Source organism: Streptomyces sp. NPDC050625 (assembly GCF_040654755.1).
Taxonomy (GTDB): domain Bacteria; phylum Actinomycetota; class Actinomycetes; order Streptomycetales; family Streptomycetaceae; genus Streptomyces.
On sequence record NZ_JBFAIQ010000011.1, the window covers coordinates 112,165 to 168,259 of the forward strand.

The following is a 56,095-nucleotide window of genomic DNA, read 5'->3' on the forward strand; positions in this document are numbered from 1 at the left end:
AAACGCCCTCGCCGCGCCATCTGAACCAGATGGTCGACCTGGCGGCCCGAATGCTGCCGGCCGTGCTCGCGGCCAGACGCCGCGCGGGCCTGGCCTCGCCCGGCACGGCCCGCCATCTGGTCACCGCGGGCGCGCCCGGCCGCAGCCTGCGCCTGGAGATCGAGGGCTTGGGCGGCGGCGAGTGGCTGATCCCGCTCGACGCCCCGGGAGCGGTGGGCTCCGCCGAGCACGAGGTGGCCCATGTCGCCCTGGACGGCGCCGAGTTCTGCCGGTTGGCCGCGGGCCACGTGTCTCCTGCGGAGGCTGCGGCGGGTCAGGTCGGTGACCGGGAGGCGATCAGGGATGTGCTCTTTGCCGCGGCATCCTTGAGCCGGATGTAGGGGTGGGTGCGGTTCGTCGGCGGCTGCGGGTGCGTGGGGGTCGTTCGCGCAGTTCCCCGCGCCCCTTTGCAGTGGCCGCACGTCAAAGGGGCGCGGGGCGCTGCGCGAACAGTCACATACGACCCGCAGCCGCCCGTGAAGCAGACCCCCCGAGTTCCTAGGCGAACACGACCGTCCGGCGCCCGTTGAGCAGGATCCTGCGCTCCGCATGCCACTTGACGGCCCGCGCCAGCGCCTGGCACTCCACGTCGCGGCCGATGGCGACCAGTTGGTCCGGAGTGACGTCGTGGCCGACGCGCTCGACCTCCTGCTCGATGATCGGGCCCTCGTCGAGGTCGGCGGTGACGTAGTGCGCCGTGGCGCCGATCAGCTTCACGCCCCGCGCATGCGCCTGGTGGTACGGCTTGGCGCCCTTGAAGCTCGGCAGGAAGGAGTGGTGGATGTTGATGATCTTGCCGCTGAGCTGCTTGCACAGATCGTCCGAGAGGACCTGCATATAGCGGGCGAGGACGACCAGCTCGACGTTCCGCTCGCGGACGAGCTCCAGCAGCTGCGCCTCGGCCTGCGCCTTGGTGTCCTTGGTGACCGGAATGTGATGGAAGGGAATGTTGTACGACCCCACCAGCTCGGCAAAGTCCGTGTGGTTGGAGACCACAGCCGCGATCTCCACCGGAAGCGCACCGATACGGGCGCGGAACAGCAGGTCGTTCAGGCAGTGGCCGAACTTGCTGACCATCAGGACGATGCGCATCTTCTCGTCGGCCCGGTTGATCTGCCAGTCCATCTGGAAGGAGTCACCGATCGCCGCGAAGCTCGCCCGCAGCTTGTCCACCGTCACCGGCGGCTCCGCCGAGAAGTGGACGCGCATGAAGAACAGTCCCGTGTCGTGGTCGCCGAACTGCTGGCTGTCCTCGATGTTGCAGCCGGTCATGAACAGATAGCTCGACACGGCGTGCACGATGCCCTGCTTGTCCGGGCAGGAAAGGGTGAGGACGTACTGGTCGGCGGGGGCCGCGGCTCGGCCGGACTGCTCACTCATGCAGCACAGGGTCCCATATCGGCCCTGCCCCGCGGGCCTCGGTCCGCTACGCGGACCGCGTCATTATCCGCAGTACCTCAAGGCTCCGCGGCGGCGTGTCCGGGTCCTCCCCGTCGCTCGCCGACATCCGGACGTGCGCGTCCCGTGCCGCCCGCACCGCCTCCGGCCACGCGTGGTGCTCGACATAGGCCTGGACCGGCGCGTCGGGACCGACCTGGTGCATGATCCGCAGCACCCGCAGCACGGCGGTGTCGACGAGCGCCGCCTCCTGCGAGTCCCGGAAGATCGTGCCGACGTACTTCTCGGCGGACCAGCTGTCCAGCCAGGTGTCCTCCACCAGCCGGTACACGGCGTCGGTCACGTCGCCGTACCCGTCCACGCCCGCCAGCCAGACCTCGCGCTGGAAGACCGGATCGGAGAGCATGTGCAGCGCGGAGCGCACATTGCTGCGCCAGCGCCACCACGGCATGTCGTTGAGTGGCATGCCGCCCATGGTGGATGAGCGACGGCCGCGACGGGAAGAGTTCTCCGAACCTTGCACGGTCACCGATCGTACGTTCTTCGCCCCGGGCGTCTCATCGGCCCCCGTAATTCACCTGGACGTCACCCTTCGTTGACCAAGGGTCACTCCCGGGTTAGTGATGTGACGGAATCGTGCGTGTCCATGACCGGCAGGCGATACTCGCGCAGCACCTTCCTCCCCGTCTTCACCCGCCCCGTCAGAAGAGCCACCGCACTTTCCGCGGGCGCTCTGGTGGCGTGTGCCGCGCTGACCGCCGGTTGCGGGGTCATCCCCGGTGCCACGGGGGGCTCCGGGGGTGACCCGATCAAGGTCATGACCTGGGCGCCGGAGAACACCAACGCCACCAACAAGCCGGGCATGCCCGCCATGGCCGCGGCGTACGCCCGCTGGATCAACGCCCGCGGCGGCATCAACGGCCGCAAGCTCAAGGTCCTGTACTGCAACGACCACAACGACAGCGTCGACGCCGCGAAGTGCGCACAGCGCGCGGTCGACGAGAACGTGGTGGCGGTCGTCGGCTCCTACAGCCAGTTCGGCGACACCTACCTGGCCCCGCTGGAGAGCGCGGGCATCCCGTACATCGGCGGGTACGGCGTGACGAACGACGAGTTCACCAGCGTCACGTCCTATCCGGTCAACGGCGGCCAGCCGACGCTCCTGGCCGGCCTCGGCAAGGCGCTCGCCGCGAACTGCGGCCCCGTGACGCTGGTCCGGCCCGACAGCATCGCGGGCGACGAGCTGCCCCCGCTGCTCGACTCGGGCCTGAGGTCGGGCGGGCACACGCCGGCCGACGACCTGCTCGCGGCCGAGGACTCCACCGAGTACGGCGTGCCCTCGGAGCGGGCCCTTCAGGCGTCGACCAAGGACCCGGTGAAGAAGGGGTGCGTGGTCCCCGCGCTCGGGGAGCGCACGGACACCTTCATGGACTCCTTCCGGCGTGCCCGCGAGGAATTTCCGTCGGTGAAGACCGCGACCGTCCTCGGCAGCGTCGACCAGACGGTGATCAACTCGACGGGCGGGGCGAACAGCCCGTACGAGGGGTCCTACATCACCGGCTGGTACCCGGTGACCTCCGACGCCCGCTGGAACCGGATGAAGAAGGTGATCAACGAGGAGGCCTTCGGCGACAACCGCATCGACCCCGCGGACGCCGGAGTGCAGACCACGTGGATCGCGTACACCGTCCTGAAGGCCGTCCTGGAGCGGATCGGCACCGGTGAGGTGAGCGCGGACACCGTGCGCCGGACCCTCGACGACGGCCTCAAGGTCACCACGGGCGGCCTCACCCCGACGCTCCAGTGGCAGCGCTACACGGGCAAGCTCGCCGGCGTCGGCTTCGCCCGCCTGGTCAACGCCGATGTGACCCTCCAGGTCGTACGGGAGGGCCGGCTGGTGTCGGCCAAGAAGAGCGGGGTCCTCGACGTGACGACGACGCTGGAGAACGCGGACCTCGGCTAGGGCCCGGCTAGGGCCTGTCCGGCGGATCAGGCCGGCTCCAGGCAACGGTCCCGCATCAGCACAGGTGAGCGGGGCCTGGTGCGTCCAGCTGCAAGGCGGAGGAGGGCGTCGACGCGATGGGGGTCCCCCCTGCTCGAAGAGCTTGGGGGAGGGCGTGCCATGCCCCGCGACTCCGGCGTGATCCGCCGGACAGGCCCTAAGGTCCTGCCGACGGAGGTCCCGGGGCCGTGCGGTCCCGGGCCCCCGCACGCTCAGAGCTGGGTCGGCTGGCGCTGGGTGAGGCCGTACTTCCTGGCGATCGCGTTCCACAGCTGCGCCGCCGTGACCTTCTGGGTGCTGGCGGTGCCGCTCTCGCGGTTGCCCGCCTGGGTCTGGCCGGTGCTGCGGGCCTGGCCGTGCTTGCAGCCGTGCTTACCGGAGACCTGGTCGGCCCAGGCCGCGTAGTGGTTGTCGGCCGCCGCGGACGCCTGCCAGGCCTTGTTGAGGGCGGCGGTCAGCGCGGCGTTGTTCGGCAGCTTGTCGACGGACAGCTTCGACAGCCGGGTGACCAGCTCGCCCCGCTGCTTGGCCGCGTTGCGCAGGTCCGAGGCGGCCGTGTCCAGGTTGTTGCAGGCCTTCACGTCGGCCACGGCCCTGATCACCGACGCCCGGCTGCTGCCGCTGTCGGCGAGCAGCTTGTCCAGCGCGACGGCCTGCTGCTGGGCCGGGTCGGCGGCCGCGGGCGAGGACTCGCCGGTCACCGGGGCCGAGGCGGCCACGTTCTTGTTGGCGTTGTTCTGGTCGCCGCCGCCACCGCCGCTGAGCATCGCGCCCGCGCCGACGCCGAGGACGGCGAGGCCGACACCGACGGCCGCGATGAGCGGCACCTTCGAGCCGCCACGGCCGCCGCGGCCGCGATCGTCGTCGTCATAGTCCGTGTAGTCCCCGCGCCGCCCGCCACCGGTTCCCGGCGAGGCGTACGAGGGCTGCCCGGGGTAGCCGCCCGGGGCGTCCTGGACACGCGGCAGCTGCTGCGTGGCTCCGGCCGGGGCGCCGCCCCCGGGCCCGCTGCGGAAGAGGTTGTCGAAGTCGGACGGCGGCACCCGGTCCCCGCCGCCGTACGGATCGGTCACCGGCGCGATGTACTGCGTGGCCTGGGCATCGGGGTGGGCGGCGGGCTGCGGCGCGCGCCCCAGGAACCGCGTCTCCTCGGAGGTGGCCTCGGGCGGCATCGCCCCCGCTGCCACCGGGGGTATGTACTGGGTCGCTCCCTCGTCCACGGGAGCGGGACCGGCCGCCGGGACCGGCGGTATGTACTGGGTGGCGCCCTCGTCGACGGGAGCGGCGGCCGGCGGGTAGGCGCCCGCTCCGGCGCCCTGCCCGGCGTACGCGTCGGGGACGGCCGGGGGCAGGGGCTGGGCGGCCCGGCCGTTCTGCGCGTACGGCTGCTGGTGCTGCTCGGAGCCGTAGGGCAGCTGGGGCTGGGAGCCGTACGGCTGCTGCTGGGAGCCGTAGGGCTGCGGTGAGCCGTAGCCCGCGTCCTGGCCGCCGCCGTACGTCGCGTGCGCGCCCTCCGGGGGCAGCGGACCGGCGCCGGGCGTGGCCGGGGCGCCCTGCGGGTTCCACGGGGCGGGCTGCTCCGGGGTCCCCCACTCCTGGGCCGCCGCGGGCGGCCAGCCCTCGCCGGGCCGGGGTGCCTGCTGCGGGTCGGGACCCCAGGGCTGACCCCAGGCCTGGCCACCGGTCGGGGCCGCGGCCGGGGGCGGGCCTGCCGGGGCTGCCGGACGTGGGGCGGGTCCGGCCGCCATTCCCGGCAGCACGGGATCGCCGCCGTCGGAGGGCAGCACGATGCCTTCGCGCGCGGGCTCGCCCTGTCCACTCTGCGTCACCGGGACTCCTACGAATGGGGGACTTTCGGAATCGTCCGGCAAACGCTACCGGGTCCCCAGAGCCGGGTGCTACGCAGCTCAATGCGCGATCTTGCTGCCTGTGACAGCAGTAACAAAAGCACCCTGTGGTGCGCTGTTCATGGCACCTCCTGTGTGTCCGCTGCGCATAAACGGGTCGTTTCCCGCACGTTCACGCAGCCACAGGGCGCTTGTTCACGCGGCCTGCTGCACGTCCAGCCGCGCTCCGAACTCCCGCACCACGGGCTCGTCGCGGTACGGCTCCAGCCGCTGCTGGAAGTCCTCCAGGTACTCCGCGCCCCGGTTGGAGCGGAGCGTCTCCAGGAGTTCGACCGCCTTCATGCCCGTACTGCACGCCTGTTCGATCTCGCGCTGCTGCACCTGCGCCGTGGCGAGCAGCACATAACCGATCGCCCGCCTGCGCGCCCGCTTCTCGGGATGCCCGGCCAGCGACTGCTCCGCGCACCGCGCCGCCGCCTCGGCCTGCCCGAGGTCACGGTGGCAGTGCGCCAGTTCGTCGGCCAGGTAGGCCTCGTCGAAGTGCGCGATCCAGGCCGGGTCGTCCCCGGAGTCGGCGTCCGCCGAGTCCATGGCGGTGATCGCCCGCCCGGACGCCACCTGGGCGGCCCGCGCGTCGCCCAGCAGGGCATGGCCGCGGGCCTCGGCCGCGAAGAACATCGCCTCCGCGCGCGGGGTCACGCGCCCCCGCGCCCCCTCCTGCGCCGCCCGTGCGAGCTGCGCGATCTCCCGCGGGTTTCCGAGCTGGGCCGCGAGGTGGCTCATGGAGGCGGCCAGCACATAGCCGCCGTACCCGCGGTCGCCCGCGGCCTGCGCCAGGCGCAGGGACTGGATGTAGTAGCGCTGGGCGAGCCCCGGCTGGCCGGTGTCGACGGCCATGTACCCGGCCAGCTCGGTCAGGCGGGCCACCGCGGCGAACAGGTCCCGGCCGACCGCCTCCCGGTAGGAGCCGGCGAGCAGCCCGGAGACGACGCTGTTGAGGTAGTGCACGACGACCGGGCGCACATGCCCGCTGCCGTACTGGTGGTCGAGGTCCGTCAGCGCCTGCGTCATCGCGCGGACGGCCGCCACGTCGGAGTGCCCCACGCGCGGTCCCGCCTGACGCGCCACCTGCGAGTCCGGCGCCGAGATCAGCCAGTCACGGCTCGGCTCGACGAGCGCGGACGCGGCGACGGAGGAGCCGGACAGGAAGTCCCGCCGGCCCACGTCGCTGCGCCACAGCTCGCAGACCTGCTCGATGGCCCCCAGTACCGTCGGCGAGAACTGGAGACCCACGCCCGAGGCGAGGTTCTTGCCGTTGGCCATGCCGATCTCGTCGATCGTGACCGTACGGCCCAGCTTGCGGCCGAGCGCCTCGGCGATGATCGCGGGCGCCCGGCCCCGCGGCTGCTGTCCGCGCAGCCAGCGCGCCACGGACGTCTTGTCGTAGCGCAGATCGAGACCGTGCTCGGCACCGCACATGTTGACCCGGCGGGCGAGCCCGGCGTTCGAGCACCCCGCCTCCTGGATGAGCGCCTGCAGCCGTTCGTTCGGCTGTCGCGCGACGAGAGGCCTCGCGGCCATGGCATAACCCCCTGCGAACCCCTGAAGCGGAAAGATCCGGCCGTGAAGATCGATGCCCCGCGGACATGACGAAAATGCGGGACATGCGAGGATTGCCGGGGTAAAGGCTGCTGCCGACCCCCACACGTGGCTACCCATCCCACGCCACGGTTCCTCCCGCGCGCCCCCGCTCATGCACCCATGCGCCCCGGCCGCCGAATCGATGCTCCTCCCCCGCGCGCGCTACGCCCGTAACTCCAGGTGAGCGCGGGAGTTGAGTGGAACGTGGACGAGACCATCGCAGGCACCGAAGCCGCCCAGATTCCGAAGCAGCGCGGGGAATCGCTGCTGGAGACCGCCGTACGCTACGCCGAGGAACGCCACTGGGACGTGTTCCCGGGCACCTGGCTGGAAGCCGTCGACGGGGTGCAGCGCTGCTCCTGCGACCACGTGGCGTGCGCCGCACCGGGGGCGCATCCCGAGCGCGCGGACTGGCAGACCCAGGCGACCGGCAGCGCGACCGTCGCCCGCCGGATGTGGCAGAAGCAGCCGGCGGCGTCGATCCTGCTGCCGACCGGCCGGACCTTCGACGCGCTGTCCGTCCCGGAGAGCGCCGGGTTCCTCGCGCTGGCCCGGATGGAGCGGATGCAGCTGACGCTGGGGCCGGTGACGCGCACCCCGGACCGGCGGATGCACTTCTTCGTGCTGCCTGGCGTGTCCTCGAAGGTGCCGGACTCGGTGCGCAGGCTCGGCTGGTCCCCGGGCTCGCTCGACCTGGTGGCACTCGGCGAGGGGGCGTATGTGGCCGCGCCGCCCACGCGGTTCGGGTCGGGCGGCGCCGTGCAGTGGGCCCGCCGGCCCACGTCCGCGAACCGGTGGCTGCCGGACGCGGAGGAGTTGATCTCGACGCTCGCCTATGCGTGCGGGCGGGATCGGTAGCGGTCCGCCTCCTTCTGCTCCCCCGTAGGGTTTCACCATGACGGACGGAGCAGTGGTGACAGCAGCGGCAGCCGTACGTGTGCGCGGGCTCTGGAAGCGGTTCGGGCAGCAGGTCGCGGTCGCCGGGATCGATCTGGAGCTGCCCGCGGGGAAGTTCATCGGACTCGTGGGACCCAACGGAGCCGGGAAGACCACCACCCTCTCCATGGTGACCGGGCTGCTCAGGCCCGATCAGGGGTCCGTCGAGGTCGTGGGCCACGACGTGTGGCGGGACCCGGTGGCGGTCAAGGCGCGGATCGGCGTCCTGCCCGAGGGGCTGCGGCTCTTCGAGCGGCTGTCGGGCCGGGAACTGCTCGGATACTCCGGGCGGTTGCGCGGGCTGCCGGGCGGCGAGGTCGACAAGCGGGCCACGCAGCTCCTCGACGTCCTCGATCTGGCCGGGGCCCAGCACAAGCTCGTCGTCGACTACTCGACCGGCATGCGCAAGAAGATCGGGCTCGCGGCCGCTCTCCTCCACAACCCCGAGGTCCTCTTCCTCGACGAGCCGTTCGAGGGGGTCGACCCGGTGTCCGCGCAGACCATCCGGGGCGTCCTGGAGCGGTACACGGCCTCCGGCGCCACCGTCGTCTTCTCCTCCCACGTCATGGAACTCGTCGAGTCGCTGTGCGACTGGGTCGCCGTGCTGGCGGCGGGAAGCATCCGCGCGACCGGCCCGCTGACCGAGGTGCGCGGCGCGCACCCCACCCTTCAGGGGGCGTTCCTGGAGCTCGTGGGCGCCCGGGGGCGCGATGCCGCCTCCGACCTCGACTGGCTGGGCGGCGGGGCCCGATGAGCGCCGTCACCTCCACCGTCGTACGGCTGAAGCTGTCCCTGCTGCGCAACGGGCTGCGGCAGTCGGGCGGGCGGCGGGCCGCGTTCGTCGCGTCGGCCGTCGTCGCGCTGCTGTTCGCGGCCCTGCAACTGCTCGGCCTGCTCGCCCTGCGCGGGCACGCGCACGCCGACGCCGTCGCCCTGCTGGGGACGTCGGTGCTGGCGCTGGGCTGGGCGGTGATGCCGCTGTTCTTCCCGGGCGGGGACGAGACCCTGGACCCGACCCGCCTGGTGATGCTGCCGCTTCGGCCGCGCCCGCTGGTACGGGCCCTGCTGGCGGCCTCGCTGGTCGGCATCGGGCCGCTGTTCACCCTGCTCCTGCTGGCGGGCTGCGTGCTCTCGGTGGCGCACGGGACGGCCGCCCACGTCACCGCCGTCGTGGGCGTCGCCTTGGCGCTGCTGGTCTGCGTGGCCCTCGCGCGCACCGTCGCCACCGCCAACGTACGGCTCCTGACCAGCCGCAAGGGCCGCGATCTGGCCGTGCTCAGCGGGCTGGTCATCGCGATCGGGGCGCAAGTGGTCAACTTCGGCGCCCAGCGCCTCGGTTCCGCCGGGCTCGGACAGCTGGCCCCGGTGGCCGACGTGCTGCGCTGGCTGCCGCCCGCGTCGGCGGTGGGCGCGGTGCACTCGGTGAGCGAGGGGGCGTACGGGACGGCGGCCACCCAACTGCTGCTCAGCGCGGCCGCGCTGGGGCTCCTGGTGGCGGTGTGGGCGCGCGGTCTGACCCGGCTGATGACTTCTCCCGACGGCTCTACCCTCCAGGCCGCCGACCCCAGCACTCGGGAACGCCCGGCCGGCGGCCTGGGGCGACTGCTCCCGGCCGGCCGCACCGGTACGGTCATGGAGCGCAGCCTGCGCTACATCTGGCGCGACCCCAAGACCAAGGCCGCCTGGGTGACCTCGCTCGCCATCGGTCTGATCGTCCCCGTGTTCAACGCGCTGCAGGGCACCGGCTCGATCTACTTCGCGTGCTTCGCCGCCGGGATGCTCGGCATCCAGATGTACAACCAGTTCGGCCAGGACACCTCCGCCTTCTGGATGGTGGCGATGGCCATCGCTTCGCCCCGGGACGCGTACGTCGAGCTGCGCGGCCGGGCGCTGGCCCTGCTGGTGATCACCCTGCCGTACGCGACGCTGGTGACCGTCCTGACCACGGCGATGCTCGGCGACTGGGCGCGGCTGCCCGAGGTGCTCGGGCTGTCCTTCGCGCTGCTCGGGGCGATGCTGGCGACCGGCGCGTGGACCTCGGCCCGCTTTCCTTACTCGATCCCGCAGGAGGGCCACAAGAACGTGGCCCCGGGCCAGGGGGGCCTCGCCTGGATCTCCATCTTCGGCGGCATGGTCGCGGCGGCCCTGCTGTGCGCCCCCGTCATCACCCTGACCATCTGGCTGAACGTGAGCGCCGACGGCGACGCGTGGACCTGGCTGCTGCTCCCGGTGGGCGCGGCGTACGGGGCCGGGATCACCGCGATCGGCCTGCGCCTGGCGGCCCCGCGGACGGCGGCGCACCTGCCGGAAATCCTGACGGCGGTGAGCAGGGGCTGACGGCGCCTGCAACCCCTTGGGGGCGCGGGGAACTGCGCGACAGGCCGCACACAACCCGCACCCGCCACAAACCAGAACCCCCCGAGCTCCCAGGCGCCCTCAGTCCACGCTCACCGCGTCCAGAAACGGCTCGATCGCCGCCCGCCAGGCCACCGGCTGGTCATAGTGGACGAGGTGCCCCGCATCGGCGACCTCGGCATACTCGCCCAGCGGCAGCACCCGCACCATCTCCTGCGCCTCCGCCCGGCCCAGCTCCCCGTCGAGGCCGCGCACGACGAGCGCGGGGCACCGGACCTGCGCGAGCTCCTCCCAGTGCGCGTCGTACACCCAGGTCTCCCGGGACTTGAGCATCTGCTCGGGCTCGAAGACGGGGCGCCATCCGTCGGGGGACTCCTGCATGACCTCGGCATAGAACTCCCCGCGCGCGGCGTTCGGCCGCTCCACCCAGGGGTCGCCCTCGCCGAACCACTTGCGTACGTCGGCGAGCGTGGCGAAGGGGACGGGCCAGGACTTGAACCAGTCGGCCCATTCGCGCTGCGAGGCCGCGCCGAGCGCGGAGGCCCGCATGTCACAGATGATCAGGCCCCGCACCAGGTCGGGGCGTTTGGCGGCGAGCTGCCAGGCGGTCAGCGCGCCCATGGCGTGGCCGATGAGGACGGCCGGGGCGAGGCCGAGCTGTTCGAGGGCGGCCTCGGCGTCCTCGACATAGGCCTCACGGGTGTACGCGGCCTGCGGGGGCTTGTCGCTCTGGCCGTGGCCGCGCTGGTCGAGGGCGACGGCGCGATGCCGCTCCGAGAGCCAGCGGGCGGTGGAGGCCCAGTGCGAGGCGCGACCCATCAGGCCGTGCAGTAACAGCACGCCGGGATGCGCCTGGTCCGGGTCCGTCTTGGGCGGGTCGGCGAACTCCCAGGCCGCGAGGCGTACGCCGCCGGCTCCCGTCACGTCGATGCGCCGTGCCATGGGCTGGCACCCCCCTAGCTCCGCTCGGACCGCTGCTGTCGTGCCGTCGTACCGCTGCGTTGCCTGTGTTCCGACCCCAGATTATCGAATGCCTATTCGAAAATTCTGCCTCTGCGGACAACACCCCTCAATCGAGTGACACCTTTTGAGGCATGATCGCCGCCATCGAGGGGATTTCTTCAGCGGGAGGCGGACCGCTCGGGGAAAACGGTCCGAGGGGGATGACCCTGAGAGCTCGGGGCTCCGGGTCAGCACAGGGGAGGACAGGCCCCGGCGCCACCAGGCGCCGGGGCCATCCACATGCCTGCGGCACATCCTCCCCGCCCCCCTCAGGTCATATGCCTCTCGCGACAGCCTTGCACGCGAAGCGCCCGAGCGCTGCGATTCGGCGCACTGAATCTTGGATTCGGCACGTTCGGCGGGGCGCCACAACTACCCCTTGCAGCACGGGAGTTGATGTATACGACGGTCGGGGCCGGTCAGCGCTTGGCGACGAAGACGTGCGAGGCGACGTCCGCCTCCAGCTCGGCCGCCTCACCGCCGCTGCCCACGAGCACACCGCCCGCCGACTCGGTGACGCTCACCACCGAACCGGGCTGCACACCCGCCCGGCGCAACGTGTACATCAGCTGGGCGTCGGTCTGGATGGGCTCACCGATCCGGCGGACGACGACCGTCTTGCCGTCGGAGCCCGGGTCGAGGTCGGCCAGCGACACCATGCCCTCGTCCAGGAACGGGTCGGCACCGTCCTTCTCGCCGAGCTCCTCCAGACCGGGGATCGGATTGCCGTACGGCGACTCGGTCGGGTGGCGCAGCAGCTCCAGCACGCGCCGCTCGACGGCCTCGCTCATCACGTGCTCCCAGCGACACGCCTCGGCGTGCACCTGCTCCCACTCCAGGCCGATCACGTCGACCAGCAGACACTCCGCGAGCCGGTGCTTGCGCATGACCCGCGTGGCCAGGCGGCGGCCCTCGTCGGTGAGCTCCAGATGGCGGTCGCTCGCGACGGACACGAGACCGTCGCGCTCCATCCGCGCGACCGTCTGGCTGACCGTCGGCCCGCTCTGGTCGAGCCGCTCCGCGATGCGGGCGCGCATGGGGACAACGCCTTCCTCTTCGAGTTCGAGGATGGTGCGGAGATACATCTCCGTGGTGTCGATCAGTCCGGACATTCGTGCCCCTCGATTACCTGCCGGAAGTCCGGCGCGTGCGCTGGCCCTGTCACCAATTCTGCCGGATCCCACTGACAACCGTGCCGCACCGGGAAAAGCGACCCGGCTGCGGGCAGTCGTGCCTCCCCCAAGCTCTTCGAGCAGGGGGGACCCCCAGGCGGCACGGGTGGGCGCGTTGGCACCCCGCACGCGCGGCAAGCGTCCCAACCCCCGGCCGTATTGACACCGCACTGGTCCAGACCGCACCGTGATCCGCGACACAGACGCTGCGAAGGGGCTCCGCATGAGCGACGGCACGCCGGCCGACCAGTTCTTCGACGCCGCCATCGGCCTGCTGCAACGGGCCCGCGACGAGGAGTCCGGGGCCGTCGCGGCCGCCGGCACCCTGCTCGCCGACACCGTCCAGGCCGGCGGCCGCCTGTTCGCCTTCGGCGCCGGCCACTCCTCCCTGGCCGCCCAGGACGTCGTCTACCGCGCCGGCGGCCTCGCCCTGATGAACCTGCTCGCCGTCCCGGGCGTCGTCGGCGTCGACGTCACCCCCGCCACCCTCGGCTCCGCCCTCGAACGCGTGGACGGACTCGCCACCGCCGTCCTGGACACCGCGCCGATCCGCTCCGGCGACGTCCTCGTGATCATCTCCCTCTCAGGCCGCAACTCCCTGCCCGTGGAGATGGCCATGAACGCCCGCGCCCTGGGCATCCGCGTCATCGGCGTGACATCGGTGGCGTACGCCTCGGAGACGAAGTCCCGGCACGCCTCGGGGACGTATCTGAAGGACCACTGCGACATCGTCCTCGACTCGAAGATCCCGGTCGGCGACGCGGAACTCACCCACGAGGCCATCCCGGCCCCCTTCGCCCCCGCGTCCACGGTCGTCACCGCCGCCCTCCTCCAGGCGGTCATGGCCACGACGGCCACCACGCTGGCCGACCGCGGTATCGAGCCCCCGCTCCTGCGCTCCGGCAACGTCGACGGCGGCCACGAGTGGAACAGCCGGATCATGGAGCAGTACCGCGACCGGATCTTCTACCGGCACTGACGCCCCCGACACACGGGCACGGGTACGACCGGACCGCGGCGGGCTACTTCTCCCCCAGCACCCCGGCCAGGTCCAGCGCCGTCCCGATCCGCACCGCCACGTCCTCCGCATACGTCGCGTCGTTCCGCTCGAAGCGGCTCCGCCCGGCCCCGCGCAGAAAGGTCACGACGCCCAGCGTCCGCCCCCGGCTGCGCAGCACCGCGCACAACGCGTGCACGGCGTCGCCCGGCCACTGCCGGGCCAGGGCCCACTCCCGGGCCTGCTCCGCCGGGACGGACCCGGCATCGGCCCGCACCGACCCGGCCCGCTCCACGCACTGCAGCGCGGGATGCCCCTGTTCGTAGCGCACGGGCAGCCCGGCGTGACCGGTGAGCACGCTCGGCCCAGGCGCCCCGGCGGGCGTCGCGGCCACCCGCACCAGCCGTACCGGCCCCGTCTCCCCGTCGGCCCGCGCCTCGCCCGCCACCCGGTCGATCAGCGCGTGGTCGGCGAAACCGGCGAGCGCGAAGTCGAGGTGCACGGTGACCGCCTCCGCCGGGTCCTCGCACTCGGCGGCCGCACGGGCCGCCCGGTGCAGCTGGTTGGCGCGGAAGCGCAGCGTCGCCGCTTCCTGCTCGCCCTGCTTGGCCTCGGTCACGTCCTGGAACAGCCAGCCGACCCCGAGCGGCACCGGCTCCTCCGCGAGCGGCGAGGCCAGCCGCAGGAACCCGCTCCGCCAGCAGCGCCGCTTCTCGCCCTCCGGCGTCCGCACGCTCACCCACATCTCGGCGGGCGCGGGCGGAGCGCCCTCGGCCAGCACGTGCGTGAGCGCGCTCTCCAGTTCCTCGACCCCCTGGGCGAGCAGCTCGCCGAGCGGCCGCCCCAGCACGGACGTGCGCCCGATGCCCAGCGCCCGGGCCGCGTGCGCGTTCACCACGGCGGGCCGCAGATCCGCGTCGACGAGCACGACACCCCAAGACGCGTCCTCGAACAGCGCCTCGCTGAGCGCGATGGACCGCTCCAGGTCTATCTGCGCGTGCACCTCGCTGAAGGCGCAGTACACACCGGCGGGCTTCCCGTCCGGACCGCGTACGGCGGCGGACTGCGTCCGTACGAGGACCCGGCCCCCGTCCTTCGTGACCAGCGCGAACTCATGCACCTGCCGGCCGGGGGCGTGCATCACTGACAGCAGCCGCTCCTCGATCTCCTCGGCGTCCGCCTCGCGCACCGCCCAGCCGGCGAACCCGTGCCTGCCCACCGCCTCGGCCGCGGTCCAGCCGAGGATGCGCTCCGCCTCACGGTTCCAGTGCGTCACCACCCCGTCCGCGTCGAAGGCGCACAGGGCCGCGTCCATCCCGTCCAGCAGGGCGGCCAGCAGATCGGAGCCGCCCGAGCCGTCCGGGCCGTCGTCGGCCACGGGTCCGCCGCCGGTGGGCTCGGGCTCGTCGGGCCCCAGCTCATCGGTGGTCCCACTACGCCGGGAAGCACTCACCTGGACCCCCTGCAGGCTGCGTCCGCACGTACGGCGCGAAAGTTTCGCTCACTCCCTTTCATTCAACTCGAACGTGACGCAGCACACACTTGGTTCCCACAAGATTGAAGGAATCGTTGTAACAGACCGCCGCGTCCCGAACCTGCCGCGAATCTGCCCCGAACCTGCCCCGGACCGAGTCCTAGACCCCGTCGCCCGCGAGCCTGAGATCCACCCACAGGTCGCTCTCGCCGTCCAGCACATACCGCTCGACCTCGGCGAACCCGTGCTTCGCGGCGAACTGCAGCCCGTCCTCGTTGACCGCGAGGACACAGGTCTCGACCGCCCGGGCGCCGAGCACGCGCGCGTGGGCGAGGCCGTGCTCGTACAGCGCGGCCCCGTACCCGCGCCGCCGGTACTCCGGCAGCACCCGGGCGATGACCGTCGCCACCGCGTCCTCCCCCTGCGGCGGCCGCACGGTGGAGCAGCCGACGAGCACGTCCCCCACGTACGCGTTCTCCAGCCGGTAACGCCCCGCCCGCTCACGGACCTCGTCCAGGTCCATCGCGGCGGGCGGCACGATCACGTTGTGGACGTGCCGCCACTGCTCCAGCATGGCCTCGCCGGCCACGGCCTCTATCCGAAGATCAGTCACCCGAGCAGACTACGAGTCCGGCACCGACCGCGAGGGCGGTCGTGGCCGCGAAAAAAATGGTTGATCGGTGGCCGAACGGTTCCTAGTGTGTGATGCACACGAGAAGGGAGGTGGTTCGGCAGATGTATGAAAACCGGACGCGTGAGGTGACTGCGGGCTAGCGGCTCGCCACCACACTCAGTGCGGTGCCGGACCAGCACGTGAAAGACGCGTGCAGCCGGCCCAATCCCAGCAGTCACCCGACCCGCGAGCTCGCCGGTACGTCCGGCCGGCTTCTTCGCCCGAGAGGCGAAGGACCCGAGCTCGCGGGTCGTCTGCGTTTCAGGGGCTCAGGCGCTCCACCTTCCAGGTGCCGTCCGGCTCGGCGACGTAACGCAGGCGGTCGTGGAGGCGGTTGTTCCGGCCCTGCCAGAACTCCATCGTCCGGGGCGCGACGCGGAAGCCGCCCCAGTGCGGGGGCACCGGGACCTGTTCGCCCTCGGGGTAGCGGGCGGAGAGTTCGGCGTAGGAGGCGTCGAGTTCGGTCCGGGAGGAGATCACCGAGGACTGGGCGCTGGCCCAGGCGCCCAGTTGGGAGCCGTGGGGGCGGGTGCGGAAGTACGCGGCCGTCTCGTCCCGCCCGGTGCGGCGGGCGGTGCCGGTGACGATGACCTGGCGGGCGACGGGATGCCAGGGGAAGAGCAGGGAGACGTGCGGGTTCGCGGCGAGGTCCCGCGCCTTGCGGGAGTCGTAGTTCGTGTAGAAGACGAAGCCCTGCGTGTCGTACTGCTTCATCAGCACCGTGCGTGAGCTGGGGCGGCCCTCGGCGTCCGCCGTGGAGACGACCATGGCGTTGGGCTCGTAGATCGTGCCGCCCGCGGCGGCCCGTGCGGCCTGTTCGAACCAGAGGGTGAACTGGTCCATGGGGTGAGCGGCGAGATCGCTCTCCTCGAAGCCTTCGACCCGGTAGTGCTTGCGCATGGCGGCCGGGTCGAGGATGGGTTCATGGTCGGTCACGCGGTCATCTTGCCGTATGCACGTACGACTTCGCGTGGCACTGAGTGCCGCTTGGGCTCCCCAAAGGTGGCACTCGGAGATATCGTTCAGATGCCGTTCCGGTTGGGTGACCACCAACCGTTCGGGGCATCACCGGGGTGACCGTTTCGGACCGCGAGTCCCGAGAGTGACCGTGGAGCCGCTGCGGCACCCGCTTCCTGGCATTCTTCCGCCGCGCCGCACACAGCATCTAGGAGCCGCCTGATGTCCGACTTCGTACCCGGGCTCGAAGGAGTCGTCGCGTTCGAGACGGAGATCGCCGAACCGGACAAGGAGGGTGGCGCCCTGCGCTACCGGGGGGTCGACATCGAGGACCTCGTCGGTCATGTCTCGTTCGGCAACGTATGGGGGCTGCTGGTGGACGGAGCCTTCAATCCGGGCCTGCCGCCCGCCGAGCCGTTCCCCATTCCCGTCCACTCGGGTGACATCCGGGTGGACGTACAGTCGGCGCTCGCCATGCTCGCCCCGGTGTGGGGCCTGAAACCGCTGCTCGACATCGACGAGGAGCAGGCCCGCGAGGACCTCGCCCGCGCCGCGGTGATGGCGCTCTCGTACGTCGCCCAGTCCGCCCGCGGGCAGGGCCTGCCGATGGTGCCGCAGCGGGAGATCGACAAGGCCCACTCGGTCGTCGAGCGGTTCATGATCCGCTGGCGGGGCGAGCCCGACCCCAAGCACGTCGCGGCCGTCGACGCCTACTGGACGTCGGCCGCCGAGCACGGCATGAACGCCTCCACCTTCACCGCCCGGGTCATCGCCTCGACCGGCGCCGATGTGGCGGCCGCGCTGTCCGGTGCCGTGGGCGCCATGTCCGGGCCGCTGCACGGCGGTGCGCCGTCCCGGGTCCTCGGGATGATCGAGGAGATCGAGCGGACGGGTGACGCGGAGGCGTACGTCAAGCGGGCCCTGGACCAGGGCGAGCGGCTGATGGGCTTCGGGCACCGGGTGTACCGGGCCGAGGACCCGCGCGCGCGTGTGCTGCGCCGTACGGCCCGTGAGCTGGGCGCCCCGCGCTTCGAGATCGCCGAGGCGCTGGAGAAGGCGGCGCTGGAGGAGCTGCACAGCCGCCGCCCGGACCGGGTTCTGGCGACGAACGTGGAGTTCTGGGCGGCGATCATGCTGGACTTCGCGGAGGTTCCGGCGCACATGTTCACGTCGATGTTCACGTGCGCCCGTACGGCGGGCTGGTCGGCGCACATCCTTGAGCAGAAGCGGACGGGACGGCTGGTCCGCCCGTCCGCGCGGTATGTGGGGCCGGGGCCGCGCAGCCCGCAGGAGGTCGAGGGCTACGCGGACATCGCCCACTAGTCGCTCTTCACGCAGGCGCCGTTCACGCCGGGCTGAGCAGGTCCGCGTGGTGCCGTTCCGCCACCAGCGGGTGGGCCCTGAGCTTGCCCTTGAGCTCGTTGTAGCCGTACTCGGCGAAGAGCGGGTTGGCGGGGTCGTCGGTGATGCCCGGGGCGGTGGTCGCGTGCGGGAAGGGCAGCGGCTCCACCCGGGCGTCCAGCCGCGGGTTGTAGAAGAACGGGACGGAGAAGCGCTCGGTGGCGCCGGGCGGGCTGACGACGCGGTGGTTGGTGGCGATCAGATAGCCGTTCGTCGCCACCTCCAGCAGTTCGCCCAGGTTGACCACGAAGGCGCCCTCCAGCGGCGGCACGTCGTGGAAGAGCCCGTCCTCGCGCTGGACCTGCAGTCCGCCGACCGTGTCCTGGAGCAGCAGCGTCAGGAAGCCGTAGTCCTTGTGGGCGCCGACGCCCTGGTGGGTGCCGTCGCCCGCGCTGCCGGGGTAGCGCACGAGCTTGAGGTGCGGGTGGGCACTCGCGCCGAAGACCGGGTCGTAGAAGTCGGCGGGGGCGCCGATGGCGGCGAGCAGCTCGTGCAGGAGCCGGCCGGCGACGCCGCTGAGCCGGTCGATCCAGGCGAGTGCGGCGGTGCGCAGTTCGGGGAGGGCGGCGGGCCACTGGTTGGGGCCCTGCAGCCACCAGTAGGCGGGCTCGCCGGGTGCGGGGACGTGGGCGGGGCGTTCGGCGCCTATGTCGAGCTGGTCGCGCCAGTCGCGGGCGCCCTGGGTGCGTTCGTCGCCGGTGCGGGTGTAGCCGCGGAAGTGGGGCGAGTTCACGTTGTCGAGGGCGAGCCGGTCGGCCGCGGGGAGCGCGAAGAAGGCACGCATGGCGCTGACCAGCGCGTCGGTCTCGGCGCGGGTGACTCCGTGCCCGACGAGCTGGAAGAAGCCGACGTCGTGCGCGGCGCTGTGCAGCTGGGCGTGGAGGAGGGCGCGGGCCTGAGGGCCGCGGTCGGCGGCAGACAGGTCGATGATCGGAAGTTGATCGTACGACGGGTTCGTCGCGGTGTGCGTCGTCATGGATGCGTCCACAGGGTGTGTGGGCCACGGGCAGGCCGCCGAGGGTGGGGCGGCGCCCAGGATGCCGTAAGAAAGGGGAGAATAAAGGGGCTGATTCAGGCCGAAAGCCGACAGCCCATGCTCGTGACGCGCACGTAGTCCACGTGACGGCGTCGAACAAGCATCGGAGGCATGCGCCAAGGGTAACGCGCCCCGCCAACAAACCCCGGGGGGCTGCCGACACCCCCTCGCACCCACACGCAGGCCCCGCCGACCGCCCCTCGCACCCCTCGCGCCCCGACAGCATCTCCCCCAGCCATGCCCCTGCGCGGCCGCCGAGCCCCCGAACTCGTCGACAGCCCCGTGTGCCTTGGCGCTTGGCCCGGCGGACGCCTCCGTCCCCGCTGCCGATTCCTCGACCCGCGCCGCCGCTCCCAGGAGCCCGCGGACAACCCCGCACCCGCCGGCGCCCCTGGGCGCCGGCCCTCAGCCCAGCGCGCTCTCCAGCAGCGCCGTCCACTGGGCCACCACCCGCTCCCGGCGGCCCGTGTCGTCCGTGAGGAGGTTGGCCAGGCCCAGGCCGCGGGCCATGTCCAGGAGGCCCTGGACCGTTTCGCGGACGCCGGGGAGGGACTCGTCGGCGCCCAGCAGCTCCACCGCTATGCGATGGGTCTCCCGGCCGACGCGGGCCTCCAGCTCCGTGACGCGGGGGCGCAGCTGGTCCTCGTAGGAGGCGGCGACCCACAGGTGGAGGGCGGCGCGGAAGAGGGGGCCGGTGTAGAGGCCGACGAGCGCGGAGACGACGGCGCGGCGGTCGGCGGCGCCCTCGGGGAACAGGGCGCGCAGGGCCGTGGAGCGCTCCTCGGCGACGTACTCCACGGCCGCGGTGAACAGGTCCTCACGGGTACGGAAGTGGTGCTGGGCGGCGCCGCGGGAGACTCCGGCGCGTTCCGCGACGACGGAGACCGTGGAGCCCGCCCAGCCGTGTTCGGCCAGGCAGGCCACGGCGGCCTCCAGGAGCCGCTGCCGGGTGGCCCGGCTGCGGTCCTGCTTGGGCAGGCGGTCGCGTTCGGCCGTACTCACACTCATCCCGCGCTCACACTCATCTTGCGCTCACATCACCCACGAGGGGTCCCGTCGCTCCAGGAAGGCCGTCATCCCCTCACGCGCCTGCGCGGAGGAGAACAGCCGGGCCGAGAGCGCGGTGAGATCCGCCGCGTCCCGGTCGAAGCCTTCCAGCACCCTAGCCGTGAGCAGCTGTTTCGTCTCGGCCAGGCCCTGCGGGGACGATCGGCGCAGCCCGTCGAGGATGGGTTCCAGTACGGCGTCGACGTCGTCCCCGGCCGCTGTGACGAGGCCGATCCGGGCCGCCTCGGCCGCGTCGAACCGTTCGCCGGTCAGGTAGTAGCGGGCGAGGGCACGCGGGTCGGCGCGCGGGATCACCGGGAGGGAGATGACGGCCGGCGCCACCCCGATCCGTACCTCGGTGAACGCGAAGCTGGACGCGGCGGACGCGGCAGCGATGTCGCACGCGGCGAGCAGCCCGAGCCCGCCCGCGCGGACGTGCCCGGCCACCCGGGCCACCACGGGCTTGCGCAGCTCGACGATCTGCCGCAGCACGCCGACCAGGGCGTCGGGGTGCGGGGGGTCGCGCAGGTCCGCTCCGGCGCAGAACGTGTTGCCGGAGTGGGTGAGGACCACGGCCCGTACGTCGCCGTCCTTGGCGCACTCGGTCAGCGCGTCCGCGAGCTCGCCGACGAGCGCGGCCGACAGGGCGTTGCGGGTGTCGGCCGAGTCCAGGCTGAGGGTTTCGATGCCACGCGCGCGCGTGCGTCCGATCAGTGTCACTTCCGCTCCCGTAGTTCCCGGCGGAGGATCTTGCCGGAGGCGGCCCTGGGCACGCCGTCGATGAAGGTGACCCGCCGGACGCGCTTGTAGGGGGCGACGCGTTCGGCGACGTACGCCATGACCTCGTCCTCGGTGAGGTCGCCGGCGGTGGGCTGGCGCACGACGTGGGCGTGCGGAACCTCGTTGTGGTCCTCGTTGTAGACGCCGATGACGGCGGCGTCGGCGATGCCGGGATGCGTGAGGAGCAGCGCCTCCAGCTCGGCGGGTGCCACCTGGAAGCCCTTGTACTTGATGAGTTCCTTCACGCGGTCGACGACGAACAGCCAGCCGTCGGCGTCCACATGGCCGACGTCGCCGGTGTGCAGCCATCCGTCGGCGTCGATCATTGCGGCGGTGGCCTCGGGGCGGCCCAGGTAGCCCTTCATGACCTGGGGTCCGCGGATGAGGATCTCGCCCGGCTCTCCGTTGCCCACGTCCTTGCCGGGGTCGTCGAGGGAGACGATGCGCATCTCGGTGCCCGCGATGAGCCTGCCGACCGTGCCGGGAGGTGCCTGGTGCATGGCGTCGAGCGGAACGACGTGCGTACCCGGCGAGAGTTCCGTCATGCCGTAGGCCTGGCCGACCGGCGGCAGGCCCAGGCGCTCGGAGCAGGCGGCGGCGAGCTGGGCGTCCAGGGGTGCGGCGGCGCTGACGATGTACCGCAGGGAGGACAGGTCGTAGCGGGCGACGGCCGGGTGCTTGGCGAGGGCGAGGACGATCGGCGGGGCGACGTACAGGCCGGTGATGCGGTGGTTCTCGATGGCCGCGAGGAACGTCTCCAGGTCGAAGCGGGGCAGCACGACGACGGCGGCGCCGTTGCGCAGGGGCGCGTTCATGAGCGCGGTGAGGCCGTAGATGTGGAAGAAGGGCAGGACGGCGAGGATGCGTTCGCCGGGTCCCGCCGTGATGGCGGGTTCGAGCTGGGCGAGGTTGGTGGCGATCTGCCGGTGGGTGAGCATCACGCCCTTGGGGACGCCGGTGGTGCCCGAGGAGTAGGGCAGTACGGCGATGTCCTCGGCCGGGTCGGTGAAGACGTCCGGTTCGGGCGCGTCGGAGGCGATCAGGTCGAGCAGGGAGCGGTGTCCGGGCGCGTTGTCGCAGACGAATATCTCCCGTATGCCACCGGCGAGTTCGGCGGCGCGGCGGGCCGCCTCCAGCAGCGGCGAGACAGTGACGATCCAGCGGGCGGCCGAGTCCCGCAGCTGCTTGGCGAACTCCTCGGGCGTGGCGAGCGGGTGCACGGTGGTGACGGTGGCACCCGCGCGCGTGGCGGCGTAGAAGGCGGTCGGGAAGGCGACGGTGTTCGGGCTGTGCAGGGCGAGGACGTCGCCCTTGCGCACACCCGCGTCGGCGAGCGCGGCGGCGGCGCGCCGGTGGAACCGGTCCAGTTGTCCGTACGTGAGGGTGGTGCCGTCGGCGCCGTCGATCAGGGCGGGCTGGTCGCCGAACTCGGCGGCCCGGCCCAGAACGGCCTCGTGGATGGGCAGTTCGACGGCAGGGACGTCTGCGTACTCGCTGCGGAACACGGTTCCTCCTCGCGCGACGGGGTGCGCCGGTACGGCCTAGTACGACTTGGGCAGGCCGAGGGACTGGTGGGAAACGTAGTTGAGAATCATCTCCCGGCTCACCGGTGCTATACGAGCCACGCGCGCCGCCGTTATCAACGAGGCGAGCCCGAACTCGCGCGTGAGCCCGTTGCCGCCGAGGGTGTGCACGGCCTGGTCGACGGCCTTCACACAGGCCTCTCCGGCCGCGTACTTGGCCATGTTGGCGGCCTCGCCGGCGCCGATGTCGTCCCCGGCGTCGTAGAGGTGGGCGCCCTTCTGCATCATCAGGCGGGCCAGTTCGAGGTCGATGTGCGCCTGCGCGAGGGGGTGGGCGATGGCCTGGTGGGCGCCGATCGGCGTCTTCCAGACGGTGCGGTCGCGGGCGTACTCGATCGCCTTGGCGAGGGCGTACCGGCCCATGCCGATCGCGAACGCGGCCGTCATGATCCGCTCGGGGTTGAGCCCGGCGAAGAGCTGGAGCAGCCCCGCGTCCTCGTCGCCGACGAGCGCGTCGGCGGGCAGCCGTACGTCGTCGAGGACCAGCTCGAACTGCTTCTCCGCGCCGAGCAGTTCCATGTCGATCTGCCGCCGCTGGAAGCCTTCGGCGTCGCGCGGGACGATGAACAGGCAGGGCTTGAGGCTGCCGGTGCGGGCGTCCTCGGTGCGGCCGACGATCAGGACGGCGTCGGCGTGGTCGACACCGGAGATGAACACCTTGCGGCCGGTCAGCAGCCAGTCGGCACCGTCCCTGCGGGCCGTCGTGGTGATGCGGTGGGAGTTGGAGCCGGCGTCGGGCTCGGTGATGCCGAAGGCCATGAGCCGGGTGCCGTCGGCGAGGCCGGGGAGCCAGGCGCGCTTCTGTTCCTCGGTGCCGAAGCGGGCGATGACGGTGCCGCAGATGGCGGGCGAGACGACGAGCATGAGGAGGGGACAGCCGGCGGCGCCCAGCTCTTCGAGGACGATGGAGAGCTCGGCGATGCCGCCGCCTCCGCCGCCGTACTCCTCGGGGAGGTTCACGCCGAGGTAGCCGAGCTTGGCGGCTTCCGCCCAGAGCTCGGTGGGCTGGGCGCCTTCGGCGACGACGCGGGCGAGGTATTCACGGCCGTAGCGCTTGCCGAGGGCGGCGACGGCGGATCGTAGGGCCTTGTGTTCCTCGGATTCGATGACGGGGCTCATGGGGCTCCTAAGAGAAGGGGGCTGCAGACCGTCTGGAGAGTGCGGGTCGTGTGTGGTTGTTCGCGCTCACGCGGCGGAGCCGCATATCGATACCGTCCCGCGCCCCTAGGTGTCCTGGACGACCGCCAGGAGGGCACCGACCTCCACTTGCTGACCCGGGGCCACGTGCAGGTCTGTCAGCGTGCCGGAGGCCGGGGCGGTGATCCGGTGTTGCATCTTCATCGCCTCCAGCCAGATCAGGGGGTCCCCCGCCCGTACGGTGGCCCCCTCGGCCAGGCCGTCGGCGATGCGGACGACCGTGCCGGGCATGGGGGCGAGCAGGGAGCCGGGGGCGTGGTGTTCGGTCGGGTCGGGGAAGCGGGGCAGGGCGGTGAGGGCGGTGGCGTTGACGTACACCCGCTCGCCGTGCCGGACCACGTCGAACTTCCGCCGTACGCCGTCCACTTCGAGTACGACGAGACGCGCGTCGGCGTGCACGACCCGGACGCCGTCCGCGGCGAGGCCGTCCCTGGTGTGCCGGTAGCGGGCCTCGTGCTCCTCGCCCGCCATGAGGTAGCGCTTGGACTGCGGCTGGGAGGACAGGTTGCGCCAGCCGCCGAAGCGGGAGCGGCCGTGGGCGTCGGCGAGGGCCGCGGCCAGGGGCGCGTACGGATCGGGAGCCGGCTCGGTCAGGTCGGCGAGGTGGCGGTCGTAGAAGCCGGTGTCCATGCGGGCCGCCGTGAACTCCGGGTGACGCAGGGAGCGGACCAGCAGCTCGCGGTTGGTGACGGGGCCGTGGATCCGCGCCCGCTCCAGGGCGCCGGAGAGCCTGCGCAGGGCCTCCGCGCGCGTGGGGGCGTGGGCGACGGTCTTGGCGAGCATCGGGTCGTAGTGGACGCCGATGTCGTCGCCGTCGGTGTAGCCGGTGTCGAGGCGGACGCCGTCCGGTACGGCGAGGTGGTGCAGGGTGCCGGTCTGCGGGGCCCAGTCGCGCGACGGGTCCTCGGCGTACAGGCGGGCCTCGATGGCGTGGCCGCGCGCGCTCGGGGGGTCGGTGGCGAGGGCGTGGCCCTCGGCGATCCGGATCTGCTCGGCGACCAGGTCGAGACCGAACACGGCCTCCGTGACGGGGTGTTCGACCTGGAGGCGGGTGTTCATCTCCAGGAAGTGGGCCCTGCCGTCGGCGACGAGGAACTCGACGGTGCCGGCGCCCACGTAGTCGACCGCGCGGGCGGCGCGGGTGGCCATCTCGTACAGCTCGGCGGTGAGTTCGGGATTCAAACCCGGTGCCGGGGCCTCCTCGATCACCTTCTGGTGGCGGCGCTGGAGGGAGCAGTCGCGGGTGCCGAGCGTCCAGACCGTGCCGTGGGTGTCGGCGAGGACCTGCACCTCGACGTGGCGGCCGCGCTCCACATAGGGCTCGACGAAGACCTCGCCGTCTCCGAAGGCGCTCGCGGCCTCGGCACGTGCGCTCTCCAGCGCGCCGTCGAGCTCCTCCAGGGCGCGGACGATCCGCATCCCGCGTCCGCCGCCGCCCGCGGCCGCCTTCACCAGGACGGGCAGATTGGCCGCGGTGACCTCGCGCAGCGGCTCGATCCCCATCAGCTCCTTGGCGCGCGTCTTGGACGCCATCGCCTCGATCGCCTCCGGGGACGGGCCGATCCAGACCAGGCCCGCGTCGAGGACGGCGCGCGCGAAGTCGGGGTTCTCGGAGAGGAAGCCGTAGCCGGGGTGCACGGCGTCCGCGCCGGCCGCGACGGCCGCCTTCACGATCAGGTCGCCGCGCAGATACGTCTCGGCGGGCGTCGCGCCCGGCAGTCGTACCGCCGTGTCGGCCACGCGCGCGGGGAGGGCGTTCTCGTCGGCGTCCGAGTGCACGGCGACCGTCCGGATTCCCAACTCACCGCAGGTGCGGAAGATCCGGCAGGCGATCTCGCCGCGGTTGGCGACGAGCAGAGTCGAAATCATGAGCCTCACATCCGGAAGACGCCGAAGCCGCCCCGCGCGCCCTCGTAGGGGGCGGTGTGGATGGCGGACAGGCACAGGCCGAGGACGGTGCGGGTGTCGCGCGGGTCGATGACGCCGTCGTCGTACAGCCGCCCGGACAGGAACATCGGCAGCGACTCGGACTCGATCTGCTGCTCCACCATGGCGCGCAGGGCCGCGTCGGCGTCCTCGTCGTACGGCTGCCCCTTGGCGACCGCCGACTGCCGGGCCACGATCGACAGCACGCCGGCGAGCTGCTGCGGGCCCATGACGGCGGACTTGGCACTGGGCCAGGCGAACAGGAAGCGCGGGTCGTAGGCCCGGCCGCACATGCCGTAGTGCCCGGCGCCGTAGGAGGCGCCCATGAGCACGGAGAGATGCGGCACGCGCGAGTTGGAGACCGCGTTGATCATCATGGCGCCGTGCTTGATGATCCCGCCCTGCTCATACTCCCGGCCGACCATGTAGCCGGTGGTGTTGTGCAGGAAGAGCAGCGGGATGTCGCGCTGGTTGGCGAGCTGGATGAACTGGGCGGCCTTCTGCGACTCCTCGCTGAACAGGACGCCCTGCGCGTTGGCGAGGATGCCCACCGGATAGCCGTGCAGGGACGCCCAGCCGGTGACGAGGCTCGCCCCGTACAGCGGCTTGAACTCGTCGAAGTCGGAGGCGTCGACGACACGGGCGATGACCTCGCGCGGGTCGAAGGGGATCTTCAGATCGCCGGGGACGATGCCGAGCAGCTCCTCCGGGTCGTACTTCGGCGGGGCCGCCGGACCCGGATCGTCGTACGCCTTGCGGTGGTTGAGGCGGGCGACCACGCGCCGCGCCTGCCGCAGCGCGTCCTGCTCGTCCACGGCGAAGTAGTCCGCGAGCCCGGACACGCGCGCGTGCATCTCGGCGCCGCCCAGGGACTCGTCGTCGCTCTCCTCGCCGGTCGCCATCTTCACCAGCGGCGGCCCGCCCAGGAACACCTTCGCGCGTTCCTTGACCATGATCACGTGGTCGGACATGCCGGGGACGTAGGCGCCACCGGCGGTCGAGTTCCCGAAGACGACGGCGACGGTGGGGATTCCGGCGGCGGACAGCCGGGTCAGGTCCCGGAAGATGGCGCCTCCGGGGATGAAGATCTCCTTCTGGGAGGGCAGGTCGGCGCCCCCGGACTCGACCAGGCTTATGCAGGGCAGCCGGTTGGCGAGCGCGATGTCGTTGGCCCGCAGGGCCTTCTTCAGGCTCCAGGGGTTGCTGGCGCCGCCGCGCACGGTCGGGTCGTTGGCGGTGATCAGGCACTCGACGCCCTCGACCACCCCGATACCGGTGACGAGAGAGGCCCCGACGGCGTAGTCGCTGCCCCAGGCGGCCAGCGGTGACAGCTCCAGGAACGGTGTGTCCGGGTCCAGGAGCAGCTCGATGCGCTCGCGCGCGAGCAGCTTGCCGCGCCCCCGGTGCCGCTGGACGTACTTCTCACCGCCGCCCGCGAGCGCCTTGGTGTGCTCGGCGTCGAGGTCGGCGAGCTTGGCGAGCATGGCCTCGCGGTTCGCCCGGTAGTCCTGGCCGTTGCTGTCCAGGGCGGAGGAGAGGACGGTCACAGGAGGACCTCCGGGATGTCCAGATGACGGGAGCGCAGCCATTCGCCGAGGGCCTTGGCCTGCGGATCGAAACGGTGCTGGGCGGCGACGCCCTCACCGAGGATTCCCTCGACGAGGAAGTTCAGGGCGCGGAGGTTGGGCAGGACGTGCCGTACGACGGTCAATTCGGCGGTCTCCGGCAGGAGTTCACGGAACCGGTCGACCGTGAGGGCGTGCGCGAGCCACCGCCAGGCCTCGTCAGTCCGCACCCAGACGCCGACGTTGGCGTTGCCGCCCTTGTCCCCGCTGCGGGCGCCGGCGATCAGACCGAGAGGGGCACGGCGTGTGGGCCCTGCCGACACGGGTTCCGGGAGGGGCGGTGCCGGTGCTTCGTCGAGTACGAGGGTGTCCTGGGCCGGGGGCACAGAGATACGTCGGCCGTCCTGGAGGACGGCCACATGGTCTACGGCGCCATGGGGGACGTACACATCCTCGAAGACCCCATAGGGAGCGCCTTTTCCTGGTGGTGCCAGCACATGGAAGCCGGGGTAACTGGCGAGCGCCAGCTCGATGGCGGCACCGCTCAGCGCACGCCCCACGACCCCCTGGTCGGGATCGCGCACGACGAGCCGCAGCAGGGCGCTCGCGGTCTCCTCGGTGTCCGCGTCGGGCCGGTCGGTCCGGACGACGTCCCACCGCACGTCACTGGGGGGCGACTTGGCAAGGGCATCGTTCATCTGCTCCCGCACCAGCGCGGCCTTGCCCTCGACATCAAGCCCGGTCAGGACGAAGACGACCTCGTTGCGGAAGCCGCCGAGCTTGTTGAGGCCGACCTTGAGGGTGGGGGGCGGGGCCTCGCCGCGCACACCCTCTATCCGTACCCGGTCCGGGCCGTCCTGGGTGAGGCGGATCGTGTCGAGGCGGGCGGTGACGTCGGGTCCGGCGTACCGGGCGCCGCCGGTCTCGTACAGCAACTGCGCGGTGACGGTGCCAACATCGACGAACCCGCCGGTGCCGGGGTGCTTGGTGATGACGCAGCTGCCGTCCTCGTGGATCTCGGCGAGCGGGAAGCCGGGCCGGCGTACGTCGCCGTCGCCCTCGCCGAAGAATGCGTAGTTCCCGCCGGTGGCCTGCGTCCCGCACTCCAGTACATGTCCGGCGACGACGGCGCCCGCGAGCCGGTCGTACTCCCCCGGCTGCCAGCCGAAGTGGGCGGCGGCGGGCCCGGTGACGAGCGCCGCGTCGGTCACCCGCCCGGTGACCACGATGTCAGCGCCCGCCCGCAGACACTCCGCGATGCCGAAGCCGCCGAGGTAGGCGTGGGCGGCGAGGCTACCGGGGTGATCGGCGGTGAGATCGTCGCCCTCGACGTGGGCGACGCGGACGGGAATGCCGAGGCGGTCGGCCAACTGCCGTACGGCGTCCGCGAGTCCGGCGGGGTTGAGGCCGCCGGCGTTGGTGACGATGCGGACGCCGCGCTCCTGTGCGAGCCCCAGGCACTCCTCCAGCTGCCGCAGGAAGGTACGGGCGTAACCGGCGGCGGGATCCTTCAGCCGGTCCCGGCCAAGGATCAGCATGGTCAGCTCGGCGAGGTAGTCGCCGGTGAGGACGTCCAGTTCGCCGCCGGTGAGCATCTCGCGCATCGCGTCGAAGCGGTCGCCGTAGAAGCCGGAGGCGTTGCCTATGCGCAGCGTCACTCCGCGTCCCCCTTCGGGGAACGTCCGCTGCCGGGCGGGCCCGCGAAGGCCTGGGCGATGTCCAGCCAGCGGTCGGCGTCGGGCCCTTCGGCGCGTACGGCGACGTCGGCGCGGTGGGCGCGCTGGGTGACCAGGAGGCAGAAGTCGAGGGCGGGGCCGGTGACGCGGTTTTCGGCGTCCTCGGGGCCGTACACCCACGACTCGCCGGAGGGGGAGGTCAGTTCGACCCGGAACTCCTCGAAGGGCACGGGGAGCCCATGCACGCCGAAGGCGAAGTCACGGGTACGGACACCGAGGCGGACGATGTGCCGGAGCCGGTCGGTGGGGGTGCGCTCCACGCCCAGGGCTTCCGCCACGTCCAGACCGTGGGCCCAGGTCTCCATGAGGCGGGCGGTGGCCATGGAGGCGGTGGACATGGGCGGGCCGTACCAGGGGAAACGGGCGCCGTCGGGGGCGGCCCGCAGCGCATCGGCCAGGGCCTTGCGCCCGGCCCGCCAGTCCGCGAGCAGTTGCGCGGGCGGCTTCTTCGCGCCCTCCTCCGCGCCGTTGTCCACGAAGTCACCGGGCTGGGCGAGCGCCTTCTCGACCTCACGGGAGAAGGCGTCCTGATCCGTCACGGCCAGCACGGAATGGTGGTCGGTCCAGGCGAGATGGGCGATCTGGTGCGCGACGGTCCAGCGGGGGGCGGGGGTCGCGAGCGCCCACTGCTCTGGGCTCAACTCGGCCACGAGCAGGTCGAGTTCCTCGGTCTCCGAACAGAGATCGTCGATCACGGGCGTGGGGTCAGCCATGGGGGGAGCATGGCAGTGGGAGGAGAAACAATCAAGCGTGCTTGCATTAATTTTCCTGTCACCTGATTGCGTTTGCGTCGCTACGCTCGGTGACTGGAGGTGGTTGGCATGCGAAGCCGCGAACTGGACCCGAGTGCGTCGCCGCTGGACTACTACGGGTACGAGCTTCGGCGGGCTCGGGAGGCGGCGGGGCTGACGTTGGCGCAGCTGGGGTCGATCGTCTTCTGCACGGGGTCGCTGATCGGCCAGATCGAGACGGCGGCGAAGGTCCCGCAACGGGACTTTTCCGAGCGGTTGGATGCGGCGCTGGGGACGGGTGGGTTGTTCTCGCGGTTAGTGGGGCTGGTGCTGCGGAGCCAGTTACCTAGTTGGTTTCAGCCGTATGCGGAGATGGAGGCGAAGGCGGCATACATCTCTACGTTTCAGGCCCAGTTGGTGGACGGTCTGCTTCAGACAGAGGCGTACGCGCGGGCGGTGCTGGGTGTGCGAAACGAGAGTGGGCTGGACACGAGAGTGGCGGCTCGGATGGAGCGGCAGCGCGTTCTGGAGCGGGAGCATCCACCGGCAGTTTGGGTGGTGCTCAGTGAGGCTGTGCTGCGCCAGGAAGTCGGCAGCCGGGAGGTCATGCGAGAGCAACTCGCCCACTTGTTGACCTTGCGCGAGCGGCAATGGCTGAACGTGCAGGTGCTCCCGTTCGAGGCCGGCGCGCACGCCGGTTTGATGGGCTCGTTCGCCATCCTGCGCTTCGACAGGGACCCCGACATCGTGTACACGGAGGACTTCGTGCAAGGGCACATGACGGCGAATCCGCAGCCGGTCAGGGAGGGTTCGGTCCGTTACGATCAACTCCAGGCCGCCGCCCTCTCCTCTGAGGACTCGGCAGCGCTGATCTCCCGCATGATGGAGGGGCGTTATGGAAACGAGCCGGAACCTGGCGGGCGCGATATGGCGTAAGTCGCCGTACAGCGGCGACACCGGCGGCCAGTGCGTCGAGTGCACGCCCCTCGGCGCAGCCACCTGGCGCAAGTCGTCCTACAGCGGTGGCACCGGCGGTGATTGCGTCGAGGTCGCCGACCTCACCCCTCACATAGCCGTCCGCGACTCCAAGAACCCCGTCGGCCCCCACGTGACCTTCTCCGCCACCGCCTGGGCCGACTTCCTCACGTACGCCGCGAAGTGACCATGGGGCCGCCTGACGGGGTTCACGGGCAACCGTCAGCTGCGTACCCGGTCTCAGGGCGACGTGCAGCGGCGGCTAGACGAGCTCCGAGCGGGGTGTGACCATGTAGACGAAGAAGCCGCCCGCCACGAACGCGTGCTTCGCCCCTTCGTCGGCCCCCTGGTACGAGGGGCCGTGAAGATGGAATGCCTCCCGCGCACCCGGCAATGCTGCCGAAGCCGTCAGGAAGCGGCCGTCGGTGGCTTCGCTCTCCCCCGGCCCACCTGTGTGCGTACCGCTCCCATGCTTGCGCCGATGACCAGGGCGATCGCGGCTGCCTGGGTGGCGGAGAGGGTCTGGTCCAGGATGAGGAAGCCGGCCGTCGCTGCGATGGCCGGTTCCAGGCTCATGAGGATGGCGAAGGTGGAGGCGGGCAGGCGGCGCAGGGCGAGGAGTTCGAGGGTGTAGGGGAGGACCGAGGAGAGGACCGCCACCGCCGAACCCAGGGCCAGCGTGGTCGGGTTCAGCAGCTTGGTGCCCGATTCGACGATCCCCAGCGGGAGGAACAGCAGCGCCGCCACCGCCATGGCCAGCGCCAGGCCGTCGGCCTGGGGGAAGCGGCGGCCGGTGCGGGCACTGAAGACGATGTACGCCGCCCACATCGCGCCCGCCCCGAGCGCGAAGGCGACGCCCACCGGGTCGAGGCTACTGAAGCCCCCGCCGCCCAGGAGGAAGACGCCGGCCAGGGCCAGGCACGCCCAGAGCGCGTTGATCGCACGGCGCGAGGCCAGGACCGAGAGGGCAAGCGGGCCCAGTACCTCCAGGGTCACGGCGGGGCCGAGCGGGATGCGGGCGACGGACTCGTAGAAGAGGCCGTTCATCGCGCCCATGGTGATGCCGAAGACGATCACCGTCACCCAGTCGGTGCGCGAGTGGCCGCGCAGCCGGGGGCGGCAGACCAGCATCAGGATCACCGCGGCGGCGAGGAGGCGCAGGGTGACCACCCCGAGCGCGCCGGCCCGGGGCATCAGTGTCACGGCGAGGGCTCCGCCGAACTGGACCGAGATCCCGCCGGCCAGCACCAGTCCGACCGGCCCGAGCGAACCGAGCGAACCGAAGCGGCGGGGCGCACCGTCCGCGGGCGTGGGCACGGGGTCCGTCATGGAGGTGGGTGAGGACGACGGGGTGGTGGCGCTGGAGGTGCTCACGGGCGGTCCTGGGGGCTGGCTCGGGTCAGGGTGTGTTCATCGCGATGTACTACCGAGTCCAGGGTAATAGACTTCGCCAGGAGTGTGAACCGCTTATGCAACTGTCCTGGATGCTGAGATCAGATGCCGGGCCAGGGGTCCGCGTCACGGAACAGCGGGCGGCCGTCCGGGAGTGCGGTGGGGAGTGTGGTGGGGACGGTTCCCTGCGCCTCGTAGGGAGGCTGGATCCAGACCGCGGCGGCCGCATACGGGTCGTAGCCCTGCCCGTATGCGTACTCCTGCGCAGGTGCCGGCGCTTCCTCCGCGAACAGCGGCAGGCGCAGTTCCGCCGTGTCCATCGCCGCCGCCGCGTTGTTCTGTGAGCGGTGCAGCCGGGAGTACGGCCCGCCCCGCGCCAGCAGTTCCTCGTGCCGGCCCGTCTCCACGATGCGGCCGCGGTCGACGACCAGGATGCGGTCGGCGTCGGGGGCGAGGTTGAGGTCGTGGGTGATCATGATGGTCGTACGGCCCGTCGTCAGGCGGCGCAAGGGCTTGACCACCCTGCGCGCGGCCATTGCGTCCAGGCCCGTCGTCGGCTCGTCCAGGACCAGGACCGGTGCGTCGCGCAGGATCGCGCGGGCGATGGCGAGGCGCTGGAGCTGGCCGCCGGACAGGCGGGCCGAGTTGGGGTCGACCCTGGTGTCGTAGCCGTCGGGGAGCCGGACGATGAATTCGTGCGCGTCGGCCGCCTTCGCCGCCTCGACGATCGCCTGCTCGCTGGCGCCGGGGCGGCCGCAGGCGATGTTCGCGCGGACCGTGTCGTGCAGGACGAGCGTCTCCTGCGGGAGCAGGGTGACGTACTCGCGCAGCCGGGCCAGCGGGTAGTCCCGCAGCGGTACGCCGTCCAGGAGGATCTGGCCCGTGTCGGGGTCGTAGAAGCGCAGGAGGAGTTTCGACACCGTCGACTTGCCCGCGCCGCTGGGGCCGGTGATGATCACCAGCTCGCCCGGGGTGACGGTGAAGGAGAGGCCCTGCAGGGCCGTTCCGTCGGCGCCGGGGTAGCTGAAGCCGACGTCGCGGACCTCCACCGTGCCGTCGGGGCGGCCGGTCTCCACGCCCCGCCGGGGGTCGGTGACCGACGGCTTCATGTCCAGGATCTCGATGAGCCGTTCCGCGCCCGCCGTGGCCGCCGTGACCGTGAGGCCGAGCTGGGCCAGGCCCCGGACGGGCGGGTAGAGATAGCCGAGGAAGGCGGCGAAGGCGAGCAGCTGGCCGAGGGTCATCCGGCCGGTGGAGATCTCCCAGGCGCCGATGCCGATCACCGCCAGCACGCAGATCGTCTCTAGGACCTGGACGAGCTGTTCGTAGGCCTCGTTGAGGCGGGTGGAGCGGACCGCGGCGCGGAACCAGGCGTTCGCCTCCTCGCTCAGCCGCCGCCGCTCCGCGTCCCGGCGGTCGTACGCCTGCGTCAGCACGATGTTGCCGAGGGACTCCTCCACGACGGAGGTGATCGCGCCGTCGGCGACCCGGCCCTCGCGCGAGACGTCCTTGATGGAGCCGGAGAAACGGCGGGCCGCCAGCCAGAACAGCGGGGCGAGGACGAAGGTGGCGGCGGCCAGGTCCCAGCGCAGCCAGAACGCGGCGGCCGCGTAGAAGAGGGCGGAGAAGGCGGCCGAGGCGGCGCCGACGAGACCGGAGACGACCATCGTCTCGATCGCCTCGACGTCGCTGGTCAGCCGGGAGAGCAGATCGCCCTGCCGGTGGCGCTGGAAGAAGTGCGGGGGCAGCTGCTGCACATGGTCGAAGACGTGCTCGCGCAGCCGCATCACGAAGCGCTCCGTCACCCAGGCGGCAAGGGAGTTGCCCGCGTACGCTACGGCCGCGCCGACCGCGGCGATGCCTAGCCACTTCACGGCCGGACTCCAGAACGCGCTGAGCGAGCCCTTCTGCAGGGCGTGGTCGGTGAGGTCGCTGAAGAGCAGGATGGCCTCGGTCTCGGCGAGCGCGGCGAGCACCGTGCACAGCCAGACGACCAGCAGCCACCGGCGCAGTCCTCTGGTCAGCGGCCAGAAGCGGTGAAAGGCGGTACGGGCGGGGATGGTCGGAGTGTCCTCGTATTCGAGTTCCGCACCCCCACTGTCATCCTTGTCCATTTCACATTCCCTCCGCTTTCCGTCGCCGATATTCGAGATCGATTGAATTCAGGAATGCGCGAAGGGGGCCGACGGTGCACCATCGGCCCCCCTCATCCGCTCAGCTCCGGATCAGTCGTCGCGGCCGGGCAGCGGCTTGGGCAGCGGCTTGTGCGCACGCTTCTTCGGCTTCGGCTTCGGCGGCGGAGGAAGCTGCTTCGACTTGGGCTTGGGGGGCAGCGGGGCCAGCTTCTTGAAGCTCATTCCGACTCCTAGTGTTTCGCAGTTCAGGTGATTCGAGAATTCCGCGTCCGGCTCCCGATGAACAAGAAGCTACACGGCCCACATGTGCCCTGACGGCAAAAATGGCAAAGGAGCGCTGTGAATACCCTGGGAAAAGCTGGGAGTTACTTTGGCAGGCTGAGTATTTCGTCGCCAGGCCGGAGGGGCGCCCCCTCAGTTCCCCTCTCCCTCCAGCGCCTCCGCCAGCACCTCCGCCAAGTGCCGTCCCCGTACCCCGGCCAGTTGCTCCAGCTGTGTGCGGCAGGAGAAGCCGTCTGCCAGGATCACCGTTCCCTCGGGGGCCGTTCGTACCGAGGGCAGCAGTTGTTCCTCTGCGCAGGTCTTCGACACCTCGAAGTGGCCCTTCTCGAAGCCGAAGTTGCCCGCGAGGCCGCAGCAGCCGCCGGTCAGTTCGCCGGTGAGGCCCGCCGCCTCGCGCAGTCCGCGGTCGGGGGCGTCGCCCAGGACCGCGTGCTGGTGGCAGTGGGTCTGGCCGGCCACGGGGCGGTCCACCGGGGGCGGGGGCCACTCGGGCGCGTACCGCGCCAGGGCCTCCGCGAAGGTGACGACCGCCGATGCCAGGCGTGCCGCGCGCGGGTCGTCGTGCAGCAGTTCGGGCAGGTCCGTACGGAGGGCGGCCGCGCAGCTGGGCTCCAGGACGACGACCGGCGGGATGTCGTCGCCCAGTTCCGGCAGCAGATACGGCTCCATCAGGTCGAGCGTGCGCCGCAGCACCGCGCGGGCACGGTCCAGCTGGCCGGTGGAGACGTACGTCAGGCCGCAGCAGGCGCGTGTACGGCGGCCCGGCGCCCACGGGTTCATGCCCACCCCCTCCACCTCGCCCCGCGCCGACCGCCGGACCCTCATCCGTCTCGTCGGCGGGAGCGTCACGCCCAGTCCCGCCGCCTCCAGGACGCGAACGGCCGCCTTTCCCACCGACGGCGAGAAGTGTTCCGTGAAGGTGTCCGGCCACAGCAGGACGGTGGTCCGGGGCGCCTCGGCACCATGCTTGCCGGTCCGTCCCGCGGCGGCCCGACCCCGTAGCCGCGCCCCGAGCCGCCGTGCCCACCAGCGGCTGAACGTCTCCCCCGCCACCCGCGGAATCTCCCGCTCCGGCGCGATCCCGCCCAGCCACTTCGCCGCCCGCGCCAACGGCCGTACGGAGGCGAGCGCGTTGAGCACCGGCGCGGTGCGGGTGCGGGCCACCCAGCGCAGCCACAGCGGCAGCCACCCCATCGTGTAGTGGGCGGCCGGGCGCCGCCGTCCTTCGTAGTGGTGGTACAGGAACTCCGCCTTGTACGTGGCCATGTCGACCTCGACCGGACAGTCGGAGCGGCAGCCCTTGCAGGACAGGCACAGGTCCAGCGCGTCCCGGACCTCGGTGGAGCGCCAGCCGTCCGTCACCAGCTCGCCCGCGAGCATCTCGTGCAGCAGCCGGGCCCGCCCGCGCGTGGAGTGCGCCTCCTCGCCGGTCGCCCGGAAGGACGGGCACATGACGGAGGGGCCGGCCGCCGTGGTCGTACGGCACTTGGCGACCCCGACGCACCGGCGCACCGCGGCCGAGAAGTCACCGCCGTCGGCCGGGTAGCCGAAGGCCACGTCGACCGGGCGGCGCGGCAGTACGGAGAAGCGCAGGTTGGCGTCCAGCGGGGCGGGGCGGACCAGCATGCCGGGGTTGAGCAGGTCGTCCGGGTCCCATACGCCCTTGGCGCGCTCGAAGAGGGCGACCGTCTCCGCGCCGTACATCCTCGGCAGCAGCTCCGCGCGGGCCTGTCCGTCCCCGTGCTCCCCGGACAGCGAACCGCCGTGGGCCACCACGAGGTCGGCCAGTTCCTCGGAGAAGCGCCGGAAGCGGCCGACGCTCGCGTCGGTCATCAGGTCGAAGTCGATGCGGACATGGATGCAGCCGTCCCCGAAGTGCCCGTACGGCGTGCCGCGCAGCCCGTGCGCGGACAGCAGCCCCCTGAAGTCCCGCAGATACGCGCCGAGCCGCGCGGGCGGCACCGCGCAGTCCTCCCAGCCGGGCCAGGCCTCCGCCCCGTCCGGCATACGGGTCGCCGTGCCGCTCGCGTCCTCCCGGATGCGCCACAGGGCGCGCTGGGCGGCGTCCTCCGTCACCACCAGGGAGTCCACGACGTCGGCCGCGCGGACGATCGTCTCCGCACGCGCGCGTGCCTCTTCCGGCGACTCCCCGCCCGTCTCCACGAACAGCCAGGCGCCGCCGGCGGGCAGCCCGGCCGCGGACGGCACCAGGTCGGCCGCCATGCCCTCCACGGTCAGCGGGTCGTACGGCAGCAGCCCCGCCGCGGCCTCGGCGGCCGCGCTCTCGTCGGCGTACCCCAGCACGGCCAGGGCACGCGCGCGGGGCGCCTCGACGAGTCGTACGACCGCCTCCGTGAGGATGCCCAGGGTGCCCTCCGAGCCACAGAAGGAGCGGGCGACATCGGCGCCCTTCTCGGGCAGCAGCGCGTCCAGCGCGTACCCGGAGATGCGGCGGGGCAGGTCCGGGAAGCCCGTGCGCAGCCGGGCCAGTTCGCCCTCGGCCAGCGCCCGCAGGCCCTGCGGCGCGCCGGCCCAGTCCTGGCCGAGCCGCAGCCGCTCGCCGCGCGCGGTGACCACGGCCAGCTCCCGCACGCTGTCCGCGGTCGTCCCCCAGGCCACCGAGTGGGAGCCGCACGAGTTGTTGCCGATCATCCCGCCGAGCGTGCACCGGCTGTGCGTCGCGGGGTCCGGGCCGAAGCGCAGGCCGTGCGGGGCGGCGGCCTCCTGGAGCCGGTCGAGGACGAGACCCGGCTGCACGACGGCCGTGCGCGCCTCGGGGTCCACCGAGAGCACCCGGTTCATGTGCCGGGTGAAGTCCAGCACCACGCCCGTGCCCGTCGCCTGGCCCGCGATCGACGTGCCGCCGCCGCGCGCGACCACCGGCACCCCGTGCGCCCGGCACACGTCGAGGACCGCCGCCACGTCGTCAACATCACGTGGCGCCACCACCCCCAGCGGGACACGCCGGTAGTTCGACGCGTCCATGGTGACCAGCGCCCGGGACGTGACGTCGAAACCCACCTCGCCCCGGACGGCTCCCCGCAGCTCCGCCGCCAGATCCGCCGCCAGTTCCGTCATGCGTCCAGGATGCATCCGACCACTGACAGTGACGGAACCCGCCATGACGTCGTAGCTCTCCACAAGTCCACGGGCCGGCGGAGGTCGTCTCATCGAACGGACACGTTTCCGCAGGGTTTCACCAAAGGGATACGCTCCGGCTCGTGGCTGAGATCCAGATTCCCTCTGACATCAAGCCCGCGGACGGACGTTTCGGCGCGGGTCCCTCCAAGGTGCGGACGGAGGCGCTGGACGCCCTCGCCGCCACCGGCACGTCCCTCCTCGGCACCTCCCACCGCCAGGCTCCGGTCAAGAACCTGGTCGGCAAGGTGCGCGAGGGCATCTCCGAGCTGTTCTCCCTGCCCGAGGGCTACGAGGTCGTCCTGGGCAACGGCGGGTCCACCGCGTTCTGGGACATCGCGACCCACGGTCTGATCGAGAACAAGTCGCAGCACCTCACGTTCGGCGAGTTCTCCTCCAAGTTCGCCAAGGCCGCCAAGCTCGCCCCGTGGCTCGCCGAGCCGACCGTGATCTCCTCCGACCCGGGCACCCACCCGGAGCCGCAGGCGGAGGCGGGCGTCGACGTCTACGCGTTCACCCACAACGAGACCTCCACCGGTGTCGCCACCCCGATCAAGCGGGTCGCGGGCGCCGACGAGGGCGCGCTCGTCCTGGTCGACGCCACCTCCGGCGCCGGCGGCCTCCCGGTCGACGTCGCCGAGACCGACGTCTACTACTTCGCCCCGCAGAAGTCCTTCGCCTCCGACGGCGGCCTGTGGATCGGCGTCTTCTCGCCGGCCGCGATCGAGCGCGCCGAGCGGATCCACGCGTCCGGCCGGCACGTCCCGGAGTTCTTCAGCCTGCCGACGGCGATCGACAACTCCCGCAAGAACCAGACGTACAACACCCCGGCCCTCGCCACCCTCTTCCTGCTGAACCAGCAGCTGGAGTGGATCAACGGCCAGGGCGGCCTCGCCTGGTCCACGGCCCGTACGAAGGACTCCTCGACCCGCCTGTACGGCTGGGCGGAGGAGTCCAAGTACGCCACGCCGTTCGTCGCCGACCCGGCCAAGCGCTCCCAGGTCATCGGCACGATCGACTTCGCGGACGAGATCGACGCGGCGGCCGTGGCCAAGGTGCTGCGCGCCAACGGCATCGTCGACACCGAGCCCTACCGCAAGCTCGGCCGCAACCAGCTGCGCATCGCGATGTTCCCGGCCGTCGACCCGGCCGACGTCGAGGCGCTGACGAAGTGCGTCGACTACGTGATCGAGAAGCTGTAGTCGTTCCTCGTACGGCTCCGAGGGCGCCCGGCACCTGCCGGGCGCCCTTTGCGTGTGCGGCCCTGTGCGTGTGCGGCGATCACCCTTTGCGCATGCGACAATTACGGCATCGGACCATGAAACGCGCGGAGCTCTTCCATGCCGACCGTGCACGCAAGCCACCGCCGCTCTCTCCTGGCCGCCCCGGTACTCGTGGGCGCCCTGGTCGCCCCCGCCCTTCTGCCGGTGGCGACCGCCTCGGCCACCCCCGCCACCCGCCCGGCTGCCGGTGCCCCGGTCGCCGGCGACCCGGCCGCCCGTTACGCGGGCAAGTCCGTCGCCATCGGCAAGGACATGGTGGCCGTCCTGCGCAACGATCCCGGCGCCGGCGGCCCCGAAGCGTGGATCCGCGCCGTGGGGCCGAACTGGCGGCAGGGCGACGCCTACATGTACCGCGTGCTGGACAAGCTCGACCGCTCGCACGGGACGGCCGAGCAACGCGGTCTCTCCCTGCGCCTGGTGGGTGCCGAGGGCTCCGCCCCCGCGCTCAAGGTGACCGGCGCGGTGGCCGGCGCCAGGAGCGGAACGCGCACCTACCCGCTCCCGAAGGTCGGCACCCCCGACGCCCGCGGCTGCACCATCGTCGACGAGAGCTTCATCGGGGCCGGGACCGTCGCCGTGCTGAGCAACGGCCCCGGAGGGCCGTCGGCCTACTTCAAGAACGAAGGCGACGGCACGCGCGTCGGCGGCGTCGTCGACCGGGCGCATCCCGCGCTGCCGAAGAGCGCCGGCTTCGTCGCCCGGATCATCGACCCCTATGGGAAGGCCCCCGAGCTGCTCACCGACATGGAGGGCGGAGGCCACCCCGCGGACACGACGGCCTTCCCGGCCCCCGGTTGCGTGCGGTGACCCGGCCCCTCAGCCGCGTCGCCGCAGCCGTCGTAGGCCGAACACGGCGGCCGCGGCGACGGCCACGGCGAGGGCTCCGAACTTGACGCCGTCGCCCGAAGCGCCGCCACCGCTCCCGGAAGCCGCGGAACTCCCGCCTCCGGATGGCGACTTGTCGGACCCGGACCCGCCGCCGCCCGGCGCGCTCTGCGCCTCCACCGTGCTGTCCGCGCCCTCGCTGCCGTACATGAGCTTGGTGCCGTCGGCGGAGTAGGTGATCGACTCGCCCTGCCCCTGGAGGGGCACGTTCAGCCGCCCCTTGCGCTCGATCTTCCCGCCGTTCCAGTCGTAGTAGATGCCGCCGAAGTAGCCGCGCACGGCGAGCTGTTCGCCGTCGGGGGAGAAGGCGGCGTCCGTGGCCCAGAGGTCGACGGCGGCGACGGGCTTGAAGATGTTGGCGCCGGAGGGCGACAGCTGGGCCGGGCCCTCGTACAGGTGCCCGCCGTTCTCCTTCTTGTCGATGATGTACACCCGGCCGGTCTTCGGATGGACGACGAGCGACTCGGCGTTCCGCGCCCCGTCGGAGTACTTCACGACGTACTGCGTGGCCTTGATCGTCTGGTCCTTGAGCACCTTGGGCTCGGGCAGCCGGTAGATCCAGACGTACGGCCAGCTGCCGTCGAGGTTGTCGCCGATGTCGCCGACGTAGATCTGGTTGCCGGGCCCGATGGAGATGGCCTCCACGTCGCGCGGCGAGCCGATGCCGCTGAGCGTGACCGTGGCGACGGTCTTGCCGGTGCCGCTGTCCACGGCGTAGATGTACGGCCCGTCGTCGCTGTCGTTGTGCGTCCAGTAGATGCCCCGGTGCAGATGCGAGGCGGCGAGACCGCTGGACTCGGCGATCCGCGAGTCCTTGATCGTGAACCCTTCGTCACCGTCACCGCCACCGTCACCGCCTGCGGCGGAGGCGGGCAGGGCGAGGGCGCCCGTGAGCAGGACTCCGGCGAGGAGGGCGAAGGATCGACGCATGCCCCCAAGCCTGCCATCCCGCAGGGAGGTTCACCGGACGAGGTGGCCCGGTGGTGGGACGTGGTGGGCCTCACACCCCACCCGCCCCCGTGATCGTCCATCATGAGCGGATGCTCAGGTTCATGCCCGTCGGTGACTCCATGACGATCGGAAGCGCGGGCGAACACACTTGGCGCTACCGGCTGTGGCAGCACCTGTGCGCGACGTACGACGGCCCGTTCACGCTGGTCGGCCCGCGCGAGACGCTGTACGACAAGATGGCGGACGCCCCCACGTCGTACTACTACGCCGACCCCGACTTCCCCCGCGCCCATCTGGCCGGCTGGGGCGAGGGCTGGCAGCACATGGCTCCGCTGATCGGCGACGCGGTGAAGAAGTGCCGGGCGGACGTCCTGCTGGTCTCCCTCGGCCTGATCGACCTGGGCTTCTACACGAACGCGGAGCAGACGGCGGAGAACGCGCGGGCCTTCGTCGCGGCCGCCCGTGCGGCCAACCCGCGTATCCGTATGGTCCTGCTCCCGGTGATCCCGAACATCCGCGCCGCGGCCGACGCGCCCTTCGCCGAGCAGGTGGACCGGTTCAACGTCCTGCTGGCAAAGGCGGTCGCCGACCTGGACGAGCCCCGCTCGCCGATCCTGCTGGCGTCACCACCGGAGTCGTACGACATCCACGCCGACACCTACGACGGCACACACCCCAACGAAAGCGGCGAGCACCGGATCGCGGAGGCGTTCGCGGGGGCGATGTGGGAGGCGTGGGGGGTCGGACAGGCGTACGTGGCTGGAACGCGTTGACTTGATCGCGGCGTCTCCTTGTCACTGTGCGTATCGTTGTACTGCGCGGCTGCACATGTCCGTGGGCAGCCGGGGAGGAGCGCCACGGTGACCGTCCTGGAGGACAGGATCGAGATGGCCGACGTCAACACCAAGCGTCTGGACGAGTGGTTCGAGCGCCTTGAGCGGATGCCCGTCCCCGAAGGATTCAGGGTCGAGATCGTCGGGGGCAATGTTTATATGACGCCACAGCGCCGCACCCATTGGGAAACCATCCGCCGGATCGTGCAAGCTCTGGAGGACCGGTTCGGGAGGGACGTCATGGTGTTCTCGGATGTTCGGATCGACTTCCCGGGTCGCGAGAACGGCTTCTGCCCGGACGTCGCCAAGCTCAGCGACTCTGCGGAGGAGGACGAGGAAGGTCACTGGCGCTACCAGGACGTCGAGTTCGTCGCAGAGGTCATCTCCGAGGGAACGGCCCAGAACGACTACGGCCCCAAGAAGACCGCGTACGCCCTCGCGGAGGTTCCCGTCTATCTGGTCGTCGACCCGTACTTGGGCAAGTGCCGACTCTTCACCGAGCCCAAGGACGGCGATTACGTCAACGACTTCTCCGTCGCCTACGGCGGGGTCGTCGACCTCACCGGCACCTCGGTCGACCTGACCCTTCGCACCGACGAGTTCCCGCGGGACTGATCGCCGTCAGGGGCGTTCAGGAGGGCTCAGACAGGATCGAGACAGACATGGCCGACGAGAATGCCCAGCTCTTGGACGACTGGTTCGAGCGGCTCGAGACGATGCCCGTCCCCGAGGGATACAAGGTCGAGATCGTCGAGGGAACCGTCTACATGACGCCGACGCGGTACACCCACTGGGAAATCATCGCCGACCTCCTCGAGCAGTTGCGAACCAAGTACCCCGGGAAGCGGATGAAGTCCGACGTCCGGATCGACTACCCGGGCCACCTCAACGGCTTCGCCACGGATGTGACGGTGATGGCTGAGGGTGCCGCGAAGACGGAAGCCGGCCGTTCGCGCCACGAGGACGTCGAGTTCGTCGCCGAGGTCATCTCCAAGGGCACCGCCGCCAACGACTACGGCCCCAAGAAGACCGCCTACGCCACAGCCGAAGTCCCGGTCTACGTCATCGCCGACCCCTACCAGCGCAGGTGTCACATCTACACCCAGCCCAAGGAAGGCGACTACGAGATCGAGACCACGGTTCCCTTCGGCAGCGACCTGGACCTCACCAGGACAGTCGTCGGCCTCACCCTCAAAACCGACGAGTTCCCGCGGGACTGATCGCCGCCGGGGCCTTCAGGAGAGCTCGGTGTCGGTGGGGGGCGGCATGTGGAGGGTGTCGAGGAGTTGCCGGTACGTCGGGGCCATCGACGCCGCCCGCTGCTTGGAGCTGATGCTCAGCAGCTGGACGTAGTGGCTGCCGTCGTCGATGAAGCGTGTGGAGCCGACGGTCCCGTTCCTGGCGGAGAGCCGCGCGTCGAGGGTACGACGGCCGTTCACGTCGGTTTCCTTGACGGCTGTGCTGGTGAGCTTGTCGCGGGGGGACCGGGAGTACTGGTTGTAGCCGTCCAGGAAGGCCCGGAGGTTGTCCTTGAGGTCCTTCGCGCCGTGGAGGTCGAAGACCGCGAAGCCGGTGACCTGGTCGTCGTTGCCCGCCATGTAGATCCGCCCGTCCATGCCGTCCTTGGCCTTGGTGAACTTCTGGACCTTGGGTTTTCCGGGCAGCTCGACCTTGATGCCGCTCGGCGCGTCGGTGACCGCCACCCAGTGATCGGCGGTGACGGCACCGGCGGGCGGCGGTGACTCCGTCGCGGCGAGCGCGCTGCCGGGCAGCAGTACGCCTCCGGTGACGGCGACCGATGCGGCGAGCAGCGCATGGCGGTGGAATCGAGTACGACGAGTCCGAGTACCAGGAGTCCGCGTACCAGGAGTCGGAAGAGTCTGAAGAGTCATGGGGATGCACTTCCTGCAGTGGTGGGGTTGGGGGAGCGCGGCCGAACGGCCTCGTGTCCATTAGGCCGGGAGCCGCCCGCCCGGTCATGCCACTGCATGTCGTGGCACGCGGACTCGGGACTTGACACCGAGCCGCTTGCATAGAGCGCACTCCAAGTCGTTGGCTTGTGGACCATGAAGTACACGCAGCTAGGACGCACGGGACTCAAGGTCGGCCGACTCGTCCTCGGCACCATGAACTTCGGCCCGCAGACGGACGAAGCCGACAGTCACGCGATCATGGACACGGCGCTGGACGCGGGCATCAACCTCTTCGACACCGCCAATGTGTACGGCTGGGGCGAGAACAAGGGCCGTACCGAGGAGATCATCGGGAATTGGTTCGCCAAGGGCGGCGACCGGCGTGACAAGGTCGTGCTGGCGACCAAGGTGTACGCCAACATGGCCGCCGACGGCGAGCCCTGGCCCAATCACGACAAGCTCTCCGCGCTCAACATCCGGCGCGCCGTGGACGCCAGCCTGAAGCGGCTGCGGACCGACCACATCGACCTGTACCAGTTCCACCACGTCGACCGCAGCACCCCCTTCGAGGAGATCTGGCAGGCCATCGACGTCCTGGTCCAGCAGGGGAAGATCCTCTACGCCGGGTCCAGCAACTTCCCCGGTTACAAGATCGCCCAGGCCAATGAGATCGCCGCCCGGCGCGGCGGCACCATGGGGCTGGTCAGCGAGCAGTGCCTGTACAACCTCGCCGAGCGGCGCGCCGAGATGGAGGTCATCCCGGCCGCGCAGGAGTACGGCCTCGGGGTCATCCCCTGGTCGCCGCTGCACGGCGGACTGCTGGGCGGCGTGCTCAAGAAGGAGGCGCAGGGCGGACGGCGCTCCTCCGGCCGGGCCGCCGACTCGCTCGCCAACACCGCCGTCCGCGGGCAGGTCCAGGCGTACGAGGATCTGCTCGACAAGCACGGGGTTCAGCCGGGTGAGGCGGCGCTGGCCTGGCTGCTGACCCGGCCCGGCGTGACCGGCCCGATCGTGGGGCCGCGCACGGCCGAGCAGCTGGAGTCGGCCCTCAGGGCCGTGGAGCTGGAGCTGTCGGACGAACTGCTGGCGGGGCTGGACGAGATCTTCCCTGGTCCGGGGCCGTCCCCCGAGGCGTTCGCCTGGTAGCCGCCACCGACGGCAGGGCAAAGCGGCGGCGGTCTACTTTCCGAGGGCCGCCGCCAGCGCCACCACCACGAACATCAGCACAAGCGCACCGGCCATGATCCGGTTCCGGGTTTTCGGGTCCACGCAGTCGAGCCTAACCGGCCCCGCCGAGTGGCCAGCGGGCGACCGCCTCGTACCGGGGTTCCTCCCCGGGCACCCCGGACCTGGGCAGGTTGCTGCGCACCAGGGCCAGGTCGGCCACGGTCCAGGTGCGGCTGGTGAAGCCGCGGAGGTTCTCGACGTACGGCCGTACGTCCACCGAGTCCCGGCTGCGCGCCACCGTCAGATGGGCCTTGTACCGGCGGTGCTCCCCCATCGGCACCCCCGCCCTGCGCGCCGCGGCCTCCGCCCGGTCGGCCAGCAGCCGCAGCGTCTCCAGGTCACCCTCGGCTCCGGCCCACAGGGCCCGTCCGTGCCCGAACTGGCCGCCGCCCGCGATGGCGAGGGGGAAGGACGCGGTGCGGTGGGCCGCGCGCTCCAGCCGGTCCGACAGGTCCGGCAGGAGTTCGTCGTCGACCTCGCCGTAGAAGGCGAGCGTGTAGTGCCAGCCGGGCCGACCGGTCCAGCGCAGCCCGTCGGCGCCGGGCAGTCGGCGCAGTGCGTCCACCTCCGCGGCGAGTTCGTTCGTCACGTCCTCCGGGGGCAGTACGGCGGCGAAAAGTCTCATGCGGTCACCCTCCCAGACGGGGCGGGCATGATGGGTTCATGGTGATCGACATACGAGAAGGCAGCCTCGACGACGTTCCGCTGATCCTCGGCATGTTCGACAGCTCCGTAGCCTGGCTGGTCGCCCAGGGAAGGACCCGGCAGTGGGGCGTCGAGCCCTTGTCGGAGAACCCGCGCGCGGTGGCCATGATCGAGCGGACGGTCGGCGAGGGCTCCCCGTACATAGCCGAGGTGGACGGCGTCCCGGCCGCGACCCTCGCCCTCACCGACTCGCCCGGCCCGTACCTGGCGCCCGCAGGCGAGCCCGAGCGCTACATCCACATCCTCGCCTCCGACCGCCGCTTCAAGGGCATGGGCGTCGGCGCCGCGCTCCTCGCCCACGCCGCCGAGGAGACCCGCCGAGCCGGGATCTCCCTCCTCCGCGTGGACTGCTACGCGGGCGACGACGGCAAGCTGGTCGCCTACTACGAGAGCAACGGCTTCACCCGGACCGAGGCCTTCACCTTCGGCAAGGACGAGTGGCCGGGCCAGGTGCTGGCCCGAAGGGTCCGGTAGGAACCCTCCAGACCCTCCGAACCCCCCGGACCCCCGGACCGGGCACCTCATGCCGCGGTCGCCAGCTCCTGCTCGCGTGGTACGAACCGGACCCGGGGGTGGCCATGGTTCCAGCCCATCGACAGGCGGAGGCCGCCCACGCGGGCGAGGATCAGGCCGACGGTGACCGCCGCGGCGCCCGCGACGGCGCCGCCGAGGGCGAAGCCGATCCGTGGGCCGTAGGTGTCGGTGACCCAGCCGACGACCGGTGCGCCCAGTGGCGTACCGCCCATGAAGACCATCATGAACAGGGCCATCACCCGGCCGCGCATGGCCGGGTCGGTGCCCATCTGGACCGCGGTGTTCGCGGTGACGTTGACCGTCAGGCCGAAGCTGCCGATCGGGATCATGAGCAGCGCGAAGAGCCAGTACGAGGGCGCCAGCGCGGCCACGATCTCCAGGGCGCCGAAGGCCACCGCGGCCGCGATCAGGATGCGGAGGCGGGCCGTGCCGCGGCGGGCGGCGAGCAGCGCCCCGACGAGGGAGCCGACCGCCATCAGGGTGTTGAAGAGGCTGTAGGTGCCGGCGCCGCCGTGGAAGACGTCCTCGGCGTAGGCCGACAGCCACACCGGGAAGTTGAAGCCGAAGGTGCCGATGAAGCCGACCAGGACGATCGGCCAGATCAGCTCGGGGCGGCCGGCGACATAGCGCAGACCTTCCCGCAGCTGTCCCTTGCCGCGCGGGGCGCGCTCGACCACGTGCAGCTCACGGGCCCGCATCAGCAGCAGGCCGGCGATGGGGGCGACGAAGGACAGGCCGTTGAAGAGGAAGGCCCAGCCGGTGCCCACGCCGGTGATCAGCAGGCCGGCGACGGCGGGGCCGATCAGCCGGGCCGACTGGAAGTTGGCGGAGTTGAGGCTGACCGCGTTCTGCAGCTGCCCGGGGCCGACCATCTCGGAGACGAAGGACTGGCGTGCCGGGTTGTCGACGACCGTGGCGAGGCCGACGGTGAACGCGGCGAGGTAGACGTGCCAGACCTGGACGTGTCCGGTGAGGGTCAGCGCGGCGAGCGCGAGGCCCGTGAGCGCCATGGACGCCTGGGTGACGAGCAGCGTGGGGCGCTTGGGCAGGCGGTCGACGAGGACGCCGCCGTAGAGACCGAAGAGCAGCATCGGCAGGAACTGCAGGGCCGTCGTGATGCCGACGGCCGCGGAGGAGCCGGTGAGGCTGAGCACCAGCCAGTCCTGGGCGATGCGCTGCATCCAGGTGCCGGTGTTGGAGATGACCTGGCCGATGAAGAAGAGTCGGTAGTTCCGGATGCTCAGCGAGCTGAACATCGAGGATCTGCGGGTGCGGCCAGGGGTGGTGGGAGTGGTCGGTGCGGGGGCGGAAGCTGCTCCGGATCCCGTACTCAAAGTGGGTTCGCCTCCTTATTCGATTGCTCGCTCGCGGAGCGATACGTCCTTACAGGTGTGCGAGCTTCTCCAGCACGGGGGCGGCGGCGCGGATTTTCGCCCACTCGTCCTCGTCGAGGCCCTCGACCAGGCCGGCCAGGAACGCGTTGCGCTTGCGGCGGCTCTCTTCGAGCATCGCCTCGGCCTGTTCGGTCCTGGTGACGACCTTCTGGCGTCTGTCCTCGGGGTGCGGCTCAAGACGGACCAGGCCCTTGGCCTCCAGCAGCGCCACGATGCGGGTCATCGACGGCGGCTGGACGTGCTCCTTGCGGGCGAGTTCGCCCGGTGTGGCCTTGCCGCAGTTGGACAGGGTGCCGAGCACCGACATCTCGGTGGGGCTCAGCGACTCGTCGACCCGCTGGTGCTTGAGCCGACGGGACAACCGCATCACGGCGGAGCGCAGGGAGTTCACGGCGGCAACGTCGTCGCCATGGGTAAGGTCCGGCATGTTCTTTAGAGTAACTCATTACTCTCGCTAAAGACCACCGGCGACACGCCCGAATGCCCGTGACCCTGGCCACTGAACCCTCGCCTCACCCGTACGAGTGAGTCGAGCGCGGAAAGTGACGCGCCGGGCCTCCCACTGTGGCGACCCTCGTGTGCATGGGGACCACAGTGCTCAGCGTGCGGATGGACGGGGAACTGCTCGACCGGCTCCGGCACCACGCGGCGAAAAGAGGCATGAGCGTCCAGGACTATGTGGTCCGGACGCTCATACGGGACGACTTCGACGAGCGGTTCCAGGCCGCCGTCGAGGAGACGGAGAGGTTCTACGGGGTCACCTGAGCGCGGCGGCTCAGGTGAGACCGAGCGCGGGCATCAGGTAGTAGAAGGTGAACACGGCGGCGACGACGTACATCGGGGCCGGGATCTCGCGGGCGCGCCCGACCACGAGCCGCATCAGCACGAAGGTGATGAAGCCCATGCCGATGCCGTTGGTGATCGAGTAGGTGAACGGCATCATCACCATCGTGATGAACGCCGGGACCGCGATCGTGTAGTCGGCCCAGTCGATCTCCCTGACCGAGCCGGCCAGGATCAGGAAGCCGACCGCGAGCAGCGCCGGGGTGGCGGCCTGGGACGGAACCATCGTGGCGACGGGGGTGAGGAACAGGGCGACTGCGAACAGTCCGCCGGTGACGACGTTCGCGAAGCCGGTGCGGGCGCCCTCGCCGACGCCGGCCGTGGACTCCACGAAGGCGGTGGTGGCCGAGGAGGAGCTGGCACCGCCCGCGGCGACCGCGAGACCGTCGATGAAGAGCACCTTGTTGATGCCGGGCATCTCGCCCTTGGCGTCGGTCAGCCTGGCCTCGTCGCTGACGCCCATGATCGTGCCCATGGCGTCGAAGAAGCAGGACAGCAGGACGGTGAAGACGAAGAGGACGCCCGTCAGGACACCGACCTTGCCGAAGCCGCCAAAGAGGCTGACCTGGCCGATGAGGCCGAAGTCGGGGGTGGAGAAGGGGTTGCCCGGCCACTTCGGGGTGGTCAGGCCCCAGGAGGGCACATGGGCGACGGCCTCGATGATCAGCGCGAGCACGGTCATGGCGACGATCGAGATCAGGATCGCGCCGGAGACCCTGCGCACGATGAGCGCGAGCGTGAGCAGCGCGCCGAGGATGAAGACGAGGACCGGCCAGCCGTTGAGGTGCCCGTCGGCGCCGAGCTGGAGCGGGACGGTGGTGTGGGCAGCGTCCGGGATGCGGGTGATGAAGCCGGAGTCGACGAGGCCGATCAGCATGATGAACAGGCCGATTCCGATGGAGATGGCCTTGCGCAGCCCGTAGGGCACGGCGTTCATGACGCGCTCGCGCAGTCCGGTGGCGACGAGCAGCATGACCACGAAGCCGGCCAGGACCACCATGCCCATGGCATCGGGCCAGGACATGCGCGGCGCGAGCTGCAGGGCGACCACGGAGTTCACACCGAGACCTGCGGCGAGCGCGATCGGCACGTTGCCGATGGCGCCCATCAGCAGGGTCGTGAAGGCGGCGGTCAGAGCGGTGGCCGTGACCAGCTGCCCGTTGTTGAGCTGGTGCCCGTAGATGTCCTTGGCGCTGCCGAGGATGATCGGGTTCAGCACGATGATGTAGGCCATCGCGAAGAACGTGGCGAAGCCGCCGCGGATCTCACGCGGCAGGGTGCTGCCCCGCTCGGAGATCTTGAAGAAGCGGTCGAGGGCGCCGTAGGACGGCATGCTCCCCGGCTGTTCGGGGGCGGGAACCTTGGCAGGTGCCGGGGTGGACATGCGGGACCTCATCACCGAAGGGACTCCCCCAAGACCCTTTGGACTTTCATACGAGCAGAAGTGGCCAGTGACAAACGGTTTCAGTATGAACGTATGACAACCTGAGCGCTATCTCCGCGCGTAGACCCCACCGCCCCGGTCGCCCGGTAAGTCGCCGCCCCTCGCCTCGTAAGCTGTGCGCATGACGAAGTGGACCCCCAAGCACGAGGCACCGGAGCCGCTGGAAGGCCCCGTGGTCGCCACCATCACCGGCGGCACGATCGTCTGGTTCGTCCTCTTCCTGGTCCAGCTGCCGTTCTACGGCTGGTTCGACGACCACGGCCACACCTGGTGGCTGTGGACCTGCCTGGCCGGCGGCGGCCTGGGGCTGATCGGCATCTGGTACGTCCGCAAGCGTGACGCGGCGCTCAAGAGGGCGGCGGCACTCAAGGAGGCGACGGCCAAGTAGGCCGTGCCACAGCAGGCCGTACGACCAGCGCAGGACTCCCCTCCTCCCCAGGTCGGATCTTCCCGCCACTCGGCAGGTGAAGCCGTACATACGCACGTACCGTCGAATGCATGACGCACATCGACGCGGGAGCGGAACTGGACCCTGTGCACCCGGTACCGGCCCCGTCGGCGCCCGAGTCGAGAGGGCTGACGTCCGCCGAGGTCGCGGAGCGGGTCACCCGCGGTCAGGTGAATGACGTCCCGGTCCGCAGCAGCCGCACGCTCTCCGAGATCGTCCGTGCGAACGTCTTCACCCGCTTCAACGCGATCATCGGCGTCCTCTGGCTGATCATGCTGTTCGTCGCCCCGATCCAGGACAGCCTCTTCGGCTTCGTGATCCTCGCCAACACCGGTATCGGCATCGTCCAGGAGTGGCGGGCCAAGCAGACCCTCGACTCGCTGGCCGTGATCGGGGAGGCCCGGCCCACCGTCCGCCGTGACGGCGTCGCGACCGAGGTCAGCACCTCGGAACTCGTCCTCGACGACATCATCGAGATAGGCCCCGGCGACAAGATCGTCGTCGACGGCGTGTGCGCCGAGGCCGACGGGCTGGAGATCGACGAGTCCCTGCTCACCGGCGAGGCCGACCCCGTCGTCAAACACCCCGGCGCCGAGGTCAGGTCCGGCAGCTTCGTCGTCGCCGGCGGCGGCGCCTTCAAGGCCACCAGGGTCGGCCGCGAGGCGTATGCCGCCCAGCTCGCCGAGGAGGCCTCCCGCTTCACGCTCGTCCACTCCGAGCTCCGCAGCGGCATCTCGACGATCCTGAAGTACGTCACCTGGATGATGATCCCGGCCGCCATCGGCCTGGTCGTCACCCAGCTCTTCGTCAAGAACAACGACCTCAAGGACGCCATCGCCCGCACCGTCGGCGGCATCGTCCCCATGGTCCCGGAGGGGCTGGTCCTGCTCACCTCCGTCGCCTTCGCGATCGGCGTCATCCGCCTGGGCCGACAGCAGTGCCTGGTCCAGGAACTCCCCGCCATCGAGGGCCTCGCCCGCGTCGACACCGTCTGCCTGGACAAGACGGGCACGCTGACCGAGGGCGGGATGGACGTCACCGAGCTGCGCATGCTGGGCGACAGCGACGAGACGTATGTGCACAAAGTCCTCGGGGCGCTCGGCGAGTCGGCCCCCCGGCCCAACGCCTCCCTCCAGGCCGTCATCGACGCCTACCCGGACAGCGACGAATGGCGTTGCGTCGAGTCGCTGCCCTTCTCCTCCGCCCGCAAGTACAGCGGCGCCACCTTCAGCGAGGGCGACGGCGAGACCAGCACCTGGCTCCTCGGCGCCCCCGACGTGCTCCTCGCCGACGGCGAACCGGCACTGGCCGAAACCGAACGGCTCAACCGGGAGGGGCTGCGCATCCTGCTGCTCGCCCGCGCAGCCCGGGACCTCGACGACACCGACGTCGCCAAGGCCGCCAGGCCCACCGCCCTCGTCGTACTGGAGCAGCGGCTGCGCCCCGACGCCGCCGACACCCTGCGCTACTTCGCCGACCAGCACGTCCGCGCCAAGGTCATCTCCGGCGACAACGCGGTGTCCGTCGGCGCGGTCGCGGCCAAGCTCGGGCTCAGCGGTACGACGGTGGACGCGCGCCGACTGCCCGAGGATCCGTTGGGCATGGCGGCCGCCCTCGACGAGGGCACCGTGTTCGGCCGGGTCACCCCGCAGCAGAAGCGGGACATGGTCGGCGCGCTCCAGTCACGCGGGCACACGGTGGCGATGACCGGCGACGGCGTGAACGACGTGCTGGCCCTGAAGGACGCCGACATCGGCGTGTCCATGGGGTCGGGTTCCGAGGCCACCCGCGCGGTCGCCCAGATCGTGCTGCTCAACAACAGCTTCGCCACCCTGCCCTCGGTGGTCGCGGAGGGCCGGCGGGTCATCGGCAACATCACCCGGGTGGCCACGCTGTTCCTGGTGAAGACCGTCTACTCGGTGCTGCTGGCCCTGCTGGTGGTGTGCTGGCAGGCGCAGTACCCCTTCCTGCCGCGGCACCTGACCCTGCTGTCCACCCTCACCATCGGCGTCCCCGCCTTCTTCCTCGCCCTCGCGCCGAACACGGAACGCGCACGGCCCCACTTCGTACGGCGGGTGATGCGGTACTCGATCCCGGGCGGTGTGGTGGCCGGGGTGGCGACCTTCGTGACGTATCTGATCGCCCGGCACTACTACACGGGCGAGGGTTCGCTGGACGCCGAGACCAGCGCGGCCACGCTCACGCTCTTCCTGATCTCGATGTGGATCCTGGCGATCATCGCCCGCCCCTACACCTGGTGGCGGGTGCTCCTGGTGGCCTCGATGGGCGTGGCGTTCCTGTTCGTGCTCGTGGTGCCCTCGCTGCAGAGCTTCTTCGCGCTGAAGCTGGTCGGGGTGACGATGCCGTGGACGGCGGTGGCCATCGCCGTGGTCGCGGCGGTCGCCCTGGAGTTCCTGTGGAAGTGGGTCGACCGCCGCTTTCCCGCGTGACGCGGATTACTGCACGTCGACGAAGTCACCCGTGGCGTTGACCGCCGGGGTCGTCGAGGTGCCCGCGAAGGAGAAACGCCAGTAGCCGTCGTACTGGGCGGTGGCGGTGGCCTTCACGTTGCCGTATGAGTCGGAGTAGACCGTCTTGACCGTGGTGTACGTGGTGCTACCCGCCTTGCGGAACTGCAGCTTGACCGGCTGGCTGGAGTAGCCGTGGTACAGGCCGTCCTCCCAGTTGGCCCGGGTCAGCCTGCCCGTGGTGGTAATGGTCTTGCCCTTGGCGACCGGCTCCGGGCCGGCGTTGGCCGTGAGCTTGGAGTAGCGCTTCAGCAGAGTGGTGGCGAGGCCACCCTGGTCCTTGAAGCCGACCTTGCTCAGGTCGGGGTTGTTCTGGTCCTGGCCATTGAAGGCGATGGCCTCGGCGGCGACCGACCAGCTGCCGGCGTCGGCGTTCTTCAGCTCGCCCTCGCCCGGGTAGATGTCGACCGTACCCTTGCAGGTGGCGGTGGTCGACGAGGTAACCGTGCAGGTGGCGGGATTGTCACCCTCAAGCGTCTTGGTCGGGTCGTCCAGCGAGCCGCGGTAGAGATAGGCGTCGCTGTAGAAGTCGGGCGCGGTGACGTCGACGTCGGCGCCGTGGGTCAGCGTGTAGGTGTACGTCGTGCTGACCTTGTTGGTGGTGCCGACCTTGATCGCCGAGGCGATCTTGAGGTTCGAGAAGCTGACGTCCATCGTGTACGGCGTACCGCTGGACTCGGTGGCGTGCGCGGCCGGCACGGCGAGGGCGGAGAGGGCCAGGGCGCCGGAGACGGCGGCCACAGTGGCACGTATGCGCATTGCGTTCCCCTGGAGGGAGAAGTGATCGTGGAGTCGGTTGACTCACGCGATCAGATCCGTGAGGGGTGTGGCAGGTTGTACGTCAAGGTTGCTTCCCGGCCAGATTTTGGGCGCGTATTGCCAGCTCATGACGCAAGTGAGAGAAAACGTTCCGGCCACGGGAACGACAGGTGCCCGGGGCCGGAACCCAGCGCTTGCCGCGCGGTCTACTGCACGTCGACGAAGTCACCCGCGGCGTTGACCGCCGGGGTGGTCGAGGTGCCCGCGAAGGCGAAGCGGTAGTAGCCGTCGGCCGACGCGGTGGTCGTCGTCCTCAGGTTGCCCGTGGAGTCGGACTTGATGGTCTTCAGCGTGGTGTAGGTGCTGGAGCCCTTCTTGCGGAACTGGAGCTTGACGGGCTGGTTGGTGTAGCCCGCGTACTTGTGGGTCTCCCAGTTGGCGCGGGACAGCTTGCCCGTGACCGTGATGGTCCTGCCCTTCTTCACCGGCTCGGGCGCGGCGTTGACCGTCAGCTTGGAGTTGCGCTGGACGAGGGTGGTGGCGAGGTCGAACTGGACCGAGCTCTTCTCGGACGCGAAGTCCAGGGCGAACGCGGCGCCGTGCCAGGTGCCGGCCTGGGAGTTCTTCAGCAGTGAGCTGTTCGCGCCCGACGGGTAGATGTCGATCCGGGCCTTGCACACGGCGGTGGTCGCCGAGGTTTCGGCGCAGGTCGCGGGCTCGTCGGGGCCCAGGTCGTTGACCGGGGCGGTGGAGGAGCCGCGGTAGATCACGGGCAGGGTGAGGAAGTCCTCGGAGGTGACGTCGACGTCGGCGCTGTGGGTCAGCTTGTAGCTGACCGCGGTGGAGACATGGGCGGTCGTGCCGACCTTGATCGCCTTGGCGATCTTGAAGTCGGAGAAGGAGACGTCCAGGTCGCCCACCGGGTCGGAGGCGGCGCTGAATGCGCTCCTGCCGGACGTCTGCTGCGAGAAGACCTTCGCGAGCTCGGAGCGGTACGACGGGCCGCCGTCGGCGGCGTGCGCGGCCGGCGCGACGAGGGCGGAGAGGGCCAGGGCGCCGGAAGCGGCGGCCACAGTGGCACGTATGCGCATGCGTTTCCTTGGATGAGTGGTGGTGCGGGTCTTCCGGTGGATCCGGACTACCGCGCTGCGGGACTACGGCACTGTGGGACTACTGCACGTCGACGAGGTCACCCGTGGCGTTGACCGCGGCGGTGGACGAGTTGCCCGCGAAGGAGAAGCGGTAGTAGCCGTCGGCCGTGGCGGTGGTCGTGGTCTTCAGGTTGCCCCTGGTGTCCGCCTTGATGGTCTTCAGCGTCGTGTAGGTGCTGGCGCTCTTCTTGCGGAACTGGAGCTTCACCGACTGGGAGCCGTAGCCGCCGTACTTCAGCGTCTCCCAGTTGGCCCGGGTCAGGGCACCGGTGACCGTGATGGTCCTGCCCTTCTTCACCGGCTCGGGCGCGGCGTTGGCGGTGAGCTTCGCGGCGCGCTGGAAGAAGAAGGAGCCGGCCTTGTCCATCTGGATGAAGTCGTCGTCGTTGGCGTTGATCCAGGCGTCGACGTACCAGGTGCCGGCGTTCTTGTTGCTGTAGTAGTCCGTCCTCGGGTCGATGGTCACCGAGGCGGTGCAGGTGGAGGTGGTGGCGTTCACGACGGTGCAGGTGGGCTTGCGGGTCAGCTCGAAGCCGTAGCCGGGGCCGGTCAGCGCGAACTCGTCGGCGTCCTTGATGCCCGAGTTGTCCTTGGCGGTCACGCTCACCTTGACCGTCACCGGGCTGGAAGTGCCCATGGACACCTTGTTGTCGCCGTCCACGACCACCTTGGTGATCGTGGTGTCGCCGTAGCCGCCGTCGGCCTGCGCGGCCGGAACGGTGAGGGCGGACAGGGCCAGAGCACCACTCACGACGGCGACAGATGCACGAATGCGCATGTGTTTTCCCCACGCTTGATTGCCTGTGGAGTCGCGCGACTCCACAGGCATGACATGGGACGGAAGTGAAAGGTTGTACTACAGGTGAGGAATCGGTGTGGAGGTTCGGGAGGTCAGTCGAACCAACGGTCCCGCGCCAGCTCCTGCGTCCGCGACGGGTCCTCCAGCAGGGCCGCCACCTCGAAGCGGCGCGGCCACTGACCCGCCGCCCAGGCGAGGCCCGCGGCGACACCCTCCAAGGTGGCCGCGTGCAGGACGCCGTCGCCGGTCAGCCGCCAGTCGATCTCCACACCGTCGACCACGAGTTCCTCGTGCTCGACGTAGGTGTCCGGGGTGCGCGGGCCGAGCAGCACCCGTACCGACTCCGGTACGTCGTGCTCGGTGCCCTCGGAGTCCACGGACCCGGTGACGGACTCGCTCAGCCGCCGCACCTGGAACAGCTCGGCCAGCTCGGCGGCCCGGGACGGGCGGACCGGCAGCAGCGGGACACCGGAGGTGAAGGGCAGCAGGTCGGGCGAGTCGACGACCACCGCGTCGGCCGCGTCCACGACCTCCACCCGTCCGTCGACGACGGCCCGCAGTTCGTCCGGCAGGGTCACCTGCTCGGGGTCCAGATCGGCCAACGCGCTGTACAGCCCGTGCAGTTGGGCGGGCGTGACCGGGCGCTCCGGGTCGGCGAGCCGGTCCAGCAGCTCGGCGGCACCGCCGGGCTCGTCGAGCAGCGCGGCGACGGAGGTGCGCACGCCGAGGGCCCGCAGCACCTGCTCGTCCTCGAACCCGGTGGCGTCGGCCTCGTCGTACAGCCCGCGCAGCAGCGGGTCGCCGCCGGCCGCGAGCAGACCGGCGGGCCGGCGCCCGTCCAGGACCGGGTGCCCGCGCAGCCACCATGCGGTGTACGGGCGTACGACCTCGTGCGTGCCGTCCGCCAGCAGGATCCGCACCGGCTGGGTGAGCGCGTCGCGCAGCGGCGGGCGGGCGAGCAGGGCGAGGGCCTGCGGCCAG

At 71.0% G+C, this 56,095-nt stretch carries 51 protein-coding genes (2 of these 51 running past the window's edge); 19 read left to right on the forward strand and 32 right to left on the reverse strand.

All coding sequences use genetic code 11. From position 1 onward, the window contains the following. Positions 1–380: the 3' end of a zf-HC2 domain-containing protein gene (locus AB0I54_RS24725; protein ID WP_363298312.1), read on the forward strand. 1,039 nt of this gene lie to the left of the window's left edge; only the last 380 of its 1,419 coding nucleotides appear in the window; the start codon falls outside the window, past its left edge; the stop codon is at positions 378–380. 157 nt (positions 381–537) lie between these two features. On the opposite strand, the gene purU is transcribed toward AB0I54_RS24725, so the two are convergent. Beyond that, positions 538–1,419, reverse strand: coding sequence for a formyltetrahydrofolate deformylase (gene purU, locus AB0I54_RS24730; RefSeq protein ID WP_363298313.1), 882 nt, complete (start codon positions 1,417–1,419; stop codon positions 538–540). A 46-nt stretch (positions 1,420–1,465) separates the two neighbouring features. Next, positions 1,466–1,966 (reverse strand): hypothetical protein, encoded by a 501-nt coding sequence (locus AB0I54_RS24735; protein ID WP_363298314.1) that lies wholly within the window; start codon positions 1,964–1,966, stop codon positions 1,466–1,468. Between the two features lie 117 nt (positions 1,967–2,083). Between AB0I54_RS24735 and AB0I54_RS24740 the strand changes: the two genes are divergently transcribed. Further along, positions 2,084–3,400, forward strand: a complete 1,317-nt coding sequence (locus AB0I54_RS24740; protein WP_363298315.1) for an ABC transporter substrate-binding protein — start codon at positions 2,084–2,086, stop codon at positions 3,398–3,400. A gap of 251 nt (positions 3,401–3,651) precedes the next feature. Here the strand turns inward: AB0I54_RS24740 and AB0I54_RS24745 are convergent, their stop codons facing one another. Beyond that, positions 3,652–5,268, reverse strand: a complete 1,617-nt coding sequence (locus AB0I54_RS24745) for a hypothetical protein (RefSeq protein WP_363298316.1) — start codon at positions 5,266–5,268, stop codon at positions 3,652–3,654. A gap of 213 nt (positions 5,269–5,481) precedes the next feature. After that, positions 5,482–6,867 carry a transcriptional regulator gene (locus tag AB0I54_RS24750; RefSeq protein WP_363298317.1) on the reverse strand — a complete coding sequence of 462 codons (1,386 nt, stop codon included), beginning with the start codon at positions 6,865–6,867 and terminating at the stop codon, positions 5,482–5,484. A gap of 264 nt (positions 6,868–7,131) precedes the next feature. Here AB0I54_RS24750 and AB0I54_RS24755 point away from each other — a divergent pair, with 264 nt between their 5' ends. From AB0I54_RS24755 to AB0I54_RS24765, 3 genes are read left to right on the forward strand one after another with little or no spacing between them, the layout of a single operon-like run. Next, the gene (locus AB0I54_RS24755; protein WP_363298318.1) at positions 7,132–7,785 is read left to right on the forward strand and encodes a bifunctional DNA primase/polymerase; all 654 of its coding nucleotides are present in this window, start codon (positions 7,132–7,134) and stop codon (positions 7,783–7,785) included. A gap of 37 nt (positions 7,786–7,822) precedes the next feature. Then, a complete protein-coding gene (locus tag AB0I54_RS24760; protein WP_363298319.1) occupies positions 7,823–8,617 on the forward strand; it encodes an ABC transporter ATP-binding protein in 795 nt (264 codons plus the stop codon). Beyond that, positions 8,614–10,200 (forward strand): transporter, encoded by a 1,587-nt coding sequence (locus tag AB0I54_RS24765; RefSeq protein ID WP_363298320.1) that lies wholly within the window; start codon positions 8,614–8,616, stop codon positions 10,198–10,200. The genes AB0I54_RS24760 and AB0I54_RS24765 overlap by 4 nt, the downstream gene beginning before the upstream one ends. 99 nt (positions 10,201–10,299) lie before the next feature. On the opposite strand, the gene AB0I54_RS24770 is transcribed toward AB0I54_RS24765, so the two are convergent. Then, complete coding sequence (locus AB0I54_RS24770) at positions 10,300–11,160, reverse strand: alpha/beta hydrolase (protein WP_363298321.1); 861 nt, start codon at positions 11,158–11,160, stop codon at positions 10,300–10,302. A gap of 479 nt (positions 11,161–11,639) precedes the next feature. Then, the gene (locus AB0I54_RS24775) at positions 11,640–12,332 is read right to left on the reverse strand and encodes a metal-dependent transcriptional regulator (RefSeq protein WP_067120881.1); all 693 of its coding nucleotides are present in this window, start codon (positions 12,330–12,332) and stop codon (positions 11,640–11,642) included. A 283-nt stretch (positions 12,333–12,615) separates the two neighbouring features. Between AB0I54_RS24775 and AB0I54_RS24780 the strand changes: the two genes are divergently transcribed. After that, positions 12,616–13,371 (forward strand): SIS domain-containing protein, encoded by a 756-nt coding sequence (locus tag AB0I54_RS24780; protein WP_363298322.1) that lies wholly within the window; start codon positions 12,616–12,618, stop codon positions 13,369–13,371. 43 nt (positions 13,372–13,414) lie between these two features. Here the strand turns inward: AB0I54_RS24780 and AB0I54_RS24785 are convergent, their stop codons facing one another. The 3 genes from AB0I54_RS24785 to pdxH all read right to left on the reverse strand — a co-directional run bounded on the left by AB0I54_RS24785 (position 13,415) and on the right by pdxH (position 16,436). Further along, complete coding sequence (locus AB0I54_RS24785; protein ID WP_363298323.1) at positions 13,415–14,842, reverse strand: PAS domain-containing protein; 1,428 nt, start codon at positions 14,840–14,842, stop codon at positions 13,415–13,417. Between the two features lie 181 nt (positions 14,843–15,023). Then, complete coding sequence (locus tag AB0I54_RS24790) at positions 15,024–15,476, reverse strand: GNAT family N-acetyltransferase (protein WP_363298324.1); 453 nt, start codon at positions 15,474–15,476, stop codon at positions 15,024–15,026. A gap of 321 nt (positions 15,477–15,797) precedes the next feature. Next, positions 15,798–16,436, reverse strand: coding sequence for a pyridoxamine 5'-phosphate oxidase (gene pdxH / locus AB0I54_RS24795; protein ID WP_363298420.1), 639 nt, complete (start codon positions 16,434–16,436; stop codon positions 15,798–15,800). Between the two features lie 279 nt (positions 16,437–16,715). On the opposite strand from pdxH, the gene AB0I54_RS24800 reads away from it, so the two are divergent. After that, the gene (locus AB0I54_RS24800; protein WP_363298325.1) at positions 16,716–17,816 is read left to right on the forward strand and encodes a citrate synthase 2; all 1,101 of its coding nucleotides are present in this window, start codon (positions 16,716–16,718) and stop codon (positions 17,814–17,816) included. Between the two features lie 22 nt (positions 17,817–17,838). Here AB0I54_RS24800 and AB0I54_RS24805 read toward each other — a convergent pair whose 3' ends face one another. From AB0I54_RS24805 to AB0I54_RS24845, 9 genes are all read right to left on the reverse strand, one after another. Then, a complete protein-coding gene (locus tag AB0I54_RS24805; protein ID WP_363298326.1) occupies positions 17,839–18,870 on the reverse strand; it encodes a 2-oxoglutarate and iron-dependent oxygenase domain-containing protein in 1,032 nt (343 codons plus the stop codon). Between the two features lie 465 nt (positions 18,871–19,335). Beyond that, complete coding sequence (locus tag AB0I54_RS24810; protein WP_363298327.1) at positions 19,336–19,938, reverse strand: TetR/AcrR family transcriptional regulator; 603 nt, start codon at positions 19,936–19,938, stop codon at positions 19,336–19,338. 24 nt (positions 19,939–19,962) lie between these two features. Next, positions 19,963–20,697: an enoyl-CoA hydratase family protein gene (locus tag AB0I54_RS24815; RefSeq protein WP_363298328.1), complete on the reverse strand. Its 735-nt coding sequence runs from the start codon at positions 20,695–20,697 to the stop codon at positions 19,963–19,965. Further along, positions 20,694–22,262 carry a 4-coumarate--CoA ligase family protein gene (locus tag AB0I54_RS24820; protein WP_363298329.1) on the reverse strand — a complete coding sequence of 523 codons (1,569 nt, stop codon included), beginning with the start codon at positions 22,260–22,262 and terminating at the stop codon, positions 20,694–20,696. The genes AB0I54_RS24815 and AB0I54_RS24820 overlap by 4 nt, the downstream gene beginning before the upstream one ends. A gap of 36 nt (positions 22,263–22,298) precedes the next feature. Beyond that, a complete protein-coding gene (locus AB0I54_RS24825) occupies positions 22,299–23,459 on the reverse strand; it encodes an acyl-CoA dehydrogenase family protein (protein ID WP_363298330.1) in 1,161 nt (386 codons plus the stop codon). A 105-nt stretch (positions 23,460–23,564) separates the two neighbouring features. Further along, the gene (locus AB0I54_RS24830; RefSeq protein ID WP_363298331.1) at positions 23,565–25,406 is read right to left on the reverse strand and encodes a biotin carboxylase N-terminal domain-containing protein; all 1,842 of its coding nucleotides are present in this window, start codon (positions 25,404–25,406) and stop codon (positions 23,565–23,567) included. 5 nt (positions 25,407–25,411) lie between these two features. Further along, the gene (locus tag AB0I54_RS24835; protein ID WP_363298332.1) at positions 25,412–27,010 is read right to left on the reverse strand and encodes a carboxyl transferase domain-containing protein; all 1,599 of its coding nucleotides are present in this window, start codon (positions 27,008–27,010) and stop codon (positions 25,412–25,414) included. Further along, positions 27,007–28,686 (reverse strand): acyclic terpene utilization AtuA family protein, encoded by a 1,680-nt coding sequence (locus AB0I54_RS24840; RefSeq protein ID WP_363298333.1) that lies wholly within the window; start codon positions 28,684–28,686, stop codon positions 27,007–27,009. The genes AB0I54_RS24835 and AB0I54_RS24840 overlap by 4 nt, the downstream gene beginning before the upstream one ends. Next, entirely contained in the window at positions 28,683–29,477 is a 795-nt protein-coding gene (locus tag AB0I54_RS24845; RefSeq protein WP_363298334.1) for a TIGR03084 family metal-binding protein, read from the reverse strand. The genes AB0I54_RS24840 and AB0I54_RS24845 overlap by 4 nt, the downstream gene beginning before the upstream one ends. A 108-nt stretch (positions 29,478–29,585) precedes the next feature. Between AB0I54_RS24845 and AB0I54_RS24850 the strand changes: the two genes are divergently transcribed. Both AB0I54_RS24850 and AB0I54_RS24855 read left to right on the forward strand, forming a co-directional pair. Beyond that, complete coding sequence (locus AB0I54_RS24850) at positions 29,586–30,431, forward strand: helix-turn-helix transcriptional regulator (protein WP_363298335.1); 846 nt, start codon at positions 29,586–29,588, stop codon at positions 30,429–30,431. Then, a complete protein-coding gene (locus AB0I54_RS24855) occupies positions 30,391–30,657 on the forward strand; it encodes a DUF397 domain-containing protein (RefSeq protein WP_363298336.1) in 267 nt (88 codons plus the stop codon). Before AB0I54_RS24850 ends, AB0I54_RS24855 begins: the two co-directional genes overlap by 41 nt. Positions 30,658–30,878: 221 nt before the next feature. Here the strand turns inward: AB0I54_RS24855 and AB0I54_RS24860 are convergent, their stop codons facing one another. The 4 genes from AB0I54_RS24860 to AB0I54_RS24875 all read right to left on the reverse strand — a co-directional run bounded on the left by AB0I54_RS24860 (position 30,879) and on the right by AB0I54_RS24875 (position 37,357). Beyond that, on the reverse strand, positions 30,879–31,799 hold the full coding sequence (locus AB0I54_RS24860) for an EamA family transporter (RefSeq protein WP_363298421.1): 921 nt from the start codon (positions 31,797–31,799) through the stop codon (positions 30,879–30,881). 164 nt (positions 31,800–31,963) lie between these two features. After that, on the reverse strand, positions 31,964–33,976 hold the full coding sequence (locus AB0I54_RS24865) for an ABC transporter ATP-binding protein (protein WP_363298337.1): 2,013 nt from the start codon (positions 33,974–33,976) through the stop codon (positions 31,964–31,966). 111 nt (positions 33,977–34,087) lie between these two features. Continuing rightward, a complete protein-coding gene (locus AB0I54_RS24870; protein WP_363298338.1) occupies positions 34,088–34,219 on the reverse strand; it encodes a hypothetical protein in 132 nt (43 codons plus the stop codon). 192 nt (positions 34,220–34,411) lie between these two features. Beyond that, positions 34,412–37,357: an FAD-binding and (Fe-S)-binding domain-containing protein gene (locus AB0I54_RS24875; RefSeq protein ID WP_363298339.1), complete on the reverse strand. Its 2,946-nt coding sequence runs from the start codon at positions 37,355–37,357 to the stop codon at positions 34,412–34,414. A 143-nt stretch (positions 37,358–37,500) separates the two neighbouring features. Here AB0I54_RS24875 and serC point away from each other — a divergent pair, with 143 nt between their 5' ends. Next, positions 37,501–38,619, forward strand: a complete 1,119-nt coding sequence (gene serC, locus AB0I54_RS24880) for a phosphoserine transaminase (protein WP_363298340.1) — start codon at positions 37,501–37,503, stop codon at positions 38,617–38,619. A gap of 138 nt (positions 38,620–38,757) precedes the next feature. Continuing rightward, positions 38,758–39,507, forward strand: coding sequence for a hypothetical protein (locus tag AB0I54_RS24885; protein ID WP_363298341.1), 750 nt, complete (start codon positions 38,758–38,760; stop codon positions 39,505–39,507). A 9-nt stretch (positions 39,508–39,516) separates the two neighbouring features. Here the strand turns inward: AB0I54_RS24885 and AB0I54_RS24890 are convergent, their stop codons facing one another. Then, positions 39,517–40,515, reverse strand: a complete 999-nt coding sequence (locus tag AB0I54_RS24890) for a WD40 repeat domain-containing protein (RefSeq protein ID WP_363298342.1) — start codon at positions 40,513–40,515, stop codon at positions 39,517–39,519. Positions 40,516–40,625: 110 nt separating this feature from the next. Between AB0I54_RS24890 and AB0I54_RS24895 the strand changes: the two genes are divergently transcribed. The 3 genes from AB0I54_RS24895 (at position 40,626) to AB0I54_RS24905 (ending at position 42,589) form a co-directional block, all read left to right on the forward strand. Further along, on the forward strand, positions 40,626–41,309 hold the full coding sequence (locus tag AB0I54_RS24895; RefSeq protein ID WP_363298343.1) for a GDSL-type esterase/lipase family protein: 684 nt from the start codon (positions 40,626–40,628) through the stop codon (positions 41,307–41,309). Positions 41,310–41,396: 87 nt separating this feature from the next. Then, a complete protein-coding gene (locus AB0I54_RS24900) occupies positions 41,397–41,984 on the forward strand; it encodes a Uma2 family endonuclease (protein WP_363298344.1) in 588 nt (195 codons plus the stop codon). Positions 41,985–42,031: 47 nt separating this feature from the next. After that, entirely contained in the window at positions 42,032–42,589 is a 558-nt protein-coding gene (locus AB0I54_RS24905) for a Uma2 family endonuclease (RefSeq protein WP_363298345.1), read from the forward strand. 15 nt (positions 42,590–42,604) lie between these two features. On the opposite strand, the gene AB0I54_RS24910 is transcribed toward AB0I54_RS24905, so the two are convergent. After that, positions 42,605–43,261 carry a hypothetical protein gene (locus AB0I54_RS24910; protein WP_363298346.1) on the reverse strand — a complete coding sequence of 219 codons (657 nt, stop codon included), beginning with the start codon at positions 43,259–43,261 and terminating at the stop codon, positions 42,605–42,607. A gap of 174 nt (positions 43,262–43,435) precedes the next feature. Between AB0I54_RS24910 and AB0I54_RS24915 the strand changes: the two genes are divergently transcribed. Continuing rightward, entirely contained in the window at positions 43,436–44,428 is a 993-nt protein-coding gene (locus tag AB0I54_RS24915; protein WP_363298347.1) for an aldo/keto reductase, read from the forward strand. Between the two features lie 133 nt (positions 44,429–44,561). Here AB0I54_RS24915 and thpR read toward each other — a convergent pair whose 3' ends face one another. Then, positions 44,562–45,134 carry an RNA 2',3'-cyclic phosphodiesterase gene (thpR, locus tag AB0I54_RS24920; RefSeq protein ID WP_363298348.1) on the reverse strand — a complete coding sequence of 191 codons (573 nt, stop codon included), beginning with the start codon at positions 45,132–45,134 and terminating at the stop codon, positions 44,562–44,564. Between the two features lie 38 nt (positions 45,135–45,172). Here thpR and AB0I54_RS24925 point away from each other — a divergent pair, with 38 nt between their 5' ends. After that, positions 45,173–45,688 (forward strand): GNAT family N-acetyltransferase, encoded by a 516-nt coding sequence (locus tag AB0I54_RS24925; RefSeq protein WP_363298349.1) that lies wholly within the window; start codon positions 45,173–45,175, stop codon positions 45,686–45,688. Between the two features lie 47 nt (positions 45,689–45,735). Here AB0I54_RS24925 and AB0I54_RS24930 read toward each other — a convergent pair whose 3' ends face one another. Together AB0I54_RS24930 and AB0I54_RS24935 are read right to left on the reverse strand one after the other, a co-directional pair. Continuing rightward, positions 45,736–47,082 (reverse strand): MFS transporter, encoded by a 1,347-nt coding sequence (locus AB0I54_RS24930; RefSeq protein WP_363298350.1) that lies wholly within the window; start codon positions 47,080–47,082, stop codon positions 45,736–45,738. A gap of 49 nt (positions 47,083–47,131) precedes the next feature. Then, on the reverse strand, positions 47,132–47,569 hold the full coding sequence (locus AB0I54_RS24935; protein WP_363298351.1) for a MarR family transcriptional regulator: 438 nt from the start codon (positions 47,567–47,569) through the stop codon (positions 47,132–47,134). A 155-nt stretch (positions 47,570–47,724) separates the two neighbouring features. On the opposite strand from AB0I54_RS24935, the gene AB0I54_RS24940 reads away from it, so the two are divergent. After that, a complete protein-coding gene (locus tag AB0I54_RS24940) occupies positions 47,725–47,907 on the forward strand; it encodes a ribbon-helix-helix protein, CopG family (RefSeq protein WP_363298352.1) in 183 nt (60 codons plus the stop codon). Positions 47,908–47,917: 10 nt separating this feature from the next. On the opposite strand, the gene AB0I54_RS24945 is transcribed toward AB0I54_RS24940, so the two are convergent. Beyond that, positions 47,918–49,369 carry an NCS2 family permease gene (locus AB0I54_RS24945; RefSeq protein WP_363298353.1) on the reverse strand — a complete coding sequence of 484 codons (1,452 nt, stop codon included), beginning with the start codon at positions 49,367–49,369 and terminating at the stop codon, positions 47,918–47,920. Positions 49,370–49,550: 181 nt separating this feature from the next. Between AB0I54_RS24945 and AB0I54_RS24950 the strand changes: the two genes are divergently transcribed. Both AB0I54_RS24950 and AB0I54_RS24955 read left to right on the forward strand, forming a co-directional pair. Continuing rightward, positions 49,551–49,817: a DUF2530 domain-containing protein gene (locus AB0I54_RS24950; protein ID WP_363298355.1), complete on the forward strand. Its 267-nt coding sequence runs from the start codon at positions 49,551–49,553 to the stop codon at positions 49,815–49,817. Positions 49,818–49,927: 110 nt separating this feature from the next. Then, on the forward strand, positions 49,928–52,327 hold the full coding sequence (locus AB0I54_RS24955) for an HAD-IC family P-type ATPase (protein ID WP_363298356.1): 2,400 nt from the start codon (positions 49,928–49,930) through the stop codon (positions 52,325–52,327). 6 nt (positions 52,328–52,333) lie between these two features. Here AB0I54_RS24955 and AB0I54_RS24960 read toward each other — a convergent pair whose 3' ends face one another. The 4 genes from AB0I54_RS24960 to AB0I54_RS24975 form a co-directional block, all read right to left on the reverse strand. Beyond that, positions 52,334–53,164, reverse strand: coding sequence for a hypothetical protein (locus AB0I54_RS24960; RefSeq protein ID WP_363298357.1), 831 nt, complete (start codon positions 53,162–53,164; stop codon positions 52,334–52,336). A 206-nt stretch (positions 53,165–53,370) separates the two neighbouring features. Beyond that, entirely contained in the window at positions 53,371–54,255 is an 885-nt protein-coding gene (locus tag AB0I54_RS24965; protein ID WP_363298358.1) for a hypothetical protein, read from the reverse strand. Positions 54,256–54,334: 79 nt separating this feature from the next. Next, positions 54,335–55,093, reverse strand: a complete 759-nt coding sequence (locus AB0I54_RS24970; protein ID WP_363298359.1) for a calcium-binding protein — start codon at positions 55,091–55,093, stop codon at positions 54,335–54,337. 113 nt (positions 55,094–55,206) lie between these two features. Then, positions 55,207–56,095, reverse strand: partial view of a molecular chaperone Hsp90 gene (locus AB0I54_RS24975; protein ID WP_363298360.1) — the 3' portion only. It continues 2,243 nt past the right edge of the window; the window shows 889 of its 3,132 coding nt (coding positions 2,244–3,132); the start codon falls outside the window, past its right edge — the gene reads right to left on this strand; the stop codon is at positions 55,207–55,209.

Bases quoted from the DNA above. Each gene is read 5' to 3' on its own strand.
- purU (WP_363298313.1), bottom strand. From the start codon at position 1,419: ATGAGTGAGCAGTCCGGCCGAGCCGCGGCCCCCGCCGACCAGTACGTC.
- AB0I54_RS24740 (WP_363298315.1), top strand. From the start codon at position 2,084: ATGACCGGCAGGCGATACTCGCGCAGCACCTTCCTCCCCGTCTTCACC.
- AB0I54_RS24750 (WP_363298317.1), bottom strand. From the start codon at position 6,867: ATGGCCGCGAGGCCTCTCGTCGCGCGACAGCCGAACGAACGGCTGCAG.
- AB0I54_RS24760 (WP_363298319.1), top strand. From the start codon at position 7,823: ATGACGGACGGAGCAGTGGTGACAGCAGCGGCAGCCGTACGTGTGCGC.
- AB0I54_RS24765 (WP_363298320.1), top strand. From the start codon at position 8,614: ATGAGCGCCGTCACCTCCACCGTCGTACGGCTGAAGCTGTCCCTGCTG.
- AB0I54_RS24770 (WP_363298321.1), bottom strand. From the start codon at position 11,160: ATGGCACGGCGCATCGACGTGACGGGAGCCGGCGGCGTACGCCTCGCG.
- AB0I54_RS24775 (WP_067120881.1), bottom strand. From the start codon at position 12,332: ATGTCCGGACTGATCGACACCACGGAGATGTATCTCCGCACCATCCTC.
- AB0I54_RS24780 (WP_363298322.1), top strand. From the start codon at position 12,616: ATGAGCGACGGCACGCCGGCCGACCAGTTCTTCGACGCCGCCATCGGC.
- pdxH (WP_363298420.1), bottom strand. From the start codon at position 16,436: ATGCGCAAGCACTACCGGGTCGAAGGCTTCGAGGAGAGCGATCTCGCC.
- AB0I54_RS24800 (WP_363298325.1), top strand. From the start codon at position 16,716: ATGTCCGACTTCGTACCCGGGCTCGAAGGAGTCGTCGCGTTCGAGACG.
- AB0I54_RS24805 (WP_363298326.1), bottom strand. From the start codon at position 18,870: ATGACGACGCACACCGCGACGAACCCGTCGTACGATCAACTTCCGATC.
- AB0I54_RS24810 (WP_363298327.1), bottom strand. From the start codon at position 19,938: ATGAGTGTGAGTACGGCCGAACGCGACCGCCTGCCCAAGCAGGACCGC.
- AB0I54_RS24825 (WP_363298330.1), bottom strand. From the start codon at position 23,459: ATGAGCCCCGTCATCGAATCCGAGGAACACAAGGCCCTACGATCCGCC.
- AB0I54_RS24830 (WP_363298331.1), bottom strand. From the start codon at position 25,406: ATGATTTCGACTCTGCTCGTCGCCAACCGCGGCGAGATCGCCTGCCGG.
- AB0I54_RS24845 (WP_363298334.1), bottom strand. From the start codon at position 29,477: ATGGCTGACCCCACGCCCGTGATCGACGATCTCTGTTCGGAGACCGAG.
- AB0I54_RS24850 (WP_363298335.1), top strand. From the start codon at position 29,586: ATGCGAAGCCGCGAACTGGACCCGAGTGCGTCGCCGCTGGACTACTAC.
- AB0I54_RS24855 (WP_363298336.1), top strand. From the start codon at position 30,391: ATGGAAACGAGCCGGAACCTGGCGGGCGCGATATGGCGTAAGTCGCCG.
- AB0I54_RS24860 (WP_363298421.1), bottom strand. From the start codon at position 31,799: ATGACGGACCCCGTGCCCACGCCCGCGGACGGTGCGCCCCGCCGCTTC.
- AB0I54_RS24865 (WP_363298337.1), bottom strand. From the start codon at position 33,976: ATGGACAAGGATGACAGTGGGGGTGCGGAACTCGAATACGAGGACACT.
- AB0I54_RS24870 (WP_363298338.1), bottom strand. From the start codon at position 34,219: ATGAGCTTCAAGAAGCTGGCCCCGCTGCCCCCCAAGCCCAAGTCGAAG.
- AB0I54_RS24875 (WP_363298339.1), bottom strand. From the start codon at position 37,357: ATGACGGAACTGGCGGCGGATCTGGCGGCGGAGCTGCGGGGAGCCGTC.
- AB0I54_RS24885 (WP_363298341.1), top strand. From the start codon at position 38,758: ATGCCGACCGTGCACGCAAGCCACCGCCGCTCTCTCCTGGCCGCCCCG.
- AB0I54_RS24890 (WP_363298342.1), bottom strand. From the start codon at position 40,515: ATGCGTCGATCCTTCGCCCTCCTCGCCGGAGTCCTGCTCACGGGCGCC.
- AB0I54_RS24895 (WP_363298343.1), top strand. From the start codon at position 40,626: ATGCTCAGGTTCATGCCCGTCGGTGACTCCATGACGATCGGAAGCGCG.
- AB0I54_RS24905 (WP_363298345.1), top strand. From the start codon at position 42,032: ATGGCCGACGAGAATGCCCAGCTCTTGGACGACTGGTTCGAGCGGCTC.
- AB0I54_RS24910 (WP_363298346.1), bottom strand. From the start codon at position 43,261: ATGACTCTTCAGACTCTTCCGACTCCTGGTACGCGGACTCCTGGTACT.
- AB0I54_RS24915 (WP_363298347.1), top strand. From the start codon at position 43,436: ATGAAGTACACGCAGCTAGGACGCACGGGACTCAAGGTCGGCCGACTC.
- thpR (WP_363298348.1), bottom strand. From the start codon at position 45,134: ATGAGACTTTTCGCCGCCGTACTGCCCCCGGAGGACGTGACGAACGAA.
- AB0I54_RS24925 (WP_363298349.1), top strand. From the start codon at position 45,173: ATGGTGATCGACATACGAGAAGGCAGCCTCGACGACGTTCCGCTGATC.
- AB0I54_RS24935 (WP_363298351.1), bottom strand. From the start codon at position 47,569: ATGCCGGACCTTACCCATGGCGACGACGTTGCCGCCGTGAACTCCCTG.
- AB0I54_RS24940 (WP_363298352.1), top strand. From the start codon at position 47,725: ATGGGGACCACAGTGCTCAGCGTGCGGATGGACGGGGAACTGCTCGAC.
- AB0I54_RS24945 (WP_363298353.1), bottom strand. From the start codon at position 49,369: ATGTCCACCCCGGCACCTGCCAAGGTTCCCGCCCCCGAACAGCCGGGG.
- AB0I54_RS24950 (WP_363298355.1), top strand. From the start codon at position 49,551: ATGACGAAGTGGACCCCCAAGCACGAGGCACCGGAGCCGCTGGAAGGC.
- AB0I54_RS24955 (WP_363298356.1), top strand. From the start codon at position 49,928: ATGACGCACATCGACGCGGGAGCGGAACTGGACCCTGTGCACCCGGTA.
- AB0I54_RS24960 (WP_363298357.1), bottom strand. From the start codon at position 53,164: ATGCGCATACGTGCCACTGTGGCCGCCGTCTCCGGCGCCCTGGCCCTC.
- AB0I54_RS24965 (WP_363298358.1), bottom strand. From the start codon at position 54,255: ATGCGCATACGTGCCACTGTGGCCGCCGCTTCCGGCGCCCTGGCCCTC.
- AB0I54_RS24970 (WP_363298359.1), bottom strand. From the start codon at position 55,093: ATGCGCATTCGTGCATCTGTCGCCGTCGTGAGTGGTGCTCTGGCCCTG.